At 58.8% G+C, this 53338-nt stretch carries 67 protein-coding genes and 1 pseudogene (1 of these 68 cut by a window edge); 19 read left to right on the plus strand and 49 right to left on the minus strand.

Features of this window, described 5'->3' with window-relative positions; all coding sequences use genetic code 11:
- Positions 1–41 precede the first annotated feature (41 nt).
- The 22 genes from AC1ROI_RS27185 to AC1ROI_RS27290 form a co-directional block, all read right to left on the minus strand.
- Positions 42–1769, minus strand: coding sequence for a terminase large subunit (locus AC1ROI_RS27185; protein WP_102594641.1), 1728 nt, complete (start codon positions 1767–1769; stop codon positions 42–44).
- Positions 1769–2254: a phage terminase small subunit P27 family gene (locus tag AC1ROI_RS27190; RefSeq protein WP_102594642.1), complete on the minus strand. Its 486-nt coding sequence runs from the start codon at positions 2252–2254 to the stop codon at positions 1769–1771. Before AC1ROI_RS27190 ends, AC1ROI_RS27185 begins: the two co-directional genes overlap by 1 nt.
- 159 nt (positions 2255–2413) lie before the next feature.
- On the minus strand, positions 2414–2788 hold the full coding sequence (locus AC1ROI_RS27195; protein WP_102594643.1) for an HNH endonuclease signature motif containing protein: 375 nt from the start codon (positions 2786–2788) through the stop codon (positions 2414–2416).
- Positions 2779–2967 (minus strand): hypothetical protein, encoded by a 189-nt coding sequence (locus AC1ROI_RS27200; RefSeq protein ID WP_156375901.1) that lies wholly within the window; start codon positions 2965–2967, stop codon positions 2779–2781. The genes AC1ROI_RS27195 and AC1ROI_RS27200 overlap by 10 nt, the downstream gene beginning before the upstream one ends.
- Positions 2968–3038: 71 nt before the next feature.
- Positions 3039–3539 carry a DUF2514 family protein gene (locus AC1ROI_RS27205; protein ID WP_102594645.1) on the minus strand — a complete coding sequence of 167 codons (501 nt, stop codon included), beginning with the start codon at positions 3537–3539 and terminating at the stop codon, positions 3039–3041.
- Positions 3536–3898: a hypothetical protein gene (locus AC1ROI_RS27210; protein ID WP_102594646.1), complete on the minus strand. Its 363-nt coding sequence runs from the start codon at positions 3896–3898 to the stop codon at positions 3536–3538. The genes AC1ROI_RS27205 and AC1ROI_RS27210 overlap by 4 nt, the downstream gene beginning before the upstream one ends.
- Positions 3895–4224, minus strand: coding sequence for an MFS transporter (locus tag AC1ROI_RS27215; RefSeq protein WP_102594647.1), 330 nt, complete (start codon positions 4222–4224; stop codon positions 3895–3897). Before AC1ROI_RS27215 ends, AC1ROI_RS27210 begins: the two co-directional genes overlap by 4 nt.
- Positions 4225–4366: 142 nt before the next feature.
- Positions 4367–4657 carry a hypothetical protein gene (locus AC1ROI_RS27220; RefSeq protein ID WP_102594648.1) on the minus strand — a complete coding sequence of 97 codons (291 nt, stop codon included), beginning with the start codon at positions 4655–4657 and terminating at the stop codon, positions 4367–4369.
- Positions 4658–4847: 190 nt separating this feature from the next.
- Positions 4848–5399, minus strand: a complete 552-nt coding sequence (locus AC1ROI_RS27225; RefSeq protein ID WP_146012953.1) for a hypothetical protein — start codon at positions 5397–5399, stop codon at positions 4848–4850.
- A complete protein-coding gene (locus AC1ROI_RS27230; RefSeq protein WP_102594650.1) occupies positions 5396–5695 on the minus strand; it encodes a hypothetical protein in 300 nt (99 codons plus the stop codon). The genes AC1ROI_RS27225 and AC1ROI_RS27230 overlap by 4 nt, the downstream gene beginning before the upstream one ends.
- Entirely contained in the window at positions 5688–7061 is a 1374-nt protein-coding gene (locus AC1ROI_RS27235) for a tyrosine-type recombinase/integrase (RefSeq protein ID WP_102594651.1), read from the minus strand. The genes AC1ROI_RS27230 and AC1ROI_RS27235 overlap by 8 nt, the downstream gene beginning before the upstream one ends.
- The gene (locus tag AC1ROI_RS27240; RefSeq protein ID WP_102594652.1) at positions 7058–8431 is read right to left on the minus strand and encodes a replicative DNA helicase; all 1374 of its coding nucleotides are present in this window, start codon (positions 8429–8431) and stop codon (positions 7058–7060) included. Before AC1ROI_RS27240 ends, AC1ROI_RS27235 begins: the two co-directional genes overlap by 4 nt.
- Entirely contained in the window at positions 8428–9225 is a 798-nt protein-coding gene (locus AC1ROI_RS27245) for an ATP-binding protein (RefSeq protein ID WP_102594653.1), read from the minus strand. Before AC1ROI_RS27245 ends, AC1ROI_RS27240 begins: the two co-directional genes overlap by 4 nt.
- Positions 9209–9973 (minus strand): helix-turn-helix domain-containing protein, encoded by a 765-nt coding sequence (locus AC1ROI_RS27250; protein WP_102594654.1) that lies wholly within the window; start codon positions 9971–9973, stop codon positions 9209–9211. The genes AC1ROI_RS27245 and AC1ROI_RS27250 overlap by 17 nt, the downstream gene beginning before the upstream one ends.
- Positions 9970–10194 (minus strand): hypothetical protein, encoded by a 225-nt coding sequence (locus AC1ROI_RS27255; protein WP_102594655.1) that lies wholly within the window; start codon positions 10192–10194, stop codon positions 9970–9972. Before AC1ROI_RS27255 ends, AC1ROI_RS27250 begins: the two co-directional genes overlap by 4 nt.
- Entirely contained in the window at positions 10191–10523 is a 333-nt protein-coding gene (locus AC1ROI_RS27260) for a hypothetical protein (protein ID WP_102594656.1), read from the minus strand. Before AC1ROI_RS27260 ends, AC1ROI_RS27255 begins: the two co-directional genes overlap by 4 nt.
- Complete coding sequence (locus tag AC1ROI_RS27265) at positions 10520–11257, minus strand: Rha family transcriptional regulator (RefSeq protein ID WP_172962150.1); 738 nt, start codon at positions 11255–11257, stop codon at positions 10520–10522. Before AC1ROI_RS27265 ends, AC1ROI_RS27260 begins: the two co-directional genes overlap by 4 nt.
- A complete protein-coding gene (locus AC1ROI_RS27270; RefSeq protein ID WP_172962151.1) occupies positions 11254–11550 on the minus strand; it encodes a hypothetical protein in 297 nt (98 codons plus the stop codon). Before AC1ROI_RS27270 ends, AC1ROI_RS27265 begins: the two co-directional genes overlap by 4 nt.
- Positions 11547–11843 carry a hypothetical protein gene (locus AC1ROI_RS27275; protein WP_102594657.1) on the minus strand — a complete coding sequence of 99 codons (297 nt, stop codon included), beginning with the start codon at positions 11841–11843 and terminating at the stop codon, positions 11547–11549. The genes AC1ROI_RS27270 and AC1ROI_RS27275 overlap by 4 nt, the downstream gene beginning before the upstream one ends.
- Positions 11840–12166 carry a hypothetical protein gene (locus tag AC1ROI_RS27280; protein WP_102594658.1) on the minus strand — a complete coding sequence of 109 codons (327 nt, stop codon included), beginning with the start codon at positions 12164–12166 and terminating at the stop codon, positions 11840–11842. Before AC1ROI_RS27280 ends, AC1ROI_RS27275 begins: the two co-directional genes overlap by 4 nt.
- A 94-nt stretch (positions 12167–12260) precedes the next feature.
- Positions 12261–12605, minus strand: a complete 345-nt coding sequence (locus AC1ROI_RS27285) for a Cro/CI family transcriptional regulator (RefSeq protein ID WP_146012954.1) — start codon at positions 12603–12605, stop codon at positions 12261–12263.
- Positions 12602–12904: a transcriptional regulator gene (locus AC1ROI_RS27290; protein WP_102594659.1), complete on the minus strand. Its 303-nt coding sequence runs from the start codon at positions 12902–12904 to the stop codon at positions 12602–12604. Before AC1ROI_RS27290 ends, AC1ROI_RS27285 begins: the two co-directional genes overlap by 4 nt.
- A gap of 86 nt (positions 12905–12990) precedes the next feature.
- Here AC1ROI_RS27290 and AC1ROI_RS27295 point away from each other — a divergent pair, with 86 nt between their 5' ends.
- The 10 genes from AC1ROI_RS27295 to AC1ROI_RS27340 all read left to right on the plus strand — a co-directional run bounded on the left by AC1ROI_RS27295 (position 12991) and on the right by AC1ROI_RS27340 (position 22502).
- Complete coding sequence (locus tag AC1ROI_RS27295) at positions 12991–13770, plus strand: XRE family transcriptional regulator (RefSeq protein ID WP_102594660.1); 780 nt, start codon at positions 12991–12993, stop codon at positions 13768–13770.
- A 150-nt stretch (positions 13771–13920) separates the two neighbouring features.
- Entirely contained in the window at positions 13921–14298 is a 378-nt protein-coding gene (locus AC1ROI_RS27300) for a LuxR C-terminal-related transcriptional regulator (protein WP_102594661.1), read from the plus strand.
- 72 nt (positions 14299–14370) lie between these two features.
- A complete protein-coding gene (gene csrA, locus AC1ROI_RS27305; protein ID WP_102594662.1) occupies positions 14371–14565 on the plus strand; it encodes a carbon storage regulator CsrA in 195 nt (64 codons plus the stop codon).
- A complete protein-coding gene (locus AC1ROI_RS27310; protein ID WP_102594663.1) occupies positions 14558–14962 on the plus strand; it encodes a hypothetical protein in 405 nt (134 codons plus the stop codon). Before csrA (AC1ROI_RS27305) ends, AC1ROI_RS27310 begins: the two co-directional genes overlap by 8 nt.
- 455 nt (positions 14963–15417) lie before the next feature.
- The gene (locus AC1ROI_RS27315) at positions 15418–15798 is read left to right on the plus strand and encodes a hypothetical protein (protein WP_102594666.1); all 381 of its coding nucleotides are present in this window, start codon (positions 15418–15420) and stop codon (positions 15796–15798) included.
- Positions 15799–15982: 184 nt separating this feature from the next.
- Positions 15983–17167 carry a tyrosine-type recombinase/integrase gene (locus AC1ROI_RS27320; protein WP_102594667.1) on the plus strand — a complete coding sequence of 395 codons (1185 nt, stop codon included), beginning with the start codon at positions 15983–15985 and terminating at the stop codon, positions 17165–17167.
- Between the two features lie 36 nt (positions 17168–17203).
- Positions 17204–18976: an N-acetylglutaminylglutamine amidotransferase gene (locus AC1ROI_RS27325; RefSeq protein WP_010461733.1), complete on the plus strand. Its 1773-nt coding sequence runs from the start codon at positions 17204–17206 to the stop codon at positions 18974–18976.
- 3 nt (positions 18977–18979) lie between these two features.
- The gene (gene ngg / locus AC1ROI_RS27330) at positions 18980–20728 is read left to right on the plus strand and encodes an N-acetylglutaminylglutamine synthetase (protein ID WP_010461747.1); all 1749 of its coding nucleotides are present in this window, start codon (positions 18980–18982) and stop codon (positions 20726–20728) included.
- A 161-nt stretch (positions 20729–20889) separates the two neighbouring features.
- Positions 20890–22080: an osmoprotectant NAGGN system M42 family peptidase gene (locus AC1ROI_RS27335; RefSeq protein ID WP_010461749.1), complete on the plus strand. Its 1191-nt coding sequence runs from the start codon at positions 20890–20892 to the stop codon at positions 22078–22080.
- Between the two features lie 194 nt (positions 22081–22274).
- On the plus strand, positions 22275–22502 hold the full coding sequence (locus AC1ROI_RS27340; RefSeq protein ID WP_010461751.1) for a YheU family protein: 228 nt from the start codon (positions 22275–22277) through the stop codon (positions 22500–22502).
- Between the two features lie 5 nt (positions 22503–22507).
- Here AC1ROI_RS27340 and csrA (AC1ROI_RS27345) read toward each other — a convergent pair whose 3' ends face one another.
- The 3 genes from csrA (AC1ROI_RS27345) to AC1ROI_RS27355 all read right to left on the minus strand — a co-directional run bounded on the left by csrA (AC1ROI_RS27345) (position 22508) and on the right by AC1ROI_RS27355 (position 24050).
- Positions 22508–22693: a carbon storage regulator CsrA gene (gene csrA / locus AC1ROI_RS27345; protein ID WP_010461752.1), complete on the minus strand. Its 186-nt coding sequence runs from the start codon at positions 22691–22693 to the stop codon at positions 22508–22510.
- 144 nt (positions 22694–22837) lie between these two features.
- Positions 22838–23170 carry a YnfA family protein gene (locus tag AC1ROI_RS27350; protein ID WP_077747972.1) on the minus strand — a complete coding sequence of 111 codons (333 nt, stop codon included), beginning with the start codon at positions 23168–23170 and terminating at the stop codon, positions 22838–22840.
- A 64-nt stretch (positions 23171–23234) separates the two neighbouring features.
- Positions 23235–24050, minus strand: coding sequence for an SDR family oxidoreductase (locus AC1ROI_RS27355; protein WP_010461756.1), 816 nt, complete (start codon positions 24048–24050; stop codon positions 23235–23237).
- 280 nt (positions 24051–24330) lie between these two features.
- Between AC1ROI_RS27355 and AC1ROI_RS27360 the strand changes: the two genes are divergently transcribed.
- Positions 24331–24489 (plus strand): DUF3309 family protein, encoded by a 159-nt coding sequence (locus AC1ROI_RS27360; protein WP_169858239.1) that lies wholly within the window; start codon positions 24331–24333, stop codon positions 24487–24489.
- Positions 24490–24549: 60 nt separating this feature from the next.
- On the opposite strand, the gene AC1ROI_RS27365 is transcribed toward AC1ROI_RS27360, so the two are convergent.
- The 10 genes from AC1ROI_RS27365 to AC1ROI_RS27410 all read right to left on the minus strand — a co-directional run bounded on the left by AC1ROI_RS27365 (position 24550) and on the right by AC1ROI_RS27410 (position 34077).
- Positions 24550–26643, minus strand: a complete 2094-nt coding sequence (locus AC1ROI_RS27365; protein WP_102594668.1) for an LTA synthase family protein — start codon at positions 26641–26643, stop codon at positions 24550–24552.
- A 385-nt stretch (positions 26644–27028) separates the two neighbouring features.
- Positions 27029–27634, minus strand: coding sequence for an START domain-containing protein (locus AC1ROI_RS27370; protein WP_102594669.1), 606 nt, complete (start codon positions 27632–27634; stop codon positions 27029–27031).
- Between the two features lie 41 nt (positions 27635–27675).
- Positions 27676–27930, minus strand: a complete 255-nt coding sequence (locus AC1ROI_RS27375; RefSeq protein WP_010461764.1) for a YkgJ family cysteine cluster protein — start codon at positions 27928–27930, stop codon at positions 27676–27678.
- 166 nt (positions 27931–28096) lie between these two features.
- Entirely contained in the window at positions 28097–28588 is a 492-nt protein-coding gene (locus tag AC1ROI_RS27380) for a translation initiation factor 2 (RefSeq protein WP_102594670.1), read from the minus strand.
- An 89-nt stretch (positions 28589–28677) separates the two neighbouring features.
- Positions 28678–30117, minus strand: a complete 1440-nt coding sequence (locus AC1ROI_RS27385) for an aminotransferase-like domain-containing protein (protein ID WP_010461766.1) — start codon at positions 30115–30117, stop codon at positions 28678–28680.
- 201 nt (positions 30118–30318) lie between these two features.
- Positions 30319–31131, minus strand: coding sequence for an OmpA family protein (locus AC1ROI_RS27390; protein ID WP_077747974.1), 813 nt, complete (start codon positions 31129–31131; stop codon positions 30319–30321).
- Positions 31128–31484, minus strand: a complete 357-nt coding sequence (locus AC1ROI_RS27395; protein WP_102594671.1) for a DUF4398 domain-containing protein — start codon at positions 31482–31484, stop codon at positions 31128–31130. The genes AC1ROI_RS27390 and AC1ROI_RS27395 overlap by 4 nt, the downstream gene beginning before the upstream one ends.
- Before the next feature lie 9 nt (positions 31485–31493).
- Positions 31494–32318: a substrate-binding periplasmic protein gene (locus AC1ROI_RS27400; RefSeq protein ID WP_010461772.1), complete on the minus strand. Its 825-nt coding sequence runs from the start codon at positions 32316–32318 to the stop codon at positions 31494–31496.
- Between the two features lie 79 nt (positions 32319–32397).
- On the minus strand, positions 32398–33327 hold the full coding sequence (locus AC1ROI_RS27405; protein WP_010461774.1) for an electron transfer flavoprotein subunit alpha/FixB family protein: 930 nt from the start codon (positions 33325–33327) through the stop codon (positions 32398–32400).
- Positions 33328–34077, minus strand: a complete 750-nt coding sequence (locus tag AC1ROI_RS27410; RefSeq protein ID WP_010461775.1) for an electron transfer flavoprotein subunit beta/FixA family protein — start codon at positions 34075–34077, stop codon at positions 33328–33330. It lies immediately after the preceding gene.
- Between the two features lie 549 nt (positions 34078–34626).
- On the opposite strand from AC1ROI_RS27410, the gene AC1ROI_RS27415 reads away from it, so the two are divergent.
- Positions 34627–36291, plus strand: coding sequence for an electron transfer flavoprotein-ubiquinone oxidoreductase (locus AC1ROI_RS27415; protein ID WP_102594672.1), 1665 nt, complete (start codon positions 34627–34629; stop codon positions 36289–36291).
- 185 nt (positions 36292–36476) lie between these two features.
- Here the strand turns inward: AC1ROI_RS27415 and AC1ROI_RS27420 are convergent, their stop codons facing one another.
- Complete coding sequence (locus AC1ROI_RS27420; RefSeq protein ID WP_010461779.1) at positions 36477–37367, minus strand: AraC family transcriptional regulator; 891 nt, start codon at positions 37365–37367, stop codon at positions 36477–36479.
- A gap of 190 nt (positions 37368–37557) precedes the next feature.
- Here AC1ROI_RS27420 and AC1ROI_RS27425 point away from each other — a divergent pair, with 190 nt between their 5' ends.
- The gene (locus AC1ROI_RS27425; RefSeq protein ID WP_102594673.1) at positions 37558–38610 is read left to right on the plus strand and encodes an NAD(P)-dependent alcohol dehydrogenase; all 1053 of its coding nucleotides are present in this window, start codon (positions 37558–37560) and stop codon (positions 38608–38610) included.
- Here the strand turns inward: AC1ROI_RS27425 and AC1ROI_RS27430 are convergent.
- The 5 genes from AC1ROI_RS27430 to AC1ROI_RS27450 all read right to left on the minus strand — a co-directional run bounded on the left by AC1ROI_RS27430 (position 38607) and on the right by AC1ROI_RS27450 (position 43749).
- A complete protein-coding gene (locus AC1ROI_RS27430) occupies positions 38607–39410 on the minus strand; it encodes an IclR family transcriptional regulator (protein ID WP_010461783.1) in 804 nt (267 codons plus the stop codon). The genes AC1ROI_RS27425 and AC1ROI_RS27430 overlap by 4 nt on opposite strands.
- 60 nt (positions 39411–39470) lie before the next feature.
- Positions 39471–40781 carry an MFS transporter gene (locus AC1ROI_RS27435; protein WP_010461785.1) on the minus strand — a complete coding sequence of 437 codons (1311 nt, stop codon included), beginning with the start codon at positions 40779–40781 and terminating at the stop codon, positions 39471–39473.
- A gap of 141 nt (positions 40782–40922) precedes the next feature.
- Positions 40923–42071, minus strand: a complete 1149-nt coding sequence (gene dgoD / locus AC1ROI_RS27440; protein WP_008152275.1) for a galactonate dehydratase — start codon at positions 42069–42071, stop codon at positions 40923–40925.
- 45 nt (positions 42072–42116) lie between these two features.
- Positions 42117–42737: a 2-dehydro-3-deoxy-6-phosphogalactonate aldolase gene (locus tag AC1ROI_RS27445; protein ID WP_077747979.1), complete on the minus strand. Its 621-nt coding sequence runs from the start codon at positions 42735–42737 to the stop codon at positions 42117–42119.
- 13 nt (positions 42738–42750) lie between these two features.
- A complete protein-coding gene (locus AC1ROI_RS27450; protein ID WP_102594674.1) occupies positions 42751–43749 on the minus strand; it encodes a 2-dehydro-3-deoxygalactonokinase in 999 nt (332 codons plus the stop codon).
- A gap of 181 nt (positions 43750–43930) precedes the next feature.
- Here AC1ROI_RS27450 and AC1ROI_RS27455 point away from each other — a divergent pair, with 181 nt between their 5' ends.
- Positions 43931–44374, plus strand: coding sequence for a hypothetical protein (locus tag AC1ROI_RS27455; RefSeq protein ID WP_077747981.1), 444 nt, complete (start codon positions 43931–43933; stop codon positions 44372–44374).
- Between the two features lie 55 nt (positions 44375–44429).
- On the opposite strand, the gene AC1ROI_RS27460 is transcribed toward AC1ROI_RS27455, so the two are convergent.
- The 5 genes and pseudogenes from AC1ROI_RS27460 to AC1ROI_RS27480 form a co-directional block, all read right to left on the minus strand.
- Positions 44430–44894 carry a hypothetical protein gene (locus AC1ROI_RS27460; protein WP_172962152.1) on the minus strand — a complete coding sequence of 155 codons (465 nt, stop codon included), beginning with the start codon at positions 44892–44894 and terminating at the stop codon, positions 44430–44432.
- Between the two features lie 38 nt (positions 44895–44932).
- The gene (locus tag AC1ROI_RS27465; protein WP_102594675.1) at positions 44933–45661 is read right to left on the minus strand and encodes an alpha/beta hydrolase family protein; all 729 of its coding nucleotides are present in this window, start codon (positions 45659–45661) and stop codon (positions 44933–44935) included.
- 5 nt (positions 45662–45666) lie between these two features.
- The gene (locus AC1ROI_RS27470; protein WP_102594676.1) at positions 45667–45852 is read right to left on the minus strand and encodes a hypothetical protein; all 186 of its coding nucleotides are present in this window, start codon (positions 45850–45852) and stop codon (positions 45667–45669) included.
- 38 nt (positions 45853–45890) lie between these two features.
- Positions 45891–46161, minus strand: a pseudogene (locus AC1ROI_RS27475) (PAAR domain-containing protein); the annotation flags it as partial.
- Positions 46162–46360: 199 nt separating this feature from the next.
- Positions 46361–46843, minus strand: a complete 483-nt coding sequence (locus AC1ROI_RS27480; protein WP_010461803.1) for a GNAT family N-acetyltransferase — start codon at positions 46841–46843, stop codon at positions 46361–46363.
- Positions 46844–47055: 212 nt separating this feature from the next.
- Here AC1ROI_RS27480 and AC1ROI_RS27485 point away from each other — a divergent pair, with 212 nt between their 5' ends.
- The 5 genes from AC1ROI_RS27485 (at position 47056) to AC1ROI_RS27505 (ending at position 50205) form a co-directional block, all read left to right on the plus strand.
- Entirely contained in the window at positions 47056–47709 is a 654-nt protein-coding gene (locus tag AC1ROI_RS27485; RefSeq protein ID WP_102594678.1) for an HD domain-containing protein, read from the plus strand.
- A 112-nt stretch (positions 47710–47821) separates the two neighbouring features.
- Entirely contained in the window at positions 47822–49027 is a 1206-nt protein-coding gene (locus AC1ROI_RS27490; protein WP_102594679.1) for an MFS transporter, read from the plus strand.
- A gap of 84 nt (positions 49028–49111) precedes the next feature.
- Complete coding sequence (locus tag AC1ROI_RS27495; RefSeq protein WP_010461809.1) at positions 49112–49450, plus strand: hypothetical protein; 339 nt, start codon at positions 49112–49114, stop codon at positions 49448–49450.
- Between the two features lie 46 nt (positions 49451–49496).
- Entirely contained in the window at positions 49497–49751 is a 255-nt protein-coding gene (locus AC1ROI_RS27500; protein ID WP_010461811.1) for a hypothetical protein, read from the plus strand.
- Positions 49752–49824: 73 nt separating this feature from the next.
- On the plus strand, positions 49825–50205 hold the full coding sequence (locus tag AC1ROI_RS27505; protein WP_010461813.1) for a Rho termination factor N-terminal domain-containing protein: 381 nt from the start codon (positions 49825–49827) through the stop codon (positions 50203–50205).
- A gap of 136 nt (positions 50206–50341) precedes the next feature.
- Here the strand turns inward: AC1ROI_RS27505 and AC1ROI_RS27510 are convergent, their stop codons facing one another.
- The 3 genes from AC1ROI_RS27510 to AC1ROI_RS27520 all read right to left on the minus strand — a co-directional run.
- Positions 50342–51271, minus strand: coding sequence for a PfkB family carbohydrate kinase (locus AC1ROI_RS27510; protein WP_102594680.1), 930 nt, complete (start codon positions 51269–51271; stop codon positions 50342–50344).
- A complete protein-coding gene (locus AC1ROI_RS27515) occupies positions 51264–52730 on the minus strand; it encodes a purine-cytosine permease family protein (protein WP_077747988.1) in 1467 nt (488 codons plus the stop codon). The genes AC1ROI_RS27510 and AC1ROI_RS27515 overlap by 8 nt, the downstream gene beginning before the upstream one ends.
- Before the next feature lie 212 nt (positions 52731–52942).
- Positions 52943–53338, minus strand: the 3' portion of a protein-coding gene (locus AC1ROI_RS27520) for an ADP-ribosylglycohydrolase family protein (protein ID WP_102594681.1). Its footprint extends 603 nt past the window's final position; 396 of the gene's 999 nt are visible here — the last part of the coding sequence; its start codon lies beyond the right edge, outside the window; its stop codon occupies positions 52943–52945.

Raw genomic sequence — 53338 nt, forward strand, 5'->3', positions numbered from 1 at the left:
CCGCCACGATGAAGAGGATCAGGCCTGTATCCATGGGTGAGTTATCCAACAATGATTGGTTTCGAAAAGAAGTCGCTAATGTTGCCGCTGTTGTCGTTGACCAGAATCAGCGCTCTGCCGATGGCCATAATCAGCGCGACTGCGCCGTCGATCTTGTTGTCATCGCCTTGCTTGATCGGCCGCACGACGTCGTCGTTCCCCGGCAGGTTCTTGCCGATCACATTGGCGATGCACCAGGTCATGATCGGGTTTCCGTCGTGATGGAACCGGCCAGCGGTGATGGCAGCTTCGAGTTCCTTCATTGGGTCCGACATGTTGGTGTAGTTCTGCGTGATCGTGATCGGGTTGAAACCTTCGTCATCGAGGTCATGACTCAAACCCGTTGCACCGTGCGGGTCAATTGGACTCTCGCGTACCGGAGCCTGGTGGTTGGCTTCCTTGGTGTCCTCGAGGATCTCGCGGTAATCGATCTCGGCGCCGTCTGTAACGTCCAGATGCTTGGTGTTGATCCAGGCCTGGAACCGCTCAGACATGCGTTTGTTGTCACTGTCGTAAGCGGTGTCGTAAGGAACCCAGAACTTCGGCGCGACACTGTAGTAATGGATTTTCCCGTCGATCACACGCCAGAACACGCGAGCCCTTGAGTTCATGTCCAGCTTGCGCGCCAAGTCGAAGCTGGCAATCCACTCCTGACCCTCGAACTGCTCCAGGGTGAGCGTGGTGTCTTCGCATGACTTCCAGTCCTCCATGTTGAAGAAGCCGGATTTCGCGCTAACCCAGAGGTTCAGGTGCTTCGTTTTAAAGGTGTTGGTGAATCGGGCCGAGCGAATCGCTCGGGCCTGCTGGCTCTCCAAGTACTCCTGGAACACCGAAACCCCGTGGTTAGGGTTGGCCTTGGCCAGCATCTTCGGATCAGTCCAGTCGTCGCCCTCATCGAGCGTCCATATCCAACCAAACAGCTCATCGTCCGGGACGGTGCCCGCCAGCATCTCAATAACTTGACGGCGCTTGTCGTAGCACGGGCCTTCGATATCGGCGCCGGCGGTGGTGATGATGAACATCAGTGGCTGACGACGTGCGCCCATACCAGTAAGCATGGTGTCGTACTGAGCCGATGTGGGGTGTTCGTGGTATTCGTCGATGATGGCGCAGCTGGGTGACGCACCGTCGCCCGGGTTGCCAATCAGAGGCTCGAAGCGGCTGAAGTCGGACGGGATGTTCATGTTTGAGGCGTTCACCTCAATGCCAGCGGCCTGCACAAGCATCGGCGACTTACTGACCATCAGCTTTGCCGGGCGGAACACTTCCCAAGCCTGCTTCTCAGTAGTGGCCCCGGCATACACCTCGGCGCCGTACTCGCCGTCGGCGACGAACATGCAAATACCAACGCCGCCGGCGACAACGGACTTTCCATTCTTACGGGGGACTTCCCAGTAACTTTCGCGAAACCGCCGGAAGCCACCCTTCTTCTTGACCCAGCCATACGTGACGGCAATGCCGAACAGCTGCCAGGGCTCCAAGGTGATCAGCTGCCGCTTGAACGCCCACTCCCCTTTGGTGTGGGGAAGAAGCTGCATCAGGCGTAGCTTTTTCTCGGCCTTGGCCGGATCGAACTTGTAGCGGTACCCGCGCTTGCGGCTGGCGGCCATGTCGTCGAAGTGCCGCTGGATCGCCTGGTGGACATACCGGCAAGCCGGAACCTTTCCACGGAGCACGGACCTTCCCCACGCCATCGCCTTGTCGACGTTGGGGTGCAGGGCTTTGGTCATTAGGATCTCAACAGGTTGGCGAATTCGTTGGTTTCTTTCTCCTTGTTGCCGCCTATCAGCCGGGTCCGGCTGGCCGGGTCCAGGCCAAGCATCGAGCCGAAGGTAACCATCTGGCGCATCGTTTCGTTCGCCGCGGTCAGTGCCGGGTTCTTCATCGGCCCGCCGGTGGCACCGGTAACCACAATGCCGTGCACCTGGATTGATTCCTGCGCCATGCGCCAGTTGTCATACGCGCTGCAGAAAGCCTCGACGTTGTGAAGGTCTGTAATCGCCACGACGTTCTCGCGCAGCAGCTCCGGAACAATCATGTTCCACATGGTGGCAGCCCGAGGGCTGAACCACTCCGGTGGATCGATTTGAGTGATCTTGGAGAACTGCGGCTCATCCTTGTTTAGCGCACGCTTGCCGGGATTTCCGGCCAGTGCTTTCTTGGCCGTCGGCTTGGGTTTGCGACCACGGCCGGCGACCGTGGCGGTGCCCCCCATCGCGCAACTCCTGAAGTTTTAATTTCGCGGGCGTGCAAGAAAGGTTGAGGGCGCGGTCTAGAAGCCAAAGGCCCTGGACTTTCGACCCTCCCCCACCCCGTGGACGCGAATCCGTCTCATTTGGTCGAATTTCACTGTTTTTTCGAGGTTTTTCTGCTTTCAGCGCCGCGCATTGCCGAATCCACCGTCCTCGGCGGCCGTCTTGGCCGAGTGGCACGGCCCGCACAGGCTCTGCCAGTTGGTCTTGTCCCAGAACAGGACCATGTCGTTCTTGTGCGGGATGATGTGGTCGACATCGGTGGCCACGACCACCAATCCTCTGGCTGAGCAGTGCCGACACAGCGGGTACTTGGCAAGGAACCCGGCACGGGCTTGCTGCCACTTGTAGTTGTAGTGTCGCTTCGTGCTGCTCTCTCGTGGCTTGGCACGGACCGCACTCTTCAATAGGTGAGCGTGATCATCACAGTAGCGAGGGTTTCGGGTGAGTACGTTACAGCCCTGGGCGTTGCACGGTTTCTTCGGCCTCAGCGGCATGGCGTGCCATCCATGTAGGTCGAGGGCAAAGCATCGGGGTCTTCTTCACCCTCATCTGCCAGCGCCTGAATCAGGAGCAGCTGCTGCTCGGCCATCCTGTTGAGGATCGCTGTCTGCTGCTTCTGCTCGGTCAGCACCTGGGTCAGCAGGCTTTCCAAGTAGCTGAGCGGCTCGCTCATATGCAATGTCACTCCACTTCTTGATCCATTCGCGCCGGGCAGCGCATCCACTGCATGCCATGTGCTACCTCCTACCTGTGCTGCTGGGCAGCCGAGTAGGCGGCCTCGCACGCAAGCCCAGCTATTCGACTTCGGTCAAGCGCTTCCGCCAGTCTTCCCGCTGTTTCGTCAGCGCTTCGACGCAGGTCGGCGAGCAGAACGGTAAGGTCGGTGTTTGTCTTGCTTCCGCTGGCAACCTCGGCAGTACAGGACTGTCGCTTGGCGATGAGGTCGGTGATCTGCTGCTGCAGGCTGCGAGCCCGGCCATCAGCAATAACAACGGCAGCCGTAACGTGTTCAGTCTTGGCTTTCGCATCGTCGGAGACTCGGTTGATGTCTTCAGTGAGTTCGCGCTGTAGGCGCAGCGTGTTGGTCAGCGAGGTTACGCGGACTGAGGCAGTGTCGCGCTCTGCCGTAACGACTGCTCGGTCATCCTTCACGTTGTCCAAGCGCAGCGCCAAGTAGCCAATGGATGCCAGCGCAGCCAGTGCGAACCACAGCCAGATCGGGACCAATCGAAGCAGCGTGGTCATGGCCGCTTTCTCGAAGGAGCATCTCCGGCCTGGTCGGCGCTCGGCAATTTGTCGCAGCCCATGCAGTGTTCGCAACTGAGCGTGCGGCACAACCAGCCCTTCACCCTAAGCCAGTACGTGACCATAAAGATGTGACGCAGACCGGCTAGTGCCAAAGACGCATGCAGAGTCAAGCCGGCGCTTGTTGGCCCGAAGAACAACGTCTGATTGCGAGCCATAACAACGAAGCCGCTGATGGCGATCGCCGAATAAATCAGTTTGCCGAGGATGCCGTCTCTCACCTTCCCGCTCAGCACGCACCAGGTAGCCCATAGCGCGATCAGGCCACAAGCAATGGAGTTGATCAGTTCGAAGTTCATGGTGGATTACCTCCGCCGAACCGCTGGCGAATCAACGCCCAGAGGTCAGCGGCTTTGATGGCGCGGTTAATCGCCGCCAGTAGGGAGCCGCCGAATGTGCCCAGCAGAAAGCCAACCCCGGCGACGATGTTCGGCTCGGTGACGCCGAGGTAGTTGCTAACCATGCCGGTCAGGTAAAGGGCACACGCGACGCCGGTGATCAGAAAGATCGCCCAGGCACGCCAGTCGGTTAGGTCATCCTTGTGCCACCAGCTGGCGACGATGGCGCCAATCAATCCTGCGATGAGCCATTCGGCTTTGTCGATCAGGCGATGCAGAAGATCCATGCGCTCGACTCCGACTCAGCATGACTTGATTAGGATCGGCTCCAGCAGCACTCCCAGCTCGGGGCAATGGGTGTGGTGGAGCCGAAAACGAAAAAGCCCAGCGCGATGGCTGGGCTTGGGTTATGAGGCCTGTTTCAAGTTTTCAGTTGTGAAGCGACTTCAACTTATCTTTGCCGGTCTGGGTTAATCCGCTCATAAGGTGATGCGGATGAGGGAAACCATCCTCCTCACCTACTGCACCAGCAGAGTTGATGTAACCCTCCTTAACGAGATAGTCGACGGTAAGAAGATAGTGGGCTGTGAGTCCGAGCTTGACACCCCTGGCCTTAAGCTCGTTATGCAGGCCACCCGAATCAATGTCTCGCCTGGTAGCAGGGACCAGCTCATTCAACGCCGAGAGAATAGTCCTGCTCAATTGCCAATCAATTTCCATTTGTGCTCCTCAAGATAGCCAATCCGCTATGCAATGAAGATACACCTGCCAATGAGCACTTAGGAATGATGGGGATTGTGTGGACCCCAGAAACTAAAAAAGCCCGACACAGTGGCCGGGCTTTTCGTGTTCGCATCCTAAAGACGCAGAACCGCAATGTGGAAAACTATATTCTCATTTTCTCAACCATTCAAGCTGCCTCCGCAATCAATTCCGCTTCGTTGAGAATCACCCAAGCCGAGGCGATGGCAGTGTCTCGCTCGGCCTCCAGCCACTTGCGAATATCCGACCGCCACCGGTACAGCGTCTTCTCTGGTGTCGGTGTGTCGGCGTTGTCCCAAGTGTGCAGCGCCATGAACGCCTCAGGCAGTCGCGGTGTTGCCCAGGCGGTGACGCACTTCGTCCTGAACAGGTGGTGGGACTTGCCCGGCGCCGAGCGCGCCAGGTGAGCAATGGCCGCCATCCGCTGCTGCTGGGTTGAGCCGTCCAGGTCCACCATGAAGTGAGCCACCAACACCTGCCAGTGATGCGGCGCCAAGACACGGCGCAGGAGAGACCGAGTCATGCTGTCCTGGGTGAGCTGGTCGAACCGATCCATTGGGCATGGATTGTCGGCCCGCTCCGCCTCCCAAACATCCGGCTTGTACTTGTTCTGCCAGCCAGCCCCTTTGTGCAATGAAATGGAATCAACGTTCATTGCTCGCATCACGCCGTGCTCGGCGCTTCGGTAGACCGTCATCAAGCTGCCCTCCGGATACGGCGCGGCGGCGGGTTGTCGTCAAGGCCCAGAAGGTTGCGCAGCAGGCTGTCGGCGGTCTTGCTTTTGGCGTTCCCCTCAGCCACCCAGCGCTTGCAGTAATCGCCAAACCCGATGTTCACCCGGGTCGCGTGCCAACTAGCGACGATGTCCAAAAGGCAGGCCATTGCAGCAGCACCGCCGATTTTCTCCTTGGCCAAACCTTCGCCGGCGATCTTCAAAAACTTGCGCTCATGCTCGAGCAGGCTTTTGCGCGGCAATGCCGCTGTTACGTTACTCATCGCCGTCTCCTGGCTGGTTGTTGGGATTGGTACTGACCGGTGCTGCGGAGGCCGTTTTGTCCAAAAACCTCCTCCCTTGGGATGGATGCAGATTTTCGCTACAAGCCTCGGATTCAATGGCCTGCACGCTACTGACTGCGCTCCTGTGTCCTGCATATGTCTCGGAATGCAGCGCATTGAAACCATGCTGATCGAGGTGTTGATGCCACGCCTCCAGCGCCTTGCGCTTCATGCCCTCGGCGGTGGTGTGGATGTAGGTCGCGTCGAGATCCTTCATGGCGTGATTCAGCAGCATTTCGCCCACCATGTAATCGACGCCCAGATCAGCCCACGCGGTGCGGGCCACCTTGCGCAGGTCGTGGCTCGACCATTCGCCTTTGCCCACGCTGGCGAACACGGTGCACGCCTTGCTGGGGCTCAATGCCGATCCGCTGCTGCCAGGGAACAGGAAAGGCCCGGTGTAACGATTCGCTGCCTGCTTGGCCCGGTAACGCTGTAGGAGCGAACATGCCTGATCGGTCAGAGGCAGGGTGTGCTCGGCCTTGGTTTTGGTGTCATCTGCCGGGATGAACCATTGCCGCGTGGTGAGATTTATGTTCTTCCAACGCGCCAGGCGGGTCTCTCCCAGCCGCGTGCCGTGGCAAAGCATCATCATCGGCAACATGGTCGCCACCGGCACGACATCGAATTGCTCGGCGAACACCTGTAGGAGCGAAGGCAAGTCATCACCCCGCAAGCGCGCTGGCTTTGGCCTGATCCGCGTCCGGACGAAGTCAGTAAACTTGAGGTCGGCCATCGGGTTCACGTCCAGCAGGGCCAGGCGTGCGGCTTGCCGGAACGCAACCGCCAGTACGCCGTAGACCGAACGCACGAACGACAGAGCGAACTGCTCCTGCATTGGCCACATCAGCAGACGATCAAGGCTCGGACGGTCGAAGTCTGAGAGAACGATGTCCGCCAAACGTGGCACCAAGTGGCGCCGCAACGCTGATTGAGCGCTGGCCTTTCGCTTGTCAGACAACCCCCTATCGCGACTCATGCGGTCGGTGTACCAACTCAGCAGGTCGCCCACCGTGCTCCAGGCGCTGATGGTCGATGCTGCTTTTGGATCGGCCGACCGTCGCGTCAAGATGCTCGGTAGCGTGGCCAGCATTGCCTTGGCGCTGATGCCCGGATAATCGCCAGCCTTGCCCCACCTGCCGGCGATCACGACGTGCCAAGCGCCTCTGCTGCGGTCTACGGTCGAATAGCGAAAGCGCAATTCGCGATACCGAGGATCACGCAGCTGGCGGATATCTGTGTTCGCGTGCCGACGGATCTCGGCATCACTCAGGGACACTGCCAGCGTTTTCGGAGTGAGGGTCATGACCGCGCCCTCCCCTTGTATTGGCTGGCAAAGGGGCGGCCGGCTTCGACCTCCTCGTTGGAAGGCTCGCGGCCGGCGAAGTTGACGAACCGCGCAAACTGGCCCTGCTGCTGGACCAGGCACGAACTGACCGGCGCGTGCCTGCACTTGGGCATGATCAGTTCGGTGACTCCGTTCTGGCCCTCTTCGCTGTCCATGTCGCGGTGAACCAGGAGAATGCAGTGGGCGTCCGCCTCGATCTGTCCAGAGTCACGAAGGTCGGAGGCGATCGGCTTCTTCCCCGGGCGCTTGGTGGAATCGCGGTTGAGCTGGGCCAGCAGAATCACCGGCACATTGAGCTCCTTGGCGATGTTGACGATCTCAGTCGAGATCTTGCCCAGTTCAGCCGTGCGGTTGAACGCCTTGCCGTCCGAACCGATCAGCCCTATGTAATCGATCACCACCACGTCGAGACCATGGGCGCGTTGAACCTGACGGCAGATGCTGCGGATCCGTGCGACCGTGAGCCCGGACTTGTCGCTGACGTACAACGGAGCGTCCATCAGCTTGCTGACCGCGGAGGTAAGCCGAGGCCAGTCCTCATCCTGCAGTTGCCCATCATCGAGTTTGCGAAGGTCGACACCGCCAATTGATGCCAGCGCGCGGTTGCCCAACTCCTCCTCCGGCATTTCCAGAGAGAACACCATTCCAACCCCCGCACCGGAACAGGCGATGTGTTGCGCGATTTGCAGGCCGAGGGTTGTCTTGCCGCTGCCCGGGAGCCCGGCCACGATCGTGACTGTCTTTTTCCGTAGCCCACGGATCATCTTGTCCAAATCCACCAGTCCGGTGGACAGCCCTGATTGCACCGCCCCATTAAACTTGGCATCAATGATGTCGATGTTCCTGATGATCACCTCATCCATACGCTTGTAGTCCGGCTCGCCGGTGTCGAGGTCGCGCAAGTCCGCCATGGCCTGCTGAGCACTGGCGATAATCTCTGCCACCGGCTTGTTTTCACTTGCCGAGTCACGCACAGCGTCAGCTGCATCCACCAGACGCCGCAGCACCGCCCTCTCTCGGACAGTCCGCGCGTAGGCTTTCCAGTTAGCGGTGCTGGGCGTGTTCTTCGCCAACTCGCCGGCGTAAGCCAAGGTGATGGTTCCGCTCGGCAGGTACGGCTTGAAGTTGTGCAGCGTCACCGGGTCAATAGGTTCGCCGGTGCCATGCAGATCGATCATCACCTGGTAAAGCGCGGCGTTTTCCGGGTCGTGAAAGTCCGCCGGCGCCACGCTGCTTGTGATCGAATCGAACAGATCGCCGTCCAGCAGCAGCGAACCGAGCAGAGCGTGCTCCGCTTCATCGCTGTACAGCTCGCGATAGTCGTTCATGCGCGCCTCCGCTCGGACTTCCAAGTGAACCCGGCCAGCAGCGCCTTGTTCTCCCGCAGACGGTCGAGTGCCCGCTCGCCGATGTACAGGCCAAGCCCTTTGGCGTCCATGTTCGAGACCACCACAGTCGGCCTGACCAGTTGATAACGGCGATCAAACACCTCATGCAGTACCGACAATTCGTAAGAGGTACCGGCCTGGGCGCCGACTTCATCGATCACCAACAGGTCGAAGTCGGCCAGCTCGGCGATCACGTCACGCTCGCTGTACCCGGCAGCTCGATCCATCGATCCTTTGAATACCCGGATGATCTCGGCCGCCGAGGTAATGACCGCGACGGCGCCGAGCTGTCGAACGACTTGCTGGACGATGCTACTGGCCAGGTGAGTTTTGCCAGTACCTACGTTGCCGCACAGCAGCAGGTTCCGACCGTCCCGGAAGTGATCACCGAAGTTGTCGGCGTAGCCTTGGCAGATCGCCAAGGCCTGGCCCATTGCCGAGTTATCGACGCGGTAGTTGGCAAACATGCTGTCGGAGAAGCGTGGTGTGATGCCGGAGCCTATCAATGCGGTATTGATCCGTTCGGCTGCAGCGTGAGCCACGGCCTGCTGGTGCGAATCGCTGCCCAAGGGATCAACGCGGAGCGCCTGCCACTGACACGCCTTACACGGGCGAACCTGTGTCGAGCCATCAAACTGCTCGACCTCCGAGCGTCCGACATCGCCGTGCACAGGGCAGTTACCCGAAAACATGCGAGTTGCTGGAGAGCGGCGGAAATTAGAACGCGGGGCCATTTTCGCCTCCTTGGTACATGTCTGGCGTGTGTGTTGGCAGGTTGGTGTAGGCCGATTGCTTGCCGGTAATGGATGGCGTGAGAACGTCCGTCCAGCGCTCACCGTTGATCCAGGTCGAGGCGTTCGGAATGTACCGCCCGCCGTCTTTGGTCCAGTCATCGGAAACGCAGTGATCCCCCAAAGCAGTGATCAGGGCTTGGCGCAAACCTGCTTGGGGGTTCAGCTTCACCCAAGCCTTAAGTGCCTCCTTGCGACTTTTCTTTTTCGGATACAGCTTCCAGAACTGCTCAAATCCTTCCTCTGAAGATGCCTTTCCTTCAGCGGGTGCCGGAGGGGTTTTAATGCTCTTTGTATTGTTGCTGTGTGTATTGCTCCCCTGCGTGTTTCCCGAAGGGGGTTCGCCGCCTTTTCCGAAGGGGTTCGAAGCATTTCCCGAAGGGGTATTCGGAAATCCGAAGGGGTCAACAAGGCGCAGGCGGCGCTCGACTACACGCTTGCCTTCACGGATCAATTCAATGCGCACATGCCCTTTATCAACAAGTCCGCTGATGATCTCGGATACCCGGGATATGGATAGGTTGAAGAACTCAGCAAAGTGAGCGTTGGTGGCGTAGCAGCCGCGGGGGCCGGTGTCCAAACTCGCAATCTCGCCCAGCATGACTTTCTCAGTTGGCGACAACGTACGGTCCAGCCAACGCTCGGCCGGGATCCACACGCCTTGAAATTTGCGCTGTGTGTCGACGGTCATAGATCGAGCTCCCGCGTCACGCGGCGAACAAAGTCGTCGTACCCCTCGACCATCACCAGCCCCTGATTTTCAAGCGCCTCGCGATAAGCCTTGGCGCTGCCGTAAAGTACCCAGCGATCGCGCTCCGGGAGATCCTTGAAGTGTCCGTAGTACGGCCACGGGCCAGCAATAACAGATACCGGGCCCTTCTCTGCAGTAGTTGCTTGCGGTTGGGTGCTCATTGCATTGTCTCCCATGCGGGCAACTGTTCCACATCCGGTTCCAGCACCAATTCCTCAAGGCGGACCTGCATTACAGCGATGCGCAGTGCGTCCGCATCCATGCCCGTGAGGCGCCGGAGGAGAACTCGCAGCGCAACGCAGGCGTGAGCCACCTCAAACTTCGCATCGTGCAGGCTCCCCTCGCAGGCCTCACCGTCAAACAGAATCTCTTGCGCCAAGTCCGCACCGATCCAGGCCTTGTAAGCCAGCTGATCATTGGTGAATTGCTCCATGTGCGCATCATCGATCACCGTCGGCTCTGTAGATTGCGGCGTTTTGTTTTTGCTCATGCGGAAATCCTCAGGCGCAGCTTGAAGCGGCCTTGCTCGATATCAGGATGGGTGGCGCGCTCAGCGGTGACGAAGGTGCACTCTGCGGCGAACCGGTCGAAGCGGCGGGTGATGTCGGCCTTGGGCCAGATGGCGTAGGGCTGACCACCGTCGTCGGCGTGCTTGCTGCGGACCATGGCGAATGGGAGCAACGCACCGGGGATGTCACGCATCACGGCGTTGATCACCCACTGGGGGATACCGTGACGCAGGTTTATACGAGCGCGGATCGAGGTCATCGACTCGAACCCGGCGGGCATTGAGTCGAGGTAGCGGACTTGCTCGACTTGTGTGACGCGGGTTTCTATCCGATCCAGCGCTACCTGCTGCTCCCGCTGCTGACGTTCGACAGCCACAAGATGGTTCGCATTGGCCGCAGTGATTTCGGCCTGGGTCATTGGCCGTGCAGCTTGTTCTTCCAGATCGTGAAGGCGCCGAATCACTTTGTGTCGTAGTGGGATGCTGTAGCCGGTGATCAGGGTCTCGGTCAGTTCGCGATCAAGGCGAAACTCGACCTGCTCCCGATTCATGCTGTCCGAGTAGACCCCCTGAAAATTCAGGACATCTATTTTCAGCTCTGCAAGCATGCCTCGGATATCAGCCAAGACGTTGTCGTGACGCTTTCCGGTAAGTTCGGCGATATCGCGGGAGGACATGGTGACGGCATCGCCGCCATTGAATGGGGTGATGGTCATTGAGCCCCCCTTACAATCAAAGCGTCGTGTGCTGCACCCGCGTGACGATTTGGCCAAAGGAAGTTGCGAGACGCGAACGTGATCGACTCGAGTCGACTTTCAATCTCGGTAGCAAGCGGATTGCTCCAGCCGCCCAGGACCGGAACAACTTGCGCGAGCAGAATTGACCTGAGTTCGTTGAAGGCGGCGCGCGCTTCGTTCATTCGAGCCATATCTGTTGGACTGACGAGCGCGTCGCGGATGATTTCACCCTCGATAAAATCAGGGTGGATCTGTGACAGTGATGTACTCATGCCTGCACCTCCGCAGAGGTACGCGACACGTTTTCGGATTCGGCTTTTTGTGTCGCGTACCCGGCAGATGCCGTTTTGAACTGATCGATAGCTTGATCGATGCCAGAAAAACCGGTGTCGTCCAAAAAGCAGACGAGGTCTACCAGCACCTTCGTATCGCGGCCGCCAGTCCCTGCGTCATGAGCAATTGCGCGGGCGAGAGCAGCCAGCCATTGAAGGTTTTCCCGGGCACAGACGAGCTGAAATTCGGCCTCGTCAGCCAGATCTTTAGCCGTAGGAGACTCGCCATTCATAGCGCGGTCTCCCCTGCTGCTTCAACGCCTTTTTGTACAGACCAAACCAGCGCGCTGATTGTCTCAGCCAGGAAGCCCAGTGTTGCCATTCCGTCGCAGTAGGACAGCTCGCCCATATTCAAGCTGTCGTGCATATGGCTGCATATCTGCCCCAATCCAGATGACAAGACCTTCGCGGTCTCAAGGGCATCTTCAGCAGCGATCCCCGGTGCAACGTGAAGCATCTGAAGTCCCGTGTTGTCGATCGGGGTGTTGCAAAAGCCGACATCTGCTGTCAGCAAGGCTTGCGCTGCAAGTGTGGTGGTGCTATTTTTTGGGTGCATTAATTCGTCTCCCTCGACGAAGATTCAAAGAAAGTCCGTTGGCGCGGACTGGTTAAGAAGGCTCGCGAATGCGGGCCTTTTTGTTGCCCGCGATTTAGCCGGACAACAAAATCGGTAGTTCTTTTGGCGGGGTTGTTTGCACTTGTAGGTGCTCTTGGCAGCCGTATTCTTTTTTCAGAATACTTGAAGTATCGCTTCGAAAACTTATTGTTCCACGGGGCAATTTCTTACAAAAACCTTTCCCCGGAAACGATGAAATCTCGAACGCATACAGCAAGTTATCGTCTATAGCTCGAACAAATATCATCCGTTTTACACGGAGGGCGTTTGCGAGAGCAGGCCCAGTACAGCCGAGGGAGTTGGCAACATTCGCCCGGCCGAACCTGGCTACCGCTTCACCAAGATCGAGAAGCACGACATCCGACTCGGTATCTTTCATTGCTCGATACCCACACTGGATGGATGAACAGAGCCGTCAGGCCCAGGTGCAGGCGGCGGCAATTCAGCGGAAGATTCACCTAACTTGTGGCGAGCTTCGACCCGAGCGATCAGGTCACACAGTGAAGAAGCCTTGATTGCGCCGCACGAAGCGACTTCAGCAAGAAGCGCTTTTTCAGGGCTTACCTTTTGGGCGCCAGATAACCAATAGGAAACCGTCGCCTGAGAAACACCAAGCGCCTTACCAGTCCGAGCCTGGCTACCAAAGTACTCAATAAGCGAAATGATTTTTTCAGCCACAGGAAAGGCCTCTGATAAGTCTTTTTATAGACTGCACAGAAGCAAACTTCTTTGCAACCCCATAAGTATTTTTATAGGATGAGCGGATGAATCTATCAGAACGCTTGAAACTCGCTCGGAAGAAGGCCGATCTGACACAGTCAATGCTTGCCGAGAAGGTCGGCATCGCACAGACCGCTATCAGCCAGCTCGAATCCGGTAAAACACTCAGGTCTTCGTACCTGATTCAGATCGCGCAGGCGTGTGGTGTTAATAGCGTATGGCTGCAATCTGGCGAGGGTGAAATGGAAGCGCCTGAAGACCAGACAGCATTAACTCACGCTGCGCTGAACGAGATATTCACCGGCGAACACGATGAGGATGCACATTTAAATTTTGCTATGCGCGAGAGAATTGAGGCCCTGAAGACAGCCAGCCGATACGCGCCATCAAACTCTCTACTCAATGTAGAAATACCGTACCTGATTGAGTTCGATGACCCCGGAATTCCAGGCCGGACGAAGGCTGAAGTGAGCGCTACCGCGAGTGTTCACCTGAGCGAAGATATCCTCAAAAAACAGGGCGTCGATAACGTCAATAGCATTGCCGTGGCCGTTTCTGGAAACGCAATGAGCCCAGTACTGAATGACGGAAGCACTGTCGTAGCCGATATGGGCGATACCATGATCGTGGACGGCAACATGTACGTTTTCGAGCATATGGGGCTGATTAAGGTTCGAGTTCTCTACCGACTCCCAGGGGGTGGGATCAGGGTCAGGAGTTACAACTCCGCTGAGCATCCGGACGAATTCTACTCCTACGAAGAAGTGATCAAGTCCCAGATCATCGTGATGGGCAGGGTTTTCTGGGGCGCCACGTTCTTCTGATACCTCGCACCGCACTCGAAAGCCCAGCCTTGCTGGGTTTTTTTTTGCCCGACTAACAGCATAACAAACCGAATTATAAAAATACTTCTTGCGCGGAAATATCAACGTGCTTATATTTTGACCCATCGCAACGCATCAATGGAGATGGGCATGAGCACGGTAATCAACTTCGGCAACCTGCAGGGAACAACCGGCGTTCTTGCTGAACAAGAGCTGCGTGCTGCGCTCGCGGTATGCGCGGGCCTCGCCAACAAGGAAATCGCCAGGGTTGTTGGGTGTGCTCCCGGCACCGTCAAAAAATCCATTGAGCGCATCTTTTACAAGCTTGGCGTAAGCAGCCGCTCGGCGATTCCCGCCGAACTCTTCTACCGTGGCATTGCGCGGCATTTGGTGGTGCTCGTCTGCGCAATCCTCACCGGCCATGCCGCGATTACTGACGACCACATGAGCCGTATCCGTCGCCCAGGCGAGCGCCGTATCGAAACCCGTGTGGCTGTCCGCCGGATTGAGGTCGCTCTAACCGCTTAACCCAAAACCGATTTTTGCGAAAGCCAACAGCGCGGCCGGGATTCGCTCGGCCTGGAAAAAAGGAGTAACCCCATGTTGATTCTCACCCGTCGAGTCGGCGAAACAATCCGCATCAACGACGACATTAGCGTCACTGTACTTGCCGTCACCGGCCAGCAAGTGCGTATCGGTATCACCGCGCCGGCCGCAGTCGAAGTTCACCGCGAAGAGATCTACCAGCGCATCCAGGCAGGTGTCCCACAGGTGAAAGGGGAAGCCCATGCCTAACTCACTCAAGCGACCGGTGATCGACCGAATCAGCATCGTGCTGCGCCCAGCTCATGGTCAGACACTGGAGCAGATCCAGCAGCACATTCAACTTGGTGCCCACGTTTCCATCGGCCGCGGATTGGCAGTAATAGCTGGAGCCAGCGACCGGGATGTGGTGACGCCAGCGATGGACGCTTCAGAGTTCTGCATCGACGATCACATCCAGATGGCTGTCGACGCAAACCGATACCGCTGGTTGCGTGACGGTGCGCTGGGTACTGGGTGCGCCAACGTGCCGATGGTGCGAATTGGGATGGGTGATCCGGTCGGCGGCGCAGATCTTGACCGAGAGACGGATGCGGCGCGTCTCAACTGGCCGATGGCGGATGACTTCGCGAATGAGGTGATGGCATGAAGGTATTGATCGTTTTCATCTTGCTACTCGCCTCCGGCCAAGCCAGCGCCTTCCAGGCCGAGCAAGTCATCAGCGTCCAGCACGACAGCCAGCGCGGCGTCACTTGCTGGATCGTGAACAACACTGGCATCAGCTGCTTGCCGGATAGTTCGCTCCCACAGAAGGCCACCCCATCAAGTGAGGCAGGCCGGGCTTCTCCGGTAAATTCAGCGTCGGACAAAGGCCAACCAGCGAAAACCCCGCTCCCACAGGATGAGAGGTTCCAGCTATGAGCGCGAGAGCATATAGGCCCACAGCCACGGGCGATGAGTTCGCCAGTTTGGGCGCGCGACTCGTCCGGCGAGGTCATGCGTTGCAGGAGCCAAGCACCACGGTACATGAGTTGGTCGCTTTGGCTATGGCGTGCGGCATCAAGCTAAAGATGCGTGCGATTGCCGAGTCGGAGGGGCGCAACGATGGCTAAGACAATTTTGCGGGTTCGCCAGGGCGCGATCGCCTACTACCTGAACGAGTCATCCACCGGCGCCAAGAACACTGGCCGGCGCTTCATCCTGAGCCGGACCAGTGACCATGGGAAGACGAAAGACGGTTGGGTCAAGGTCAACACTGGCGAGCACCAGGCGCTGGTGGATATTGCCGTACATGCAGATCGGTTCGCCGCCTGCGCCTGCCTGTACGCAAGCAAGCCGCATCGTCCACACGTTGACCGTCACCACATCCGTGGACTGGCAGGCAAATGGGAGGGAGTGGCATTTCCAGCGCGCTTGACGCACGGTCGTGACGCGACACAAAACACGCATAACGAAAACGTGTCGCGACACGCAGGGGGTGACTGATGGGGGCTGCTGAAAAATTGCCCGAAGAGGACGGCCACGACAAGGTGACCGAGAAGCGGATGGCAGAGCTGGTGGGCACCACGGCGAAGGCGCTGCAGCGAAAGAGAGAGCGGAAGATTATTCCACAAGGCGTCTGGTCGAAGATTGATGGCCGGATCATGTACAGCAAAAGGAGATATGACGAATGGATAGAAAGCCTATGGACCTGCCAGCCGGTGTTGAACTTGTCGGCCGGTCAATCCGAATTCGCTTCTCCTGGAACAAGAAGCGTTGCTGCGAGACGCTCCCCTACCCTCAAACCCCGAAAGGAATCGCAGCTGCGGCGAGCCTTCGTACTCAGGTAAAGCAACTAGACAAGCTCGGCGCGCTGACCCCGCAGAAGTACGCCGAGATATTTCCGGGCACGCGCAGCTCAGAGGTCCAGAGCGTGCCGATTTTTTTCGACTATGCCCAGGACTGGCTAGACAGTCTCCAGATCGTCGAGAGCACGCGGAAAAATTACCGCTCGACTCTTCAGAACTATTGGGTGCCCTACCTGGCCGACAAGCCAATCGACAAGATCACGCCCGTGATCATGCGCAAGGTCGTCAATGACATTCAGTGGACTTCACCTGTCCGTCGAAAAAATGCAATCAGGTTGGTGACGACCATCTTCACCCAGGCCGTCCGCGACGAACTGATCGTCCGAAATCCGGCTGCTTCGATTCCGCCTACAAGAGTACCAAAGCGAGATCTCGATCCGTTCTCGCGCACCGAAGCTGATTTGATGATTGCCAAGCTGTATGAACTGACGAGTGGTTTGCAGCAGATCTACGCCGTGTTTTTCGAGTTCTCTTTTTACACCGGCATGCGCCCGGGAGAGGCGATGGCTCTACGCTGGGCGGAAGTTGATATGCGCAAAAAAACTGCCCGCGTTTGTCGTATCCGCATATACGGGAAGATTCAAGAGCGGACCAAAACGAAGACATCGCGAGAAGTTTTATTGAACGATCGTGCATTCAAGGCGCTCGAAAAAGCCAGGCCACTTACAGCGGCGCGTTCTGATTATGTGTTCGCGCCGGAAGGATCGGGCGATAGAACAGAACTGTTCATCCGGTCTGAAACTGGTCCAAAACGCTACTGGTTGAGCGCGCTGCGAAAGTTAGGAATTCGGCATCGCAGGATGTATGACACGCGCCATACGTACGCAACGATGTGTTTGATGTCAGGCATGAACCCAGCATTCATTGCCGCGCAACTTGGACACAGCGTTCAAATGCTGCTTTCGACGTACGCCAAGTGGATCAGCTCGCCGAGCGATTGGGCAGAGCTTGAGAAGCTGGACAAAGTGGAAAGTGGTACAAAAACGGTACGAGCAAATCACCAGTAGCGACACACATGCCGAAATACAAAGGGCTTACAGTACATGTGCGGATTAGCTGGCGAGTTACGCTTTGATCATCAACCTGCGGACCTTGCAGCCGTTGAACGAATCACCCATCACCTGGCCCCTCGCGGCCCTGACGCGTGGGGCTTTCACAGCCAGGGGCCGATTGCCCTGGGCCACCGTCGCCTGAAAATCATGGACCTGTCGGACGGCTCGGCGCAGCCGATGGTCGACAACCAATTGGGTTTGTCCCTGGCCTTCAATGGCGCGATCTACAACTTCCCGGAACTGCGCACCGAACTGGAAAGCCTCGGTTATGCTTTCTATTCCGGTGGTGACACCGAGGTGCTGCTCAAGGGTTATCACGCCTGGGGCGAGGCACTGCTGCCGAAACTCAATGGCATGTTCGCCTTCGCGATCTGGGAACGCGACGCCAAGCGCCTGTTTATCGCGCGTGACCGTCTCGGCGTGAAGCCGCTGTACCTGTCGCGCACCGGCCAGCGCCTGCGCTTTGCCTCGGCCCTGCCGGCGTTGCTCAAGGGCGGCGACATCAACCCGATCCTCGATCCGGTGGCACTCAATCACTATCTGAATTTCCACGCCGTGGTCCCGGCACCGCGCACCTTGCTGGCCGGCATCGAAAAACTGCCACCGGCAACCTGGATGCGCATCGAAGCAGACGGTACCACTGAGCAGAAAACCTGGTGGACCCTGCCTTACGGCCCACACGCCGACGAGATGAACCTGACGCTCGAAGACTGGCGTGACCGTGTACTCGACAGCACCCGCGACGCGGTGGCCATCCGTCAACGTGCGGCCGTGGACGTCGGCGTACTGCTGTCGGGCGGTGTCGATTCAAGCATGCTGGTGGGTCTGTTGCGTGAAGTCGGCGTGGAAAACCTGTCGACCTTCTCTATCGGCTTCCAGGATGCCGGCGGCGAACGTGGTGATGAGTTCCAGTACTCGGACTTGATCGCCAAACACTACAACACGCAGCACCATCAACTGCGCATCGACGAAAAAGAGATCATCGAGCAACTGCCCGCGGCGTTCCGCGCCATGAGCGAGCCGATGGTCAGCCATGACTGCATCGCCTTCTACCTGCTGTCACGGGAAGTGGCCAAGCATTGCAAAGTGGTGCAGAGCGGCCAGGGCGCGGACGAGTTGTTCGCCGGCTATCACTGGTACCCACAAGTCGATGGCGCCGCCGATCCGTACGCGGCCTATCGCGATGCGTTCTTCGATCGCAGCTACGAGGATTACGCCGCCACCGTGCAACCGAAATGGCTGACGGCCAATGACGCTGCCGGTGACTTCGTGAAGGAACATTTCGCACAGCCCGGCGCCGAGGCGGCGGTGGATAAAGCCCTGCGTCTGGACAGCACGATCATGTTGGTGGACGACCCGGTCAAGCGTGTCGACAACATGACCATGGCCTGGGGCCTGGAAGCGCGCACACCGTTTCTCGACTATCGCCTGGTGGAATTGTCGGCCCGGGTGCCGGGCAAATTCAAACTGCCGGACGGTGGCAAGCAAGTCTTGAAAGAGGCTGCTCGACTGGTCATTCCAAGCGAAGTGATTGACCGCAAGAAAGGTTACTTTCCGGTGCCGGGCCTCAAGCATTTGCAGGGCGATACGCTGAACTGGGTGCGCGAACTGCTGCTCGATCCAAGCCAGGATCGCGGCCTGTTCAACCCGGCCATGCTCGACCGCCTGCTGACCGATCCGCAAGGCCAGCTGACTCCGTTGCGCGGCTCCAAGCTGTGGCAATTGGCGGCGCTGAACCTGTGGCTCAGTGAACAAGGAATCTGATCGATGAAACCCCACGCCACGGCTTACAGCCAACGCTTGTTGCGCGGTCAGTCCCCCTCCTATGAACGTTTGCAGGCACGGCTGGCCGAAGACGGCAGTGAACTGGGCGCGGCGCCGATTGCGGTGCATTGCGGCTGGGGCCGGTTGCTGATCGGCCATACCTTCCCGGACGCGGCGAGCCTGGCGCAAGAGTTGCTCAACGAGCAGCCCGGTGAGCGCGACATCGCCTTGTACGTGGCCGCCCCCCAGCAAGTATTGGGGCTGGAACCGGCGCAACTGTTCCTCGACCCTTCCGACACCTTGCGTCTTTGGTTCAGCGATTACCGTCAGTCAACCCGGGTGTTTCGCGGTTTTCGCATTCGCCGGGCGCAAAGCGAGACTGATTGGCAGGCGATCAATCAGCTGTACCAGGCGCGCGGCATGTTGCCCATTGATGCGAATTTGCTGACGCCGCGACATCAGGGCGGCCCGGTGTATTGGCTGGCCGAAGATGAAGACAGCGGCGCGATCATCGGCAGCGTCATGGGCCTCAACCATCACAAGGCGTTCAACGATCCAGAGAACGGCAGCAGCCTGTGGTGCCTGGCGGTCGATCCGCACTGTTCGCGGCCCGGCGTCGGTGAAGTGCTGGTGCGGCATTTGATCGAGCACTTCATGAGCCGTGGGCTGAGTTACCTGGACCTGTCGGTGTTGCACGACAACCGGCAGGCGAAAAGTCTTTACGCCAAGCTCGGCTTTCGCAACCTGTCGACCTTCGCCATCAAGCGCAAGAACGGCATCAATCAGCCGCTGTTTCTGGGTCCTGGGCCTGAGGCCGATTTCAACCCCTATGCGCGGATCATTGTCGAGGAAGCCCATCGACGCGGCATCGATGTGCACGTCGATAATGCCGACGCCGGGATGTTCACCCTCAGCCATGGCGGACGCCGGGTGCGTTGCCGCGAATCCCTGAGCGACCTGACCAGCGCCATCAGCATGAGCCTGTGCCAGGACAAAAGCCTGACGCACAAAGTGCTCAAGGCCGCCGGTTTGAACCTGCCCTCGCAGCAACTGGCCGGCAACGCCGACGACAACCTGGCGTTTCTCGACGAGCACGAGCGGGTGGTGGTCAAGCCTTTGGATGGTGAGCAAGGTCAAGGCGTCGCGGTGGATTTGCGGACAATTGAAGAGGTCCAGCAAGCCATCGAATCAGCCCGGCAGTTCGACAGCCGCGTGCTGCTGGAAAGTTTCCACGAAGGTCTCGATTTACGCATTGTGGTGATCGGTTTCGAGGTGGTCGCCGCGGCGATTCGCCGGCCTGCCGAGGTGGTGGGCGATGGTCAGCATTCCATCGGCGCGCTGATCGAAGCGCAGAGTCGGCGTCGGCAGGCGGCCACCAGCGGTGAAAGCAAAATCCCGCTGGACCATGAGACCGAGCGCACGCTGCAGGCGGCGGGTTATGACTACAACAGTATTCTGCCGGCCGGCGAGCATCTGTTCGTCAGGCGTACGGCAAATCTGCATACCGGTGGCGTTCTGGAGGATGTCACGGCGATCTTGCATCCGACCCTGATCGATGCCGCCGTACGGGCTGCGCGGGCGCTGGACATTCCCATGGTCGGGCTCGACCTGATGGTGCCTGCCGCCGATCAACCGGAATACGTGTTTATCGAAGCCAACGAACGCGCCGGGCTGGCCAACCATGAACCGCAGCCGACGGCCGAGCGGTTTGTGGATTTGCTGTTTCCGCACAGTCAGCCGGCAGTTTCCTAGTCACGGGTCGGCTGGACTGACGCCTTCACGGGCAAGCCTCGCTCCTACAAACAAACGCGTATTACCTGTAGGAGCGACGCTTGCTCGCGAAGGTGCCAGGTCAGGCACCCAACTTTTCCCTCATCGAAACCATCGATGTTCTTTACTCATCAGGAGTTTCCATGACCAGCAAAATTCCCGAACCGGATCTCAATTACCTGCAAAAAGTCCTGCTGGAAATGCTCGCCATTCCCAGCCCGACCGGCTTTACCGACACCATTGTGCGGTACGTCGCCGAACGCCTTGAAGAATTGGGCATTCCCTTTGAGATGACCCGGCGCGGCACCATCCGCGCCACGCTCAAGGGCAAGAAAAACAGCCCGGACCGTGCGGTCTCCGCTCACCTCGACACCATCGGCGCCGCGGTCCGCGCGGTGAAAGACAACGGTCGCCTGACCCTCGCCCCGGTCGGTTGCTGGTCCAGTCGTTTTGCCGAGGGCAGCCGCGTCAGCCTGTTCACCGACAACGGTGTGATTCGCGGCAGCGTGTTACCGCTGATGGCTTCCGGGCACGCATTCAACACCGCCGTGGATGAATTGCCGATCAGCTGGGATCACGTTGAGTTGCGTCTGGACGCTTACTGCGCCACCCGCGCCGACTGCGATTCCCTGGGGATCAGTGTGGGCGATTTCGTCGCCTTCGACCCACTGCCGGAGTTCACCGAAAGCGGTCACATCAGCGCCCGTCACCTCGACGACAAGGCGGGTGTTGCGGCGCTGCTGGCGGCGATGAAAGCGATCATCGACAGCGGTGAGGAGTTGATGATCGATTGTCATCCGCTGTTCACCATCACCGAGGAAACCGGCAGCGGTGCGGCAGCGGCGTTGCCCTGGGACGTCAGCGAATTCGTCGGCATCGACATCGCGCCGGTTGCGCCCGGCCAGCATTCCAGCGAACACGCGGTGAGCGTGGCGATGCAGGATTCCGGCGGGCCTTACGACTATCACCTGTCGCGGCACTTGCTCAGGTTGGCCAGTGAAAACGAGTTGCCGGTGCGCCGCGACCTGTTTCGCTATTACTTCAGCGATGCGCATTCGGCGGTCACCGCCGGGCACGACATCCGCACCGCCCTGCTCGCCTTCGGCTGCGATGCCACTCACGGTTACGAGCGCACGCACATCGATAGCCTGGCGGCGCTGAGTCGTCTACTCGGCGCCTACATTCTGAGCCCGCCGGTATTTGCCAGTGATGCGCAGCCGGCAAAGGGCTCGCTGGACCGGTTCAGTCATCAAATCGAGCACGACACGCAGATGGAAAGCGATACGCGGGTGCCGTCGGTGGATAGTCTGGTGGGGCAACGAACAGATAGCTGACCCGGGCTTTTTCATCGTCTGAGAGATCGCCTTCGCGGGCAAGCCTCGCTCCTACTGGTTATGTGTCGATGCACGAAACCTGTAGGAGCGAGGCTTGCCCGCGAAGGCGGTGTATCAGGTACCACATCAGGTCCCGGGCTAGCCGCAACCGATCATTCGCCGTAGCATCGCGCCATTGTTTAGCCGAGGTGCCTATGCTGATTCCCTACGACCAACTTGAAGTCGACACCCTGACCCGCCTGATCGAGGACTTCGTGACCCGCGACGGTACGGACAATGGTGACGACACGCCGCTGGAAACCCGCGTATTGCGTGTTCGCCAGGCGTTGACCAAGGGGCAGGCGCTGATCGTTTTTGATCCAGACAGCGAGCAATGCCAGTTGATGCTCAAGCACGATGTGCCCAAGCACCTGTTCGACTGAGGCGCTCAGCGTCTTTTGGTTTTCGCCAGTTTGACCTGGATGCGATCGTAGACCTCGGCCCGGTGCACATTGACGTTTTGTGGCGCTTCGACACCGAAGCGCACGCTGCCTCCGTTGACGGCGATGATGCGCACTGAAATGTTGTCACCGATGGAAATCATCTCGCCCACAACGCGACTGAGTACAAGCATGGCATTCATCCTTCAGGGTTACCGGCCCTCGAAGATGCCCGGCCCGCAGCCGCTCTTCAATGCAACAGCGGCAAATCAGTCCCGCCCTACAGCGCAGGAAGATGCCCCTTACGGAAACGTCTGACAAATCGTTTGAATGCCGCTTCAGGAAGCAGAGAAACGCGGGCCGAACAGAATCACACTGGCCCCGATCACGCACAGCGCCACGCCCAGCCAGTCTGAGCCCAGGGGACGAACTCGCTCGATCACCGCCAGCCAACCGATCGAGGCGACGATGTAAATGCCCCCATAGGCGGCATAGGCGCGACCGGCGTAAGTCGCCTCGACACGGGTCAGCAACAGCGCGAACAACGTCAGGCTGAGCAGCGCCGGCACCACCCACCACATGCTCTTACCTTGGCGCAGCCACATCCAGAAGGCGAAGCAGCCGGCGATTTCGAACAGCGCCGCGAGGAAAAACCACAGGTAATTGAGCATGCACACGTCTCGTAAGGATGACCGGTTGCGGCCACCCTAACGACGGTGTTGCGCACGGGCAAGTTCAGCCTGCGTTTTGTTTGGCCTTGGCGCGCATTTTGTCGGCCATGGTGGTCATTTCGTTGTAAAGCAGTTGCGGGTTCTTCTGCTTGAGTGCCCAGGCCATGCGGCCCTGCTCGTGGGGCAGGATCATGAATTCACCGGCGGCGACGTGCTCATAGATGTAATCGGCAATGTCCGTCGCGGTGATCGGCGAACTCTCCAGCAGTTTGCCGACCTGGGCTTTCATGGCCGGAGTCGGGCCACGGAAGGAATCCAGCAGGTTGGTCTGGAAGAACGACGGGCAGACCACGTGCACGCCCACTTCCTGTTGCGCCAATTCGACCAGCAGGCTTTCGGACAGGGCCACTACGCCGGCCTTGGCCACGTTGTAGTTGCTCATGGCCGGGCCTTGCATGAGAGCGGCCATGGACGCGATGTTGATGATTTTGCCTTTGCTTTTTTCCAGCAGCGGCAGGAAGGCCTTGCAGCCCTTGACCACGCCCATCAGGTTGATCGCGATCTGCCAGTCCCAATCTTCCAGGGACAGTTCACTGAAGAACCCGCCCGAGGCCACGCCAGCGTTGTTGACGATGACATCGATGCCGCCAAGTTTCTCTTCGCAGGCCTGGGCGAAAGCGGTCAGTTGGCTGTAATCGCGCACATCGCAACGCTGGATAAAACCGTCGCCACCCGCTTCGCGAACCAGCTTCAGGGTTTCCTGCAGACCGGGTTCGCTGACATCCGACAAGGCCAGCTGCCAGCCTTCACGCGCCCAGCGCAGCGCGATTTCGCGACCCAGGCCTGAGCCCGCGCCAGTGATCATCATGCGATTTTGCATAGCAAACAGCCTTGTTGTTCTGGGGAAGATGCGCTGAGTGTAGCGAAGGACATTGCGCGACCCACGCTCCATCAGATTGCTGAATGGTCCGAGCAAACCGAGGGAGCGCCGGAATCAACTAACACCGCCAAAAACGAAATAAGGCTTTCTTCGAAAAACATTAAAAAAACTTGGAATTTTCCGACGCACGCGACAGTCGGATTTTGTAAGCAGCTCGGGTTTATTGCAGTCCGACTGACAGTTAAAAGCTAGGTCATTCCAGAACACTTCCAACAAGGAAATAGACATGGGCACAATTCTTATCGTAATTCTGATTCTCCTGCTGGTAGGTGGTTTGCCGGTCTTTCCACACTCCAGAAGTTGGGGTTATGGCCCGTCGGGTATCATCGGCGTGGTGTTGGTGGTGCTGTTGATTCTGCTGTTACTTGGCAAGATATAAAGATTTAACAGCAAAAAAAAAGAGGCCCTCGAAGGGCCTCTTTTTTATTGCGCCGAAAACTTAGTCCGGCTTGCCGTCAACCACACCGGCGGTGTTGTCGATCAGGCTCTTGGTGGCCGTCTGGATGAACGACTCGAGTTTCTGCTTGAGGGCCGCTTCGTCAGCCGACGCCGGAATCAGTTCGCCTTTCGAATTGGCGCCCAGTTCGTACTGATACAACTTGGGCGGCATTTCCTTAGGCAGCACCAACACGCGATCCGCGGTCAGCAACGCTACGGTTTGATCGCTGCCCGATGGCTTGATTACGCCGAAGCCCTTGTCGCCTTCCGGCAGGTTCAGCAAGTCACGCCCCCAGCACTGGTGAATCACGTCGCCACCGATACGCCCCATGATGGTCGGCACGATGTCGATCTGGGTGCCCACGGTGTGGTCAACCTGGCCGAATTTTTCCTGCACGCCCGGCCCGATCAGCAGCATCGGTACGTTGAATCGGCCCAGGTCCATTTCGGTGATCTGCTGCTCGTTGCCGAAACCATGGTCGCCGACCACCACGAACAGGGTTTCCTTGAAGTACGGCTCTTTACGCGCCTGCTCGAAGAACTGACCCAGCGCCCAGTCGGAGTAGCGCATGGCGGTCAAATGTTCGTTGAGGCTGCCACGGTCGGTCACGCGCTCGACCGGCAAAGGCGTCGGCAAGGCGTAAGGCGTGTGGTTGGACAAGGTTTGCAGCAAGGCATAGAACGGTTTTTTGTCCTTGCCGTCGCGGGCCTTCAACTCTTCCAGACCCCGGTTGAACATGTCCTGGTCGGACACGCCCCAGGTCGGGTCGGAGAACACCGGGTTAACGAAGTCGTTACGCCCGATGAAGTTGGTCATGCCCTGGTTGCTGAAGAAGCCCGACTGGTTGTCCCAGGCGAAGTCGCCGTTGTAGACGTACACATCGTCGTAGTCACGGGCGCTGAGCAACTGTGGCAGGCCGGACAGTTTGTGGCTGCCTTCCGGGGTCTGCATCAGGTATTCGAAGCCCGGCAGGTTCGGGAAGCAGGCCATGGTGGCGAACATGCCCTGGTGGGTATGGGTGCCGTTGGAGAAGAAGCGGTCGAACAACAGGCCTTCTTTGGACAGCTTGTCGAAGTACGGCGTGACGTTACCCGGACGACCCAGCGCGCCCACCGAGTGACCGGCGAAGCTTTCCATAAGGATCACAACGACGTTCTTGATCGGCAGGGTCTTGTCAGCGGCCGGAGAGTAGTTACGACGCACGGCAGCGGTTTCGCCATCCACCAGTTTGTCGCTTGGGGTCAGCAACATATCGCGGACGGTCTGCTGAGCCACTGGTTGGTCCAACGTGGCTTTCCAGATGTTGTCGCGCTCTTCGGACATCCGGCTCTTGGCCGCCGCGATCAGCGACAGGGTGCCGTTGAGGCCCAACTGGTTGGCGAAGTTCGAATCGGTGGTGTAGACGTCACCCCAACGCAGCGGCGGGCCCTGACGCAGGGTGCCACGAGCGGCAACCACGCAAACCAGCAGACAGACCACGAACACGACGCCTCGCGTATACCACGGGGCGATCTGGCGCGCGCTGATGCTGCCGCCACTGAACGGGCCGCGAGGACGGGTCGCGCGGTCGGCGCCCTTGAACGCGAGGGTCAGGATCAACGTGCCGAAAGCCCAGGCCAGCAGGTAGCGAACCACAGGAAAACCGTACCAGAGCATGCTCATCACGGTTTTCGGGTCTTCCTTCACGTACTGGAAGACCAGGCCATTGAGGCGCTGGTGGAACTCGCGGTAGAAATCCATCTCCATCAGGCCCAGGAACAGCGCGGTGCTCGCTGCGATGGTCAGCCAGAAGCGGAAGAATCCGCGAGCGGCCATGGCCCGGGCGCTGAACAGTGCCAGAATCAGCGGAATGCAGAGGTAGACCACCAGGCGCAGGTCGAAACGCAGGCCATTGGCGAACGCCTCGATGAAGGTCGAGGCGGGTGAATCCTGGATCATTTCGCGGTTGTAGACCAGCAGCGCAACGCGCAGCAGGCTGAACATGACCATCATGACCATGGCGCACAGCAGCGTGTAGGCCAGGTGCGATTTGACGGTCGGTTGCAGCAGGCGACTAGAAGCTCGCTGCTGACTCAGGGCGTCCGGGTTTGCCATGTCGTTTTAGGACCCATTGGAAGTTGAAGTTTCAAAAATAAAGCGGCGCCCTGCCCTCTGTTGGCCAGTTCTCGACCCCGGGGCTTGCGCGGTGCGCAAATGTTGCACGATCACCCGCAGCATTGCCATTGATTAGTGCCCGGCAGGCTGACGCGGGCGAATTGTCTTGGAGGCGTTGTGAAAATTTCGTGCAACGTATATCTGGAAACAAAATATTCCGGTGGGAGCCGGCCTGTTCGCGATAGCGGTGGATCAGTCGACACCTCTTTCGGATGAGAAACCGCTATCGCGAGCCGGTTCGCTCCCACATGGATTGCGCATAACTGACTATTGCCCAATAAAAAACGCCCCGAGAGGTCGGGGCGCTTCATGAAACAGCGTGCGATTACTTCTCGGCGCGCTCTTTCAGGGCCTTGAGCGTGTTGAATGGCGCATCGACCACGAACTTGTTGGCGACCATCGAGGGGATGCTGCCGCCTGGCTCGGTGTGCACCTGGTAGGTCACTTCGATCTGGTCACCCTTGGGGACGAACTTCCAGAAACCGTCGACCTTGGTGACTCGCACGAAGCCCTTTTCCTCAGGCACGTACTTCGGCACGCCTTCAAGCTTGCGGGTCAGGCTGCCGTCGGCGCCTTCGGTGGTGGTGATATGCAACACCGAATCACGCGGAGTCACCGGCCACGGGGTATTGAACTGGGTGTAGGTCCAGTTCTGATCACCTTCGTGCTTGAGCAGCTTCTGGGTCTTGCAGTCGTGAATCCAAGTGCAGGCGCCTGCCACGTCTTCCTGCAGCGCGCGCAATTTGGCCATGGTGGTCTTCATCAGGGTGACGCCCTGGTACGCTTTGTAATCGGAACCGGCCACTTCACTCAGGGACACCTTGATGCCGTCTTCATTCTTGGCGACTTTCCAGTCCTCGGCCTGTGCAGCCGTGGTGGCCAGCACCACCGTCAAACCACACAGCACAGCCATTCGATGCAGCGAACCCATAGTCTTATTCCTTATTGTTGAAGTTCCGTTCTCAGGACACATCATGCAGCCGTCATCTGCTCCCACCATCCCAGCAGCTTGATCGCTTCGTCACTGCTGCTTCCGCAGACTTCAACGTCGGCTTCAAACGCCGAACATACGGCAGGACGTTGTGGATCGCCGAAAATGCTGCACAGGTTATCGACAGACAGTTGGATGCAACGTTCGCCAGCGGCTTTGCCATTGGGCATGCCAGGAATCGGTGAACTGATGGAAGGGGCAATGCAACAGGCGCCACAGCCTTCACGGCATTTCATGACGACAAGCTCCTCGCGACGGGTGATGTGTTAATGGACGGGGCACAGAGTAACCGCTAAAACAGCTGTTTTAAATTACCTGGACCGGGGTTTTTACGCTCAAACGAACGTGACTGACCAGTCTCCGACAAAGCGTCTGGGTCGCGGGTCACGAATCAGTGCAGATTTACTGTTTGAACTCGAAATCCAGCGCTGCGCCTTCGACGTCCCGGCGCTCTTCATTGCGCAGTTGCAACTGCATTTCGTTGCTGAGCAGTCGGCCGTTGAGCTGAAATTGACTGTTCTTGTCACCGAACATCTCCGGCAACACGGAGTCGCGTCGTGGCATAGGGACCGTACCGACCGGTTTCAGCTCTTCGACCAAATCTTTAGGCAGGCTCAGGTCCAGATCGGCGGAAGGGAGTTGAGTCTTCGCCACTTCTCGGGCCGATTTAGACTTTGAAGCAATCGGCGGCCGCTTTTTCAGCACAGCCGGTTTCTTTTTGACTGGCGCGACGTTTTTTTTCACCGCAGTAGTTTTCTTCGCGGCAACCGGTTTTTTCGACGTTGTTACGCTGGCTGCCGGCTTTTCCTGAGTCGAAGCCGCCATGACGCCTTGGACATTAACGGTCAAGAGGAGGCAGATCGATAGGCAGGCGGCAGGAAAAATCGGTTTCATGGAACCAACGACGCTAACGGCAGAGGGCCATATGCTCGCCTGTTGTACGCAACATGACAAGCACGTGTACGAAACGACCGACGCGCTTGTCAGAAACCGCTGGTCGTCTCCTGGCACAGCTGAGTCGCCAACATTCCCAAGGTCATCAATGCGCGCTCGGCTTCACGGTTCCAGGGCGTTCCACAGTTCAAGCGGATGCAGTGATTGAACTGCTCGGTGTTACTGAAAATCAGCCCCGGCGCGATACTGATGCCCTGCTGCAACGCACGCACATGCAGTTCCTGAGTGTTGACCCGCCCCGGCAGACTGACCCACAGAATGAAACCGCCGGTGGGCCGGGTCATCTGCGTGCCTTCCGGGAAATACTGCTGCACGGCCAACTGGAAGGCGCTCAGGTTCTTGCGGTATTCCTGACGGATGTAGCGCAAGTGACGGTCGTAACCGCCATTCTCCAGGTACGCGGCGATGCCCATCTGCGTGACGCTGCACGCCGAATGCGTGCTGAACGTTTGCAAACGCTGAATCTCTTGCTGGTATTTGCCGGCAATCATCCAGCCAATCCGCACGCCCGGTGACAGGGTCTTGGAGAAGCTCGAGCAATAAATCACCCGATCCAGCCGATCGTAGGCCTTGAGCGATTTGGTCCGGCCTTGTTCGAACATCAACTCGCCGTAGATGTCGTCTTCAACGATCTGGATATCGAAATCCGAGGCCAGGCGCAGCAGTTGTTTCTGCCGCTCTTCGGGCATGGTACCGCCCAGCGGATTACTCAGACGCGTGGTCAGTACCAGCGCCTTGATCGACCACTGGTTGGCCGCCAATTGCAGGGCTTCGAGGCTCATGCCAGTCGCCGGGTCGCTGGGGATCTCGATGACTTTGAGACCCAGCAAGTCGGCCAGTTGCAGCAAACCGTAATAAGTCGGCGATTCGGCGGCGATCAGGTCGCCCGGCCGGGTCAGCACGCGAAGAGACATCTGCAATGCATCGACACAGCCGTGGGTGATCACCACTTCGGACGGATCGACCACCACGCCGGCATCACGCATGCGAATCGCCACCTGCCGGCGCAACGGTTCAAAACCGGGGCTGAACATGTAGCTGAAGGCACGCGGGCTATGGAAACGGGTGACTTTTGCCAATTGCTGGTGCAAGGCGCGGACCGGCAGATAATCGACGCTCGGCACCGCTGCGCCCAAGGGAAAAACACCCTCGCGGCGAGATTCGACCAGCACTTGCTGAATGATGCTGCTACGGGTGACCAGGCCGGGCCGCTCGACCCGGGCGATGTCCGGCGTGGGCGCCGTCAGGGCCGGCGTCTGGTGCACGTAGTAACCCGACTGCGGCCGGGCGCGGATCAGCCCTTGATCCTCGAGATTGGCGTAAGCCTGCAAAACAGTCGCATGGCTGACGTTGAGCTGCGAGCTCATCTTGCGCACCGAAGGCACGCGTTCCCCCGGTTGATAGACACCACGACGGATATCTTCGGCCAGTTGCTGAGCAATACGTTGGTAGAGCAAGAGATTGGTCATGACGCAGCACTCGATTTCACGGGCATTTTATTCTTGTGTGAAACAATACCGGAACAGTTTAGAAGTGTACTGGGACAGTTGCCACAATAGTCGACCGTACAGTGCAGTGTCAGCAAAAACTGTACTGTTTTGAGAGCCAATTGGCAGGCACAAAAAAACCCGGCGCTGTCAGGCAGGCCGGGTTTTCCAGTAACGCAGCCCTTAGCGGGCGGCGCCGAGCTGGCCTTTTTCGTCGGAGAACACAATTTCCACCCGACGGTTCTGTGCACGACCACGCTCGGAAGCATTCACGTCCACCGGGTATTCATCGCCGTAGCCTTCGACTTTGATACGTTTGTCGTCGATACCCAGGTCCATCAGCACGTTCGCCACCGATTGCGCACGGTCACGGGACAACTTGAGGTTGTCCTGCTTGCCGCCTGTGCTGTCGGTGTAGCCCTCGATACGGACCACGCGCTTGGGATTGAGCTGCAGGAACTGCACGATCTTCAGGACCACGCGGTTCGCCGAATTCTTCAACTCCGCTTCGCCGGTGTCGAACAGCACGTCGCCCAGGGTCATCACCAGGCCACGGTCGGTCTGGGTGGTTGCCAGGGCGACAATCTGTTCTTCGAGCCACTTGCCTTGCTGCTGCACGCTGAGCAATTTGGACTCGCGCAAGGCCAGTTGCAGGCGCTGACGTTCCAGTTCGAGCTTCGCCGCGCGCTCTTCGTTGAGCACCTGATTGGTGTGCTCACGGGCAATTTCGCTGTAGCGCTGGCTCAGGTAGGCGTAATGCACCACATCCGAGCCGCTGCCCCAGTAACTGGAAAGACGATCAGCACGGGCCAGGGATTCACCGGCACGAATCACGTCCTTGGGCGCGATTCGCAGCACGTTGGAGTCTTCCTTGACCTTCTGGAAGTCAGTCCCGGCCTGCTGCAATGCAGTTTCGCTGTGTTGGCCGGCGCAGCCGTAAAGGCTTGCACAACCTGCGAGGATCAATCCGCCGAGTGCTTTGGACTTGAGGCTCATTGGGCATCTCCCAGCTGCTTGCGCAGGCGAGTGATGCGGGTATTGAGCACATTCAACTGCTCCTCACTCTTGAGGGTCAGCACCTTGGCTTCAGCCAGACGCGCGTCCAGTTCAGCCTGCTCGGCCCGCATGCGCGCATGCCTGTAGGACTGATCCGTCATGTCGCCCTGGGCACGGGAAAACTTGTCTTCGGCCAATTTGAGTTCCGGCACGTCGGCGGCGATGGCGCCTACGGCTTTGGCTTGTTCAAGCGCCTGTTCGGTCAAGCGTATTTGTTCATTCGGCGCCGGATCGGCTGCACAACCCGCCAGAGCCAGAACGGCCAGGGCAGCGAAAAGAGGTCGAATACTCACTAAAAATCCCTACTGTTTTGGGGTACTGACGGGTTGCTGTTGCTGCGCTGTCCAACGCTCGATATTGCGTTGCAGCACGCTTTCCGTCAGTCCGGACGCGGGCAATTCTGTCATCTTTTTGGCCAGCTGTCCGCGCAACCACGGATCGTTGCAGGCGGAGTTATGGGAAACCGCGAGGAACAGGCCAGGTTTGTCGACCGGTTGGGGAAGAGCGATCAGGTCGTTGGCCATGCTCAGCGATTGCGCGGCGGCCATGCCCGAGTAGCGTCCGGCGAGGACAAACTCCACCTCGCCCAGCAGCAGTTTCTGAAAGGCCTGGGTCAGGTTCGGGGTACGCACGAGGGTCAATTGCTGGTCGGCGAAAGTGCCGAATGCCTGGGTCATTCGAGACTTTTCCGACACGGCACCCGGATGGCCGTGAAGGTCTTGCGCCTGGTTATAGACCAATGCCGAGTTTTTTCGGGTCCAGACCAGATAGTCGTTTTCCAGCAACGGCGGATGGATGTAATCCAGGGTGTCCAGCTCGCTGACGGTCAACGGCGCGTCGGCCAGCATGTCCATGCGTCCGCTGCGCACTTCGTCCAGGGCCTGGGCGCGCTTGCCGGCGTAAAGCAGTTCGACTTTGATGCCCAACTCCCCTGCCACGTGTTGCAACAGGTCTGCGCTGGCGCCGATCAGGTGCTTGGGGTTTTGCGGGTCTTGCCACAAGTACGGCGGCGCGTCCGGGCTTCCGGTCACCACCAGGCGTTCGCACTTGCCTGCCGCCACGGCTAGCGCCGGCAGCACCGTCAGCCCCAGCAGTAATGACCAGCCACCCACGCGACGCAAATCCATGGCAACACTCTCCACTCAAATCCGGAACAAAAAAAAGCCCGACCAAAAGGTCGGGCTCTTTATAAGTCAAGCGACTGGATTAGACCAGCTTCTCGAACTCGGGGATGGCTTCGAACAGGTCAGCCACCAGGCCATAATCGGCCACCTGGAAGATCGGCGCTTCTTCGTCCTTGTTGATCGCAACGATCACTTTGGAGTCTTTCATGCCGGCCAGGTGCTGGATCGCGCCGGAGATACCGACGGCGATGTACAGCTGTGGAGCAACGATCTTGCCGGTCTGACCGACCTGCATGTCGTTGGGTACAAAACCTGCGTCGACCGCGGCGCGGGAAGCACCCACGGCAGCGCCCAGCTTGTCGGCCAAGGCGTACAGGTGTTTGAAGTTGTCGCCATTCTGCATGCCGCGGCCGCCGGAAACGACGATCTTGGCAGCGGTCAGTTCTGGACGATCGGACTTGGCCAGTTCTTCGCCAACGAAGCTGGAAGTGCCAGCGTCGTGAGCAGCAGCAACCGCTTCAACCGACGCCGAACCACCTTCAGCAGCCACAGGGTCGAAACCGGTGGCACGCACGGTGATCACTTTCACTGCAGCGTTCGATTGAACGGTCGCGATGGCGTTACCGGCGTAGATCGGGCGCTTGAACGTGTCAGCGCTTTCGACCGAGATGATCTCGGAGATCTGGTCAACGTCCAGCTGAGCGGCAACGCGCGGCAGGATGTTTTTGCCGTTGGAAGTGGCGGCAGCCAGTATGTGGCTGTAACCAGCGCCCAGCTCGGCTACCAGCGGCGCGACGTTTTCCGGCAATTGATGAGCGTAGGCGGCGTTGTCGGCCACCAGCACTTTCGCCACGCCAGCGATTTTCGCAGCGGCCTCAGCCACGGCGCCAACGCCCTGGCCGGCAACCAGAACGTGGATGTCACCGCCGATTTTGGCAGCGGCAGCCACAGTATTCAGAGTGGCCGGTGCCACTACTTTGTTGTCGTGTTCAGCAATAACCAAGATAGTCATTTAGATTACCTTCGCTTCGTTTTTCAGTTTCTCGACCAGTTCAGCCACCGACTTGACCTTGATACCCGCGCTGCGTGCAGCTGGCGCTTCGACTTTCACGGTCTTGTTGGTGGAGGCGGTGGAAACGCCCAAAGCGTCCGGAGTCAGCACTTCGAGAGGCTTCTTCTTGGCTTTCATGATGTTCGGCAGGGACGCGTAGCGCGGCTCGTTCAAACGCAGGTCGGTGGTGACGATGGCCGGCAGTTTCAGGGAAACCGTCTGCGCGCCGCCGTCGATTTCGCGGGTCACGGCAACGGTGTCGCCGGACACTTCGACTTTCGAAGCGAAGGTGCCCTGACCGTAGCCGCTCAATGCAGCGAGCATCTGGCCAGTCTGGTTGTTGTCGCTGTCGATGGCTTGTTTGCCAAGGATCACCAGCTGAGGCTGTTCCTTGTCGACAACAGCCTTGAGCAGCTTGGCAACGGCCAGGGAAGTCAGATCTTCAGCGGATTCGACGAGGATGGCGCGGTCAGCACCCAGAGCCAGCGCTGTGCGCAGTTGCTCTTGAGCGGTGGTCGGGCCGATGGAGACGACGACGATTTCAGTCGCAACGCCTTTCTCTTTCAGGCGCACGGCTTCTTCCACTGCGATTTCGCAGAACGGGTTCATCGACATCTTGACGTTGGCGAGGTCGACGCCGGAATTGTCCGCCTTGACGCGAACCTTGACGTTGTAATCCACAACGCGTTTGACAGCTACAAGAACCTTCATGGATTCCTCGTTACTCTCCGGTGAAAAGAAAGTCGCCTAGGCGAACCTGGCGGTTTGATGCTCATCGGCGCAAGGGCACCTCTAAAAACGCTGGCAGGTGTATCGAGTGAACCTTGCTCACGAGGCGTGATGACCGTTCGTCAGTGGTGACCGACGAGTCATTCATTATCGCGGCGTGTAAACTGCGCACCAAAACTGCGCTGCGCATCACCCTTTACTGCCATCGCCCTGTCTTTAGAGGTGCTCTTGAACCCAACAGTCAGCCTACGGCGAGCGCAAAACCGACCGTATCTTGACCGGAACGCCTATTCCGGTCAATACGGCAAAATAGCCGTTCATAAGCCGCGTGACTTTGATTTCTCTGGCTTTGAGCCAATTCAAACAAACGTTTGTATTGGACGCTAGGAGTGGTGTAGATATAATGCGCCACCCAGAGAGAAAGGTGGTCATACGATTGTCCTGTTCCGCGCATTGCGCAGGAATTCATGGATGCGACACCAAACCTCCAATTAGAAAAAAAACTGTTGAGCCTTGAGTAGGAGATAACCTGTGGAACGCGAATACATGGAATTCGACGTGGTCATCGTCGGTGCCGGCCCCGCGGGTCTTTCCGCCGCCTGCCGCTTGAAGCAGAAGGCTGCTGAAGCCGGTAAGGAAATCAGCGTCTGCGTGGTCGAAAAAGGCTCCGAAGTCGGCGCACACATCCTGTCCGGCGCGATCTTCGAACCCCGCGCCCTGAACGAATTGTTCCCGGACTGGAAGGAGCTCGGCGCCCCGCTGAACACACCAGTGACCCGCGATGACATCTTCGTTCTGAAAAACGCCGACAGCGCGCAAAAAATTCCTGACTTCTTTGTGCCCAAGACCATGCACAACGATGGCAACTACATCATCTCCCTGGGCAACCTGTGCCGCTGGCTGGCCCAGCAGGCCGAGAACCTGGGCGTAGAAATCTACCCAGGCTTCGCCGCTCAGGAAGCGCTGTTCGACGAGAACGGCGTGGTTCGCGGGATCATCACCGGTGATCTGGGCGTTGACCGCGAAGGTCATCCGAAAGAAGGCCTGTACACCCCAGGCATGGAACTGCGCGGCAAGTACACGCTGTTCGCCGAAGGTTGCCGTGGCCACATCGGCAAGCAGCTGATCAAGCGCTTCAACCTCGACAGCGAAGCCGACGCCCAGCATTACGGCATCGGCCTGAAAGAAATCTGGGAAGTCGATCCGGCCAAGCATCAGCCAGGCCTGGTGGTCCACACCGCCGGTTGGCCGATGGACATCATGGGCACCGAGAACACCGGTGGCTCATTCCTCTACCACCTGGAAAACAACCAGGTGGTCGTCGGTCTGATCGTCGATCTCTCCTACAGCAACACTTACCTGTCGCCGTTCGACGAGTTCCAGCGCCTCAAGCATCACCCGGTGCTCAAGCAGTACCTGGAAGGCGGCAAGCGCATCAGCTACGGCGCTCGTGCCATCTGCAAAGGTGGCCTGAACTCGCTGCCGAAGATGGTATTCAAGGGCGGCGCACTGATCGGTTGCGACCTGGGCACCCTGAACTTCGCCAAGATCAAAGGCAGCCACACCGCCATGAAATCGGGCATGCTCGCCGCTGAGTCCGTGGCCGAGGCGCTGTTCGCTGAAAAAGACGGCACCGAAGAGTTGACCACTTACGTCGACGCCTTCAAGAAGAGCTGGCTCTACGACGAACTGTTCGCCAGCCGCAACTTCGGCCCGGCGATCCACAAGTTCGGCGCCATCGTCGGCGGTGGTTTCAACTGGCTGGACCAGAACATCTTCGGCGGCAAACTGCCGTTCACCTTGCACGACACCAAGCCTGATTACGCTTGCCTGAAGCTGGCGGCCGACTGCAAGAAGATCGACTACCCGAAACCGGACGGCAAGATCAGCTTCGACAAACTCAGCTCGGTGTTCATCTCCGGTACCAACCACGAAGAAGAGCAGCCGTGCCACCTGAAGCTGACCGATCCGAGCATTCCGATCGCCAAGAACCTGCCGCTGTACGATGAGCCTGCCCAGCGCTACTGCCCGGCCGGCGTGTACGAAGTGGTGACCAAGGAAGACGGCGAGAAGCGCTTCCAGATCAACGCCCAGAACTGCGTTCACTGCAAGACCTGCGACATCAAGGACCCTGCACAGAACATCACGTGGGTGGCGCCGGAAGGTGCTGGCGGCCCGACTTACCCGAACATGTAAGCCTAACGCCTGAACATCAAGGCTCCCGGAATGGGGGCCTTTTTGTTGCCCGCCATTTACCCCACACCATAATCCCCCTGTAGGAGTGAGCCTGCTCGCGATTGCGTTGTGTCATTCAGAATAAATGTCGACTGACCCACCGCAATCGCGAGCAGGCTCACTCCTACAGAGGAACCGTTACCCACTCAGGCAGCGCGCTCATCCCCCGGATTACGCTCAAAGTAGCGCTTGTACTCACGACTGAACTGCGACGTGCTTTGATACCCGACCCGATGCGCCACCTGCGCCACGCCCAAACCCTCGGCGAGCAACAACTGCTGCGCCTTGAGCAAGCGCAAGCGCTTCAAATACTGCACCGGCGACAACAACGTGCTGCGCTTGAAATGCTCATGGAAGGTCGACGCGCTCATGTTCGCGCAACTGGCCAGGGTTTCCACATTCAACGGCTCGGTGAAATGTCCGTGCAGATGGTTGAGCGAGGCTGCAATCCGGGCGAACTGCCCTTGCTGCTCCACCAGCGCACGCAACACATCGGCTTGCGGACCGCGCAACGCGACGAACAACAATTCCCGCAACCGCGCCGGCCCCATGACCTGGCATTCCAGCGGATCGTGCAGGCAACGCAACAGCCGCTCCACGCAACCACGCATCGCATCGTCGAGCACCGCCGACGTCATGGACTCCAGTGTTTGCGCAGGAACCGTGCGCCCCGGCACCAGGCCCATGGCCAACACCAACTCACCGAGCAACACTCGGTCGATGGCGATGGACACCCCGAGCATCGGCCCATCCGGCGCCGAAAACGTTTCGCACTCAAACGGCACCGGCAATGCCTGAATCAGGTAGTGCCCGGCGCCGTACTCCAACGTGCGCGGCCCCAAATACGCCAGTTTGCTGCCTTGGGCGATGATCACCAGGCTCGGCTCGTAGATCTGCGGACCACGGGCCACATCGCGACTGGCCCGTAAAACCTGGACGCCCGGCAACGCCGTAGGAGCGAAACCATCGCGAGTGGTCAGGGGCTCGATCAGCGAAACCAGCGTGGCATTCGCATCAAGATGACGGGTTAACAACATGAGAAATCTTCACAAAAAAGTCGCGGAAAAAGGTATGAAAGCATCATCGCAGGTCTGATCGCCCATTTGATCAAACGAACGCTGATGCCGGAGGAATAGGCATGACACCCGGAGGAATCGCCATGGCCCGTGGCAGGCACGGCGCCCAAAATGCGCCGCCTCACTTGTCATTGCTTTTGCGAGGTTCACCATGTACACCGCCATCGGATACGCCGCCCAGTCGGCTACCACTCCCCTCGCCCCCGTGAAATTCGAACGCCGCAGCCCAAGGGCCGACGATGTGGCAATCGATATTCTCTACTGCGGCGTCTGCCATTCCGACATCCATCAGGCCCGCAACGAGTGGGGCATTGCCGTTTACCCGTTGATGCCCGGCCACGAGATCGTAGGCAAAGTGACAGCGATAGGTGCGAACGTCACCCAACATAAAGTCGGCGATCTGGTCGGTGTCGGTTGCATGGTCGATTCTTGCCGCAGCTGCGAAGCCTGCCGGTCCAACCTTGAGCAATACTGCCTCGAAGGTCCGACCATGACCTACGCCACCCCGGACCGGGTCGATGGCAGCAACACCATGGGCGGCTACTCCGACAGCATCGTGGTCAGCGAGCATTTCGTTGTGCGCATCCCCGAGAAACTCGACCTGGCCAGTGCCGCGCCGATCCTCTGTGCCGGCATCACCACTTACTCGCCGCTAAAGCACTACGGCGTGAAGGCCGGCGACAAGGTCGGGATTCTCGGCATGGGCGGCCTCGGCCACATGGGCATCAAGTTCGCCAAGGCGATGGGCGCGGAAGTCACGCTGTTCACCCGCTCGCCGAGCAAGGCTGAAGAAGGTCGTCGTCAAGGGGCGGACCACGTGATCGTGTCCACCGATGCCGAACAGATGAAGGCCGCCGCAGGACATTTCGACTTCCTGCTGGACACCATTCCGGTGCAGCACGACCTCAATCCCTACCTCGATACGCTTCGTTTCGACGGCGTGCACATTATGGTGGGGTTGATCGAACCGGTCGATCCACCGGTCCACGCCGGCAAACTGGTGATGAGCCGTCGCGTGTTGGCCGGCTCGCTGATCGGCGGCATTGCCGAAACCCAGGAAGTGCTGGATTTCTGCGCCGAGCACAACATCACCTGCGACATCGAAATGCTCGACATCCGCCAGATCAACGAGGCTTACGCCCGCATGATCGCCGGTGACGTGAAGTACCGCTTCGTCATCGACATGGCGACGTTGAAGGTCTAAACCTTCGCGCCGAGTTCTGCCGAGAGCCGGGCCGTGACCCCTTTGATCAGGGGAATCAGCTCGGCCATTTTTTCCAGCGGCATGTACGGCACGGTGCTGGCGATGCTGATGGCGGCGACGATGCGTTTACTGGCATCACGGATCGGCGCCGCCACACAGCGAATCGACGGTTCGTTATCTTCCAGATCGAAGGCATAACCGCCGGCCACGTATTCGACCATGCGCTGCTGAAACTGCTCCCAGGACTGCTCCGGGTGCAGCGGCCAGAACAGATTTTTCCCACCCGCCGGCAGGCTGACTTCGTACAGCCGTTGCCATTCTTCCTGCGAGTCATCCAGCATCAAGGCCTTGCCGATCCCGGTGCGCGCCAACGGCATGCGATGGCCGACCCGCGAGCGCATTTCCGGGCCATTGCGCCCCGGATTCTTGTGCAGATACAGCACCTCGTCGCCTTCACGAATCGCCAGGTGAATGGTGTCGCCGGTCAACGCCGACAACTCGTCCAGATATGGCCCGGCCAGGGTGACCAGCGGCAACTCTTCACGCGCCTGGAAACCCAGCTCGATCAGCTTCGGCCCCAGCAGGTAACCGACTTGCGGCACCACGCGCAGGTAACGCTCGTCCACCAGGCAACTGGCCAGACGATGGGTGGTGCTGCGCGTCGTACCGATCAACCGGGCGATTTCCTTGAGATCGCGGGCGCCGCTGGCCACGGCCTGAACCACACCCAGGCCACGAAGCAGTGTCTGAGTGCCGGTCGGCGCGGCGTCCTTGGCGATTTTTGGGGCGTCTTCCTGCATATCCAGCCTTTACCGTTGAGCGAGTGAACGGGCGGCATTATGGTCGCCCGATGGCTGCCACTACAACTTGATACGCTCGACCTTGCCGACCAGCAGGATGTAGGAAAGCGCGCCAATCAATGCAAGAACCGAGATGTAGGTGATCGCCGGGGCGAACGAATCACCGGTTGCCAGGAAACCGATGACAATCGGCGTGGTAATCGCCGACAGGTTGCCGATGAAGTTGAACACCCCGCCGGTCAATCCGAGCAACCGCGCCGGAGCGAGCGTTGATACCAGCGACCAGGTGATCGAAGCCAGCCCGTTACCGAAGAACGCTAACGCGAGGAAGGCAATCACCAGCGGTGTCGATTCAACAAAGTTGGCGCCGATGATCGAGGTGGAAATCAGCAAGCCGCCAATGATCGGCAACTTGCGCGCGAAGCCCACGGTGTAGCCGCGACGGATCAGGAAGTCGGAGAAGAACCCGGAACACAGCACGCCGATAAAGGCGGCGAGAAACGGCAGCGACGCCAACAGGCCGGACTTGATGAAGTCCATGCCACGGTATTTCACCAGGTAGGTCGGGAACCACGTCAGAAAAAACCACAGCGTCGAGTTGAGGCAGAACTGACCGAGGTAGATGCCCCACAACTTGCGTTTGGTCAGAACGATGCCGAGGTCGGTCCAGCTGAATTTCGCCTTGACCTTGGCTTGCTCGGCCTGGATATCCACCAGCCCGCCACCTTCGCGGATCAGCTCGATTTCGGCGTCGTTGGCACCTTTGAAGTCCCGTGGCTCGCGATACACCGCGTACCAGATCACCGCCCAGAGAATACCGACCGCACCGGTGCTGACAAACACCATGTGCCAGCCAAACTCATGCTGCAGCCAGGCGAGTACCGGCGTCAGGAACGCCAATCCCACGAACTGTCCGGAGGTATAGAAACCGATGGCCGTGGCGCGTTCGCGTTCGGGGAACCAGGTGGTCACCACCCGACTGTTGATCGGATAAGCAGGCGCTTCCAGGGCACCGACTGCCATGCGCAACACGAACAGTGCGATGAAGCTGGCGGCGAAGCCGAGCATGACGGTGGCGATTGACCATAGCAGCAACGCAACGCTGTAAAGGATGCGCGGCGGCACCCGATCCACCAGCCATCCGCCGGGGATTTGCATAGCGGCGTAAGTCCAGCCGAAGGCCGAGAAAATCAGCCCGACGTGGATCGGGTCGATGCCCAGTTCGCTGGTCAGCGCGGGGGCGGCGATAGACAGGTTGCTGCGGTCGAGGTAGTTGATGACCACGGTGATGAACAGCAGCACCATGATGAAAAACCGCTTGCGGCTGGGCGCCACCAACGACGCCTGCCCGGTAAGGGTTTGCGGTTGCATGGGGAATGCCTCTTCTTATGTTTATTGAGGTCGTGATTGTTCCCACGCTCGCGTGGGAATACAGCCAGGGACGCAGAGCGCCCGGTGAGGCATTCCCACGCAGAGCGTGGGAACGATCACCATGGTGGAGTCAGGAGGAACTCACCACTCAGCAAAACTGCCATCGGCATGGCGCCAGATCGGGTTGCGCCAGCGGTGGCCGACAGCGGCGCGTTCGATCACGTATTCCTCGTTGATCTCAATGCCCAGGCCCGGGCCGTTCGGGATCTTCACGAAGCCTTTGTCGTAATCGAACACCCGCGGATCTTTCACGTAATCGAGCAGGTCATTGCTCTCGTTGTAATGGATGCCCAGGCTCTGCTCCTGGATGAACGCGTTGTAGCAAACCGCATCCAGTTGCAGGCACGCCGCCAGGGCAATCGGACCCAACGGGCAATGCAGCGCCAGCGCCACGTCGTAGGCTTCAGCCATGTTGGCGATCTTGCGGGTTTCGGTGATGCCACCGGCGTGGGACGCATCCGGCTGGATGATGTCGACGTAACCTTCGCTGAGCACACGCTTGAAATCCCAGCGCGAAAACAAGCGCTCGCCGAGGGCAATCGGGGTGCTGGTCAGCGGCGCCAGTTCCTTCAGCGCTTCGTAGTTTTCGCTGAGCACCGGCTCTTCGATGAACATCAGTTTGTACGGGTCGAGTTCCTTCATCAGCACCTTGGCCATGGGCTTGTGCACCCGGCCATGGAAGTCCACACCGATGCCGACGTTAGGGCCCACCGCGTCACGCACAGCGGCAACGTTGGCCAGGGCGAGGTCGACTTTCTCGAAGGAGTCGAGGAATTGCAGCTCCTCGGTGCCGTTCATTTTCACCGCCGTGAAACCACGCTCGACCGCTTCTTTCGCCGCGCGCGCGGTGTCCGCCGGACGGTCGCCACCGATCCACGAATACACGCGAATCTTGTCCCGCACCTGACCGCCCAGCAAATCGCTGACCGACACCCCCAAGGCCTTGCCCTTGATATCCCACAACGCCTGATCGATACCGGCCAGCGCGCTCATGTGAATCGCGCCGCCGCGGTAGAAGCCGCCGCGGTAGAGCACGGTCCAGATGTCTTCGATGTTGCGTGGGTCTTTGCCGATCAGGTAGTCGGACAATTCTTCAACGGCAGCGGCGACGGTATGTGCGCGGCCTTCGACCACGGGCTCGCCCCAGCCGGTCACGCCTTCGTCGGTTTCGACCTTGAGGAAGCACCAGCGCGGCGGAACGATGAAGGTGGTGAGTTTGGTGATTTTCATCTGTTGTCTCTCTTATAGATGTAGCGCGCTCGGCGCCAGAAAGTCTTAACGCAGAGCGTTCCATGCAGCGACATAGGCCTTGGCGTTTACCGCCACGTCCTCAGGCGTCATGCCCGGTTTGAACAACCCGGAACCCAATCCGAAACCTTTCACACCGGCGTCGATAAACACCTGCATGTTGTCCGGCGTGATCCCGCCAACCGGCGCCAGAATGGTTCCGGCCGGCAGCACCGCGAGCCAGGCTTTGACGACTGCCGGCCCCATCTGCTCGGCCGGGAACATCTTCAGCACGTCCGCCCCTTCGGCCAATGCGGCGAAGGCTTCGGTCGGCGTAGCAACGCCCGGCGACAGGTACAACCCTGCCGCTTTTGCTGCCCGCAACACTTTGGCATCACTGTGCGGCATGACGATCACCTGACCGCCCGCCGCTTTCACTTGCTCGACCTGTTCCGGTGTCAGCACCGTACCCGCGCCGATCAGGCAATCGGCGGGCAAAGTACTGCGCAGGATGCGGATACTGTCGTAGGGCTCAGGGGAATTGAGCGGCACTTCGATGACGCGAAATCCGGCGGCATAAAGGACTTCGCCAATGGCGGCCGCTTCTTGCGGGCGCAGGCCGCGCAGGATCGCGATCAGACCGTTTTGCGCCAGTGCTTGCTTGAGCATGTCAGACCTCCAGTCAGGTTGAACGGGATGGGTGTGCGGCGATCAGTCCGGCGGCGACCGCCAATTGCCACAACCCGCGTTCGGTGGCTTGTTCGGCCAGGGTCACGCGGGCAAAACCACAGGCGTCGAGGGCCCGGCTGTAGCGGGCACACAGTTGGGAGTTGCCAATGAGGATGATTGAAGGCAGGTGAACGCTGTTGCGTCGGCGTCGCTGAACGTTGGCCAGCGCCGACAGTTCGTGGCCGATCAGCAGGCCGGACAAGTAATCCGGTTGGGCAGTGGCGCAGAGCTCACCGGTCAGCCCGAGGCTGCGGGCGCTGAACAGCGTCGACAACGGACCGATCTCGCCTTCCGCCGACAGCGCCACTTGCACACCGCGATCAAACGCCTGGCCATCAAACGACGCGCCCTTTTGCTGGGTACGCCCGAGAATGCTGTGCTCACTGAGCACGGCGAAGATCTCGCCGGTCATGAAGGTGTCGAAATGCACGATGCAGCCGTCGGCCACTTCCACCCATTTCGAATGACTGCCTGGCAGGCCGATCAACAGGTCAGCGCCCTGCTCGAGCGGCAGATTCTGCAGGACACCCAGCACCTGGGTTTCTTCGCCGCGCATCACGTTCGGCAAGCGCGAACGCTGAATCACGCCCGGCACGATGTGCACATCAACACCGCGAAGACTGCGAAGGGTTTGTAGGGAATTTCCGAGATTGGCGACGTTCGCCGGTGTATCGCAGTAGGCCGCTTCGCGCCAGCCTTGGGCGCTGCCGACCATGCCACAGGCAATCACCGGCAAATCCGGCTGCGCGTCGAGCCAGTCACCGCACGCCTCGTCGAAGGCCAGTTCAAAACCGTCGGCGCATGCCTGACCGTTGATGATTCGCGGTGTCCGGGGCAGCTGCATGATCCCGGACGACAGCGAACGCTGTTCCAGCACCTGGCCACCCTCGGCGAGTTTGTAAGCACGTAATGAGGTCGTCCCCCAATCGAGCGCGATCAATTGCGCCAGCATCGCTTCACCTGTTTTGTTTATTGGCAGTGAGTGAGCTGGACTATAAACCCTGACGCGGAGAAATCTCAATATATAAATATCACTCCCATATTATGGGATTTACAAGTGTGACAGGATTTTCTTCGCCAACGCCTTAAAATGCCCGGCCATCGGAACGGCACCCAGCCCTCAAGGAAGAAAAATGAAGATTGCTTTAAAGGCGCTGCTGTTCTGCAGTGCTCTCTGGTCCACCGCAGCATTCAGCGCATCGAAAGAATTGAAGGTGGGCGATATCTGGGCCTACAAAAACCGGCCGGGCGAGGATGGATCGACACTGACGATCCTGAAAATCGAAAATTATCCAAAATTGGGCAAGGTTATTCACATCAGGGTCGATGGCTTTCAGATGATCAATCCGGTGACAGGTAGCGAGTTCAATGAAATGCCACACCTACCCTTCCAGGCAAAAGCCTTGGAACGCAGCATCACCCACCGGGTGGGGGAAACTGCAGAGATTACGGATTTCAGTCAGGGTTATATGGCATGGCGAACGGCCTTTGATGAGAGGAAGGCCGGGGCTTTCAAGATTACTGTTCGACAAGTCCTCGACGGATTGATCAAGAGTAATTGGGAAGCCAGTGACTGAGTTATTGAGAGGCTGTTTATCCCGGCAAAACATCCTCGAATCGCATGGATTCGTTTTACTGGTGAGCAATAGCCTTCAACAGCTCTGCGGTCGGCACGTGCATGACTTGGGAGAAGTACGTATTGTATGTAGTAGTATGAACTCGATAAACACACGAAATAAAATCACGCTTCTTCAATAGCGGAATAAGGGCCTCTCCTTCCAAATAATTCTCTCCTCCTTTTCCGCTTTCCGACTCACTAAAAATGACATTCGCTCGATAGAGCGATGGTGCAGACTCACTCAATTTTTCCACCAAACCAAAACCGGAACGCTTTATATGGTGCGCTTCGCTAAAATCAAGATCACCCTCTAAAGAACAGACTAACCCCTCACCTATTCGCGACTTAAATAACCCAATAAGCTCCACATCGGAATTGAAAAAAACCTGGTAAATTCCAGTATTACGAAGTTCGTTTACACTGGAATACTCAAGTGTTGCGACAGGTCTTCCGTGATTGAGAGAACACGATGCACTCATCAAGATTGCTAAAAACAAAAAAACTTATGCATCCAGAATCACTCCCTGAAGTAGCTCAAAATCGATTCATTGAATATTTGGCGGGCAGACTTGCCTCCTGGCAATGTCTGCACAAACATTCTGTCTGCATCAGCATGGTTAACATCCACCCGCCCCATCACATTGGGTCCTTGTGTTACTTCCCACTGCTCACCAAAGTCCGCGACCAGATCCGACGCATTCCAGTCTACCGCTGCTGCCCGAATATTCACCCAATAGTCAGCCTTGGGGATCGGCTCTCGTCTATAGATACTTGAGATGCCGTAAACAATTTTCCCTTCACCCACGGGGTCCAGTGTAATCAGCATTTTTACTTTGAAGCCTTTGTCTGTCAGTACACTGGAAAGGTGGGCACCATTCCAGCCGCCGAGACTGTGACCAACGATGTAAATCGCGGAGGAGCAATTAGGTATTCTACTCAACACATTGCGCTCAAGATCATCATCACTAATAAAAGCATTATAACTGAGCGCCCATGTAGGACAGCGCTTCAAAATCTCTAGTTGTTTTGCGTCGCCAACAGCAATTCGACGCACATAATCAATATTATTAGGCCCTGTGCCGTAGTAACTTTCCTGATCGCCCGCACCACCAATAAAAAATACAACCAAGTCTCGCAAGGTGACAGGCACCTGCTTAACAGTCTGATCAGTCTTACAGGTCAATGTATGTATTTTTACTTCTCTTTTAGGTAACGCTTGTTTCACCGCCGCAGTTTCACCCGCCATGCCAATCACTCCACAAACAATTTAATGGTCTCGGCCAAATGGGAACTGACTGTGTGAGTAAACCCGGACGCATCCGTCACGCCATGCTCTTCGCTGCCGTCACCACGTTGAATGGTATAGGGGTGATAAGGAATCGGCCCATCGGTCGCGTCATTCACCACTTGTAATCTGTCGGTAAAATGCACCGGCATCGGAAGCAACCCACTAAAAGCTGCTCAGCCTCCGCTTTGCCCGATGATAACGGTCCCGGAACCGCCGATAACTACGTTGCCGTGCCCGCCCGTGCTATCGAGGGTTGCGGCGTTGAGACCATTGATGAATACCGTCCCCGAAACAGCGCCGGTAATCGGGCTGCCACAGGCAGATTTGTCCGTCATGCGAGCAGCTGCCAGACCATCGAAGAAAACATCTGGTGATCCAGAAACAATCGGATTGGTGCCATGTCCGGGTAACGGGCACGAAGTAGGGTCTGTAACGCGCGCAGCAGGTTTTCCACTCAAGTTAAAGCTCCTTGCTTTTGAGTTTTATAGCGATGGTGGCAATCATCAGGGCGCAAAGGAAATGCACCACCATCGTTCAACCAACCGGACAGTCGATGGCGAACATGACGAGTGTCGAGTGATGAAGACGTCATAGACATTGCAGGTGTCATCCGTGAGCGCGCAAAGGCGCAGAGGATGACGGACTAGACGGGTAGGATCAACTCCCCTCAGCAAACTCCCGCAACACCTTCCCATCCATCCGATACCGGACCCACTCTTCCTGCGGCTGCGCGCCCAACGACTTATAAAATTCGATCGCCGGTTTGTTCCAGTCCAGCACGCTCCATTCGAAGCGCCCGCAGTCATTGGCGCAGGCGATTTTGGCGAGGTGGCGCAGCAAGGTTTTACCGGCGCCGCCACCGCGTTGCTGGGGGGTGATGTAGAGGTCTTCGAGGTACAGGCAATTACTGCCGAGCCAGGTGGAATAGCTGAAGAAGAACACCGCGAAGCCGATCGGCAAGCCGTCGCGCAGGCAGATCAGGCCGTGGGCGGTGGCGCCTTCGCTGAACAGGCTGCGTTCGATGTCGGCAACGCTGGCGATGACTTCGTGACGGGCACGTTCGTAGTCGGCCAGTTCAGTGATGAACCCGAGGATTTGCGGTGCATCGCTGGGGGTTGCCGGGCGGATCTCGATCGTCATGGACGTGCCTTTGTCGAAAGTTGAAAACGCCATACTAAGTCGGCGCGTGGTTTGTGGCGAGGGAGCTTGCTCCCGTCCGAGTGCGAAGCAGTCGTAAAGGCTGGCAACTCGGTTTTAACTGAAATACCTTTGCTCCCGGGATGGGGTTGCTTCGCAACCCGGCGGGAGCAAGCGCCCTCGCCACAAAAGCGCGTTCACTTCAAAGGAAAGTCATGGCCACTGATGCTTTCGCGCCGCTGCAACTTCTCGCAGCGCAACTGCTACCCCACGCACTGGAACCCTCGGAAGATGGCGCCCACGATGGGTCCCATCTGCAACGGGTGTGGCACAACGTGCGAACGCTTCATGCTGAAGAAGGCGGCGATCTCGGAGTGCTGCTGGCGGCGGTACTTTTGCATGATTGCGTGGCGGTGGAAAAGAATTCGCCGTTGCGCTCACAGGCCTCACGCCTGGCTGCTGAAAAAGCATCTGCCGTGCTAAGCGACATGGCTTGGCCAAGTGCAAAAATCAGCGCAGTCGCCCACGCCATCGAAGCCCACAGCTTTTCCGCCAACATCACCCCGTCCTCGCTCGAAGCCAAAATCCTGCAGGACGCCGACCGCCTCGACTCCCTCGGCATGCTCGGCGTAGCGCGCACGTTCTATATCGCCGGACGCATGGGCAGCGCCCTTTACGACCCGCAAGACCCGGAAGCGACAGCGCGGGACTACGATGACAAACGCTTTTGCCTCGATCACTTTCAGACCAAGTTGCTGCACCTGGCGGACGGTTTCCAGACGATCACCGGCCAGCGGCTGGCGCGCGTCAGGCATGAGCGCCTGAAGGGTTTTATGGTGCTGTTCAAGGAAGAAATCGGCATCACCTGAGCGCATTACTCCGGCCCGCGCTAACCCTGGCATCGATAACCCCAGACCTAACAATGTCGAGGTACATGGTAGATAGAGGGTCAGCGTTTTTATCGGGTCAAGGAACCGCGTCATGTCTACCGCTACGCCCCACGTCTCAAGCAGAGTGTTCGGCCTGTTTTGCCTCGCCAGTTATTTGCTGTCGCTGTCCTACGGCTCGACCTTCCTGTTGTCACTGTTGATCGGTTCACGGGGCGGCAACGAACATGATGCCGGCAGTGTGATTTCGGCGGCGATGCTCAGCACATTTGCGGCGGTAGTTGTCTCCGGGCACCTGTCTGACCTGCTCGGCGCGGCGCGTTCGATTGCGCTGTTCGGCGTGTTGTTGGTGGCGGCCAGCCTGGGCTTCGCGCTGACGCCGGGGTTCGGCAATCTGTTGCTGTTTTTCGGACTGCTGCTGGGGCTGGGCTGGGGGGTGTTTTACACCTTGGGGCCGATGATCGTGGCGAGCCTGGTGACGCCCGCGCAACGCGCGAAATACTTTGCGCTGCTGTCGGGCAGCATGATGACCGGGATCGGCAGCGGGCCGCTGTTGGGCCGCGCGGCCAGTGCGTTCGGTCATCCCGTCACCGCCGCCTTTTACCTTGCCGCGTTGGCCAGCCTGATGGGTGTGTTGCTGTTCTGGCGGCTGCATTCGCAACTGAAAAAAACGCCCTCGCCTACCGCCACTGTCGCCCGCATTTCCTGGCGTGCGACGACTCAGGTGCTGTCGTCGAAGGCAGTGTTTCCGATCATCATGGTCGGCCTCGGCGGGTGCGTATTCGGCGGCCTGTCGAGCTTTCAAACCAGTTACGCAGCGTCTCGCTCGCTGGATTACTCGCTGTTCTTTTTCGGCTTCATGGGTGCGGCAATCAGCAGCCGGATGTTGATCGCCGGGGTAGTGGTCAAGCGCGATGCATTGCGCGCTTCGTGCCTGCTGTCAGGCGTGATGGCGGGTTCGATTGTGCTGTTCAGCTTCGTGGTCGATAGCGAGCTCAGCTACGTGCTGGCAGCGATGATGCTCGGGGTCGGCTACGGGCTGACGTACTCGGTGATCAATGGCCTGGCGGCGAACGAAACGCCCCACGGCACCACTTCGCAATCGTTGTTGCTGTTCAGCCTGTCGTACTTCATCGGTGTATTCGGCTTTCCATTTCTCGCCGGGAAGATCATTGTCGAACACGGAATGACGACACTTCTACTCACAGTTCTCGCCATAGGGCTTTTGAACTGGCTGATCACCTTGGGCCGCTTGATCTGGCGTCGGGTCGACAGCAGCAAATCGTTGCAACAGGCCTGAACCGTTCGTCGTTCATCAGGCACCAATCCAAATCGGGGGCGGACCAACATCAGGTAAGGACTCTAATTAAATGGAGACGACACCATGATCATGTCCCGCTTGACCGCCCTCGCTCTCGCCACGCTGTTGTCCTCTGCCGCTTTCGCGGCGACCACCGCCACGGGTACCGGCCCGACCAACCCGGTCGAAGGTCAGAAAAATCCGACCACCCAAGGCTCGCCCGGCATGAACACCAACGGCACGGGCGTAGACAGCAGCCAGCCTCCGTCAACGGGCACCGACCCACGGATTCAGGGCAACGATACGGGCCGCCAAGGTGGCATGAACATGCCGGACACCCAGACACCGGATAACGCCGGCGCCGGCATGGGCTCGAAAACCACCACCGGTGGCTCGGGTTCCGAAGGCGGCGCCAGCCAATAGTTCGCCCACGCGAGTTTCACCTATCCACATCCATGAAGAGGTAACCATGAACGTCGATAACAACCTTGAGAAAGAAGTCCTGACCCGTCTGCTGCACGCCCATCCAAATGGCTTGGGCAAGGAGGTCCTGGACAATTACCGGGGGGAGAAAATCGTGGCCAGCACCCTCGCCACGCTGCAGGATCGCGGGCTGATTCAGCACGGGCATGTGACCTGCAACGAGGCCGGCGAACACTCGCTGCAACTGCCGATCAAACTCAGCGCGGCTGGGGTTGAGGCGGCGCGCAAGCTGGACGTTTAACAAGATGGACCAGGTCGCAGTCGTGCGCGGCTGCGACCGTTTGAGCGACTCTACAAGTAGCAGGAGAAATCCCATGCCTCGTGGAAGCAAAGACAAATACACCGCCGAGCAAAAGCGCAAGGCCGAGCACATTGAAGAAGGCTACGAGCACAAAGGTGTCTCGAAAGATGAAGCGCAGGCGCGCGCTTGGGCAACGGTGAACAAGCAGTCCGGTGGCGGCGAACGCAAGGGGGGCTCCGGGCGCAAGAAACCGGCGAGTGCCAAATCAGAAGATCGCAAGGAATCGTCACGGCGTGCGGTGGCCAGTCGCGAAGGTCATTCGCGTGACAGCAAGGCTTCGCGAGAGACGCAGACCGTGGACAGTTTGAGAAAAGAAGCGACTTCGAAGAAGATTCCGGGGCGCTCGAGCATGCGTAAACAAGAGTTGATTGAGGCGTTGCGCAAGGCTGGGTAGTAGAAGCCTGATTTTTTTTATTGAATGTAGTGGCCCCTTCGCGGGCAAGCCTCGCTCCTACGGGTTCGGGTTGTAGCGAAAATCCGCGTATGACCAAATCCCTGTAGGAGCGAGGCTTGCCCGCGAAAGCGTTATGTCAGGCGCCAAAAGTCTTCCTGATTAATGCATCCACCTCAGCAGTCCCAGGCGAAGTCGCCGGCCCCCACCGAGTGACTGCCAGCGCCGCCGCCGCATTCGCCCGCCGCGCCGCTTCACTCGCCGACAACCCTCGCGCCAACCCGGCCAGAAACACCCCGGCATGGGCATCGCCAGCACCATTGCTGTCTACCGCCTCAACCTTGAAACCGGGCATATGCTCTCGCTCGCCGCGCTGACTGATCCAGCACCCTTGCGGCCCATCGCGCACCACCATCAACACCTCGGCCGGCAGGTGATCGGTGAGCCTGTCCAGCGCCTCGGCAATGTCCGCCGCCCCGGTAAACCGCAGTGCCTCGACACTGTTGCTGGTCCACAGATCAATGCGCGGCAACAACGCCTGCATCAATGGCGCGTCCGGCGAGTCCACCAACGGGCCGGGATCGAACACCACGTTGATCACTTTCGGCAAACCCAGCACCCAATCCAGCAGCGCCTGGGCCTTGCCGACATGCAACAGGCTGTAGCCACTGACATACACGTAGTCACCCGCCTCGGCCAGCACGCTCGCCAGGTCCTCGGTGGTCAATTCGCCCTCGGCGCCGATGTAGGAAATGAAACTGCGCTCAGCCGAGGCATCGGTCACCGCAACGCACAACCCCGTATCCCGTTCGGCCTTGTGTGCGATGCCGAGCTGAATGCCTTCCGTCTTCATCGCCTCACGGGCCAGGTCGCCGAAACGACCGGTGCCATGACGGCCGAGGTAGACCACCGGCAGCCCGTTACGCGCGGCGGCGGCCATCACGTTGAACCCTCCCCCGGCTTCGAAACTGGCGGATTGCGCCAGCACATCGCCGCCCGGTTGCGGCAGTTTGTCCACGGCCATGACCAGGTCGATGATGACTTGGCCGGTGTGCAGCAATCTAGGCATGAGCGTTCTCGGTCATTGCGGCACGACGATCCCTGGCCCCACCGAGTACAAAATAAATCCCGCCGGCCACCAGGAACGTCACGATCCAGCCGAGGCCGTTATGCCCCAGCCACGAATCCGAAAGAAAACCGCGGAACCAGACGTTTTGTTCGGTGGTGCCAATGGTGGTGAAGCTGAAGCCCAGCACGATCGCCAGCGCCCACGCGCCAAACGCGCGCCATTCGATACCGCCGTTGTACCAGTAGGCACTGCTCGGGCTGACGTCCAGCAAGTCTTTGGGGCTGTAGTAATGACGATGTATCAGGTCAACGACGAAGATCCCGACCCACGCCGTGATCGGCACCGCCAGCAGCGAAATGAAGGTAATGAACGGGCCGTAGAAACTGTCGGCGATCAGCATGAAATAGATCGAACCGGCGAAGATCGCGACGATGTCGACCACCACGGCGTAGACGCGCTTGACCTTGAGGCCGAGGGTCAGCGTGGTCAATCCGGCGGAATACACCGACAGGTTGTTCGACAGCAGCAGCCCGCCGAACGCGGTGATCAGGTACGGCACGGCCATCCAGGTTGGCAGCATGTCGCGGATCGCGATGATCGGATCGGTGGCCGAGGCCAGGTCGTTGTTGCCCACCGACAGCAGGCCGCCGAGGGTAATCAGCAGCACCAGCGGAATCCCCGCACCAAAGGCCGCCGACGCGACCAGGCGCACGGCTTTGACGCTGCGATGCTGATAGCGCGACATGTCGGCACCGGCATTGGCCCAGCCGATCCCGGTGCCGGCGGCCATGGTGCCGATGCCGATGATCATCGCGCTCAAAGGCGCAGGCGTGGCGTTGAACACCGCGCTCCAGTCGATGGTGGCGCAGAGGAAGCCGCCGACCAGAATGTTCAGCGCACCGAACACATAAGTCGCCCACTTCTGGATCACCAGCAAAGTAGCGTGACCAAGGCCGGAAACCGACAAAGTCAGCAGCACGAAAATCGCGATGAAGACCAGGGTCAACACCGGTGCGCTTTTGGCCTCCACCGGCGAACCGAACAGGATTGAGCACAGCGACAGTAGCACGAAGGCGGCGGTGGTGGTGTTGACGGTTTCCCAGCCCAGCCGCGACATCAGCGAAACCAGGGTCGGGCCGATGTTGCCGCGCACCCCGAAGATGGCGCGCGACAGCGTCAGGCTCGGTGCACGACCACGACGACCGGCGATGGAGATGATCCCGACCACCGCGAAAGAACCGGCGGCGCCGAGGATCGCAACGATGATCGCCTGCCAGATCGCCAACCCGCGAAACGCCACCAGCGTGGCACCCAGCGGCAGGCCGAGTATGGAAATGTTAGCCGCGAACCAGACCCAGAACAGTTGCAGCGGGTGACCGTTGCACTCCGCTTCCGGCACCGGTTCGATGCCGCGGGTTTCCAGTTGCCCGGCGCTTTGCCCGGCGTTCGATGAACTCATGAAAATGCTCCTGTTGCCTTTGTTGTGGTTGTGGGCAATGACGGAAGACGAAACTACATCCCGGCGATCCTGGCCGTATTCGTGCTTTCCATTGCGGGGTTATCAATTCGAATAGGCGGTGCGCCCATCGCGAGCAGGCTCGCTTCCACAGGGATAATGCAAGCCGCACGGTACCTGTGGGAGCGAGCCTGCTCGCGAAGAGGCCAGGTCAGTCAGCGCAAGGCCAGAAGCCCTTTTACCAAAGGTTCCAGCTCCAGATCATTAACGGCTTTGACCTGTTCGATCATCGCCACCGGCCAACTCCCAAGCCCCAGGCAGGCCCCGAGCATCGCGCCCAGTATCGCCGCGATGGTATCGGTGTCACCGCCCAGGCTCGCGGCCATGCACAGCGCTTCGAAGGCGTTCATTTCACCAACGGCCACTTGTTGCGCCAGGGCAAACGAGACCACGACCGATTCCTGCGAAGCCACCGACGTGCCGATCACGTCGTACAGCAAATCCGCCAGCAACGCTTTGTCACTGTCGACGCTGATGGTCCGCGCCCAGCTGATGCGCGAGGCAATCCGTCCGCCCGCCACCCAGTGGCCATGACTTTCGGCTTGTTGGGC

This window comes from Pseudomonas sp. GW823-FHT02C02, assembly GCF_058797635.1.

Coding starts and splice junctions, on each gene's coding strand:
- AC1ROI_RS27185 (WP_102594641.1), bottom strand. CDS start 1,769: ATGACCAAAGCCCTGCACCCCAACGTCGACAAGGCGATGGCGTGGGGA.
- AC1ROI_RS27190 (WP_102594642.1), bottom strand. CDS start 2,254: ATGGGGGGCACCGCCACGGTCGCCGGCCGTGGTCGCAAACCCAAGCCG.
- AC1ROI_RS27195 (WP_102594643.1), bottom strand. CDS start 2,788: ATGCCGCTGAGGCCGAAGAAACCGTGCAACGCCCAGGGCTGTAACGTA.
- AC1ROI_RS27200 (WP_156375901.1), bottom strand. CDS start 2,967: ATGAGCGAGCCGCTCAGCTACTTGGAAAGCCTGCTGACCCAGGTGCTG.
- AC1ROI_RS27205 (WP_102594645.1), bottom strand. CDS start 3,539: ATGACCACGCTGCTTCGATTGGTCCCGATCTGGCTGTGGTTCGCACTG.
- AC1ROI_RS27210 (WP_102594646.1), bottom strand. CDS start 3,898: ATGAACTTCGAACTGATCAACTCCATTGCTTGTGGCCTGATCGCGCTA.
- AC1ROI_RS27215 (WP_102594647.1), bottom strand. CDS start 4,224: ATGGATCTTCTGCATCGCCTGATCGACAAAGCCGAATGGCTCATCGCA.
- AC1ROI_RS27220 (WP_102594648.1), bottom strand. CDS start 4,657: ATGGAAATTGATTGGCAATTGAGCAGGACTATTCTCTCGGCGTTGAAT.
- AC1ROI_RS27230 (WP_102594650.1), bottom strand. CDS start 5,695: ATGAGTAACGTAACAGCGGCATTGCCGCGCAAAAGCCTGCTCGAGCAT.
- AC1ROI_RS27235 (WP_102594651.1), bottom strand. CDS start 7,061: ATGACCCTCACTCCGAAAACGCTGGCAGTGTCCCTGAGTGATGCCGAG.
- AC1ROI_RS27240 (WP_102594652.1), bottom strand. CDS start 8,431: ATGAACGACTATCGCGAGCTGTACAGCGATGAAGCGGAGCACGCTCTG.
- AC1ROI_RS27245 (WP_102594653.1), bottom strand. CDS start 9,225: ATGGCCCCGCGTTCTAATTTCCGCCGCTCTCCAGCAACTCGCATGTTT.
- AC1ROI_RS27250 (WP_102594654.1), bottom strand. CDS start 9,973: ATGACCGTCGACACACAGCGCAAATTTCAAGGCGTGTGGATCCCGGCC.
- AC1ROI_RS27255 (WP_102594655.1), bottom strand. CDS start 10,194: ATGAGCACCCAACCGCAAGCAACTACTGCAGAGAAGGGCCCGGTATCT.
- AC1ROI_RS27260 (WP_102594656.1), bottom strand. CDS start 10,523: ATGAGCAAAAACAAAACGCCGCAATCTACAGAGCCGACGGTGATCGAT.
- AC1ROI_RS27265 (WP_172962150.1), bottom strand. CDS start 11,257: ATGACCATCACCCCATTCAATGGCGGCGATGCCGTCACCATGTCCTCC.
- AC1ROI_RS27270 (WP_172962151.1), bottom strand. CDS start 11,550: ATGAGTACATCACTGTCACAGATCCACCCTGATTTTATCGAGGGTGAA.
- AC1ROI_RS27275 (WP_102594657.1), bottom strand. CDS start 11,843: ATGAATGGCGAGTCTCCTACGGCTAAAGATCTGGCTGACGAGGCCGAA.
- AC1ROI_RS27280 (WP_102594658.1), bottom strand. CDS start 12,166: ATGCACCCAAAAAATAGCACCACCACACTTGCAGCGCAAGCCTTGCTG.
- AC1ROI_RS27285 (WP_146012954.1), bottom strand. CDS start 12,605: ATGAAAGATACCGAGTCGGATGTCGTGCTTCTCGATCTTGGTGAAGCG.
- AC1ROI_RS27295 (WP_102594660.1), top strand. CDS start 12,991: ATGAATCTATCAGAACGCTTGAAACTCGCTCGGAAGAAGGCCGATCTG.
- AC1ROI_RS27300 (WP_102594661.1), top strand. CDS start 13,921: ATGAGCACGGTAATCAACTTCGGCAACCTGCAGGGAACAACCGGCGTT.
- csrA (WP_102594662.1), top strand. CDS start 14,371: ATGTTGATTCTCACCCGTCGAGTCGGCGAAACAATCCGCATCAACGAC.
- AC1ROI_RS27310 (WP_102594663.1), top strand. CDS start 14,558: ATGCCTAACTCACTCAAGCGACCGGTGATCGACCGAATCAGCATCGTG.
- AC1ROI_RS27315 (WP_102594666.1), top strand. CDS start 15,418: ATGGCTAAGACAATTTTGCGGGTTCGCCAGGGCGCGATCGCCTACTAC.
- AC1ROI_RS27320 (WP_102594667.1), top strand. CDS start 15,983: ATGGATAGAAAGCCTATGGACCTGCCAGCCGGTGTTGAACTTGTCGGC.
- AC1ROI_RS27325 (WP_010461733.1), top strand. CDS start 17,204: ATGTGCGGATTAGCTGGCGAGTTACGCTTTGATCATCAACCTGCGGAC.
- ngg (WP_010461747.1), top strand. CDS start 18,980: ATGAAACCCCACGCCACGGCTTACAGCCAACGCTTGTTGCGCGGTCAG.
- AC1ROI_RS27335 (WP_010461749.1), top strand. CDS start 20,890: ATGACCAGCAAAATTCCCGAACCGGATCTCAATTACCTGCAAAAAGTC.
- AC1ROI_RS27340 (WP_010461751.1), top strand. CDS start 22,275: ATGCTGATTCCCTACGACCAACTTGAAGTCGACACCCTGACCCGCCTG.
- csrA (WP_010461752.1), bottom strand. CDS start 22,693: ATGCTTGTACTCAGTCGCGTTGTGGGCGAGATGATTTCCATCGGTGAC.
- AC1ROI_RS27350 (WP_077747972.1), bottom strand. CDS start 23,170: ATGCTCAATTACCTGTGGTTTTTCCTCGCGGCGCTGTTCGAAATCGCC.
- AC1ROI_RS27355 (WP_010461756.1), bottom strand. CDS start 24,050: ATGCAAAATCGCATGATGATCACTGGCGCGGGCTCAGGCCTGGGTCGC.
- AC1ROI_RS27365 (WP_102594668.1), bottom strand. CDS start 26,643: ATGGCAAACCCGGACGCCCTGAGTCAGCAGCGAGCTTCTAGTCGCCTG.
- AC1ROI_RS27370 (WP_102594669.1), bottom strand. CDS start 27,634: ATGGGTTCGCTGCATCGAATGGCTGTGCTGTGTGGTTTGACGGTGGTG.
- AC1ROI_RS27375 (WP_010461764.1), bottom strand. CDS start 27,930: ATGAAATGCCGTGAAGGCTGTGGCGCCTGTTGCATTGCCCCTTCCATC.
- AC1ROI_RS27380 (WP_102594670.1), bottom strand. CDS start 28,588: ATGAAACCGATTTTTCCTGCCGCCTGCCTATCGATCTGCCTCCTCTTG.
- AC1ROI_RS27385 (WP_010461766.1), bottom strand. CDS start 30,117: ATGACCAATCTCTTGCTCTACCAACGTATTGCTCAGCAACTGGCCGAA.
- AC1ROI_RS27390 (WP_077747974.1), bottom strand. CDS start 31,131: ATGAGCCTCAAGTCCAAAGCACTCGGCGGATTGATCCTCGCAGGTTGT.
- AC1ROI_RS27400 (WP_010461772.1), bottom strand. CDS start 32,318: ATGGATTTGCGTCGCGTGGGTGGCTGGTCATTACTGCTGGGGCTGACG.
- AC1ROI_RS27405 (WP_010461774.1), bottom strand. CDS start 33,327: ATGACTATCTTGGTTATTGCTGAACACGACAACAAAGTAGTGGCACCG.
- AC1ROI_RS27410 (WP_010461775.1), bottom strand. CDS start 34,077: ATGAAGGTTCTTGTAGCTGTCAAACGCGTTGTGGATTACAACGTCAAG.
- AC1ROI_RS27420 (WP_010461779.1), bottom strand. CDS start 37,367: ATGTTGTTAACCCGTCATCTTGATGCGAATGCCACGCTGGTTTCGCTG.
- AC1ROI_RS27425 (WP_102594673.1), top strand. CDS start 37,558: ATGTACACCGCCATCGGATACGCCGCCCAGTCGGCTACCACTCCCCTC.
- AC1ROI_RS27430 (WP_010461783.1), bottom strand. CDS start 39,410: ATGCAGGAAGACGCCCCAAAAATCGCCAAGGACGCCGCGCCGACCGGC.
- AC1ROI_RS27435 (WP_010461785.1), bottom strand. CDS start 40,781: ATGCAACCGCAAACCCTTACCGGGCAGGCGTCGTTGGTGGCGCCCAGC.
- dgoD (WP_008152275.1), bottom strand. CDS start 42,071: ATGAAAATCACCAAACTCACCACCTTCATCGTTCCGCCGCGCTGGTGC.
- AC1ROI_RS27445 (WP_077747979.1), bottom strand. CDS start 42,737: ATGCTCAAGCAAGCACTGGCGCAAAACGGTCTGATCGCGATCCTGCGC.
- AC1ROI_RS27450 (WP_102594674.1), bottom strand. CDS start 43,749: ATGCTGGCGCAATTGATCGCGCTCGATTGGGGGACGACCTCATTACGT.
- AC1ROI_RS27455 (WP_077747981.1), top strand. CDS start 43,931: ATGAAGATTGCTTTAAAGGCGCTGCTGTTCTGCAGTGCTCTCTGGTCC.
- AC1ROI_RS27460 (WP_172962152.1), bottom strand. CDS start 44,894: ATGAGTGCATCGTGTTCTCTCAATCACGGAAGACCTGTCGCAACACTT.
- AC1ROI_RS27465 (WP_102594675.1), bottom strand. CDS start 45,661: ATGGCGGGTGAAACTGCGGCGGTGAAACAAGCGTTACCTAAAAGAGAA.
- AC1ROI_RS27470 (WP_102594676.1), bottom strand. CDS start 45,852: ATGCCGGTGCATTTTACCGACAGATTACAAGTGGTGAATGACGCGACC.
- AC1ROI_RS27480 (WP_010461803.1), bottom strand. CDS start 46,843: ATGACGATCGAGATCCGCCCGGCAACCCCCAGCGATGCACCGCAAATC.
- AC1ROI_RS27485 (WP_102594678.1), top strand. CDS start 47,056: ATGGCCACTGATGCTTTCGCGCCGCTGCAACTTCTCGCAGCGCAACTG.
- AC1ROI_RS27490 (WP_102594679.1), top strand. CDS start 47,822: ATGTCTACCGCTACGCCCCACGTCTCAAGCAGAGTGTTCGGCCTGTTT.
- AC1ROI_RS27495 (WP_010461809.1), top strand. CDS start 49,112: ATGATCATGTCCCGCTTGACCGCCCTCGCTCTCGCCACGCTGTTGTCC.
- AC1ROI_RS27500 (WP_010461811.1), top strand. CDS start 49,497: ATGAACGTCGATAACAACCTTGAGAAAGAAGTCCTGACCCGTCTGCTG.
- AC1ROI_RS27505 (WP_010461813.1), top strand. CDS start 49,825: ATGCCTCGTGGAAGCAAAGACAAATACACCGCCGAGCAAAAGCGCAAG.
- AC1ROI_RS27510 (WP_102594680.1), bottom strand. CDS start 51,271: ATGCCTAGATTGCTGCACACCGGCCAAGTCATCATCGACCTGGTCATG.
- AC1ROI_RS27515 (WP_077747988.1), bottom strand. CDS start 52,730: ATGAGTTCATCGAACGCCGGGCAAAGCGCCGGGCAACTGGAAACCCGC.